Annotated in this window: 40 protein-coding genes and 1 pseudogene; 22 read left to right on the top strand and 19 right to left on the bottom strand. The window is 63.3% G+C overall.

Annotated elements, in window-relative coordinates:
- Window positions 1-27 precede the first annotated feature (27 nt).
- Complete coding sequence (locus tag JOD97_RS32200) at window positions 28-402, bottom strand: hypothetical protein (RefSeq protein WP_209726897.1); 375 nt, start codon at window positions 400-402, stop codon at window positions 28-30.
- A gap of 220 nt (window positions 403-622) precedes the next feature.
- On the opposite strand from JOD97_RS32200, the gene JOD97_RS32195 reads away from it, so the two are divergent.
- The 4 genes and pseudogenes from JOD97_RS32195 to istA form a co-directional block, all read left to right on the top strand.
- Window positions 623-3,562, top strand: coding sequence for a DEAD/DEAH box helicase (locus tag JOD97_RS32195; RefSeq protein WP_209726896.1), 2,940 nt, complete (start codon window positions 623-625; stop codon window positions 3,560-3,562).
- Between the two features lie 55 nt (window positions 3,563-3,617).
- Window positions 3,618-4,199: a hypothetical protein gene (locus JOD97_RS32190; RefSeq protein WP_209726895.1), complete on the top strand. Its 582-nt coding sequence runs from the start codon at window positions 3,618-3,620 to the stop codon at window positions 4,197-4,199.
- Window positions 4,200-4,243: 44 nt separating this feature from the next.
- Window positions 4,244-5,005, top strand: coding sequence for a hypothetical protein (locus JOD97_RS32185; protein ID WP_209726894.1), 762 nt, complete (start codon window positions 4,244-4,246; stop codon window positions 5,003-5,005).
- A 401-nt stretch (window positions 5,006-5,406) separates the two neighbouring features.
- Window positions 5,407-6,184: pseudogene (gene istA, locus JOD97_RS32180) on the top strand (IS21 family transposase); the annotation flags it as partial.
- 41 nt (window positions 6,185-6,225) lie between these two features.
- On the opposite strand, the gene JOD97_RS32175 reads toward istA, so the two are convergent.
- The gene (locus JOD97_RS32175; protein WP_209726893.1) at window positions 6,226-7,938 is read right to left on the bottom strand and encodes a hypothetical protein; all 1,713 of its coding nucleotides are present in this window, start codon (window positions 7,936-7,938) and stop codon (window positions 6,226-6,228) included.
- A gap of 877 nt (window positions 7,939-8,815) precedes the next feature.
- Here JOD97_RS32175 and JOD97_RS32170 point away from each other — a divergent pair.
- From JOD97_RS32170 to JOD97_RS32160, 3 genes are all read left to right on the top strand, one after another.
- Window positions 8,816-9,127, top strand: a complete 312-nt coding sequence (locus tag JOD97_RS32170) for a hypothetical protein (protein ID WP_209726892.1) — start codon at window positions 8,816-8,818, stop codon at window positions 9,125-9,127.
- 56 nt (window positions 9,128-9,183) lie between these two features.
- The gene (locus tag JOD97_RS32165; RefSeq protein WP_209726891.1) at window positions 9,184-9,390 is read left to right on the top strand and encodes a hypothetical protein; all 207 of its coding nucleotides are present in this window, start codon (window positions 9,184-9,186) and stop codon (window positions 9,388-9,390) included.
- 354 nt (window positions 9,391-9,744) lie between these two features.
- Window positions 9,745-10,146, top strand: coding sequence for an ATP-binding protein (locus JOD97_RS32160; RefSeq protein ID WP_209726890.1), 402 nt, complete (start codon window positions 9,745-9,747; stop codon window positions 10,144-10,146).
- Window positions 10,147-10,407: 261 nt separating this feature from the next.
- On the opposite strand, the gene JOD97_RS32155 is transcribed toward JOD97_RS32160, so the two are convergent.
- Entirely contained in the window at window positions 10,408-10,692 is a 285-nt protein-coding gene (locus tag JOD97_RS32155; protein ID WP_209726889.1) for a hypothetical protein, read from the bottom strand.
- Between the two features lie 291 nt (window positions 10,693-10,983).
- On the opposite strand from JOD97_RS32155, the gene JOD97_RS32150 reads away from it, so the two are divergent.
- The gene (locus JOD97_RS32150; RefSeq protein WP_209726888.1) at window positions 10,984-12,021 is read left to right on the top strand and encodes a GlxA family transcriptional regulator; all 1,038 of its coding nucleotides are present in this window, start codon (window positions 10,984-10,986) and stop codon (window positions 12,019-12,021) included.
- A 14-nt stretch (window positions 12,022-12,035) separates the two neighbouring features.
- Window positions 12,036-12,692, top strand: a complete 657-nt coding sequence (locus JOD97_RS32145) for a DJ-1/PfpI family protein (RefSeq protein ID WP_209726887.1) — start codon at window positions 12,036-12,038, stop codon at window positions 12,690-12,692.
- Here the strand turns inward: JOD97_RS32145 and JOD97_RS32140 are convergent.
- Window positions 12,689-13,600, bottom strand: a complete 912-nt coding sequence (locus JOD97_RS32140; RefSeq protein WP_209726886.1) for a LysR family transcriptional regulator — start codon at window positions 13,598-13,600, stop codon at window positions 12,689-12,691. The genes JOD97_RS32145 and JOD97_RS32140 overlap by 4 nt on opposite strands.
- 125 nt (window positions 13,601-13,725) lie before the next feature.
- On the opposite strand from JOD97_RS32140, the gene JOD97_RS32135 reads away from it, so the two are divergent.
- The 3 genes from JOD97_RS32135 (at window position 13,726) to JOD97_RS32125 (ending at window position 17,436) form a co-directional block, all read left to right on the top strand.
- The gene (locus tag JOD97_RS32135; protein ID WP_373999985.1) at window positions 13,726-14,889 is read left to right on the top strand and encodes a multidrug effflux MFS transporter; all 1,164 of its coding nucleotides are present in this window, start codon (window positions 13,726-13,728) and stop codon (window positions 14,887-14,889) included.
- A 47-nt stretch (window positions 14,890-14,936) separates the two neighbouring features.
- Entirely contained in the window at window positions 14,937-15,851 is a 915-nt protein-coding gene (locus tag JOD97_RS32130; protein WP_209726884.1) for an EamA family transporter, read from the top strand.
- A 196-nt stretch (window positions 15,852-16,047) separates the two neighbouring features.
- Window positions 16,048-17,436 carry an MFS transporter gene (locus tag JOD97_RS32125; RefSeq protein WP_229264883.1) on the top strand — a complete coding sequence of 463 codons (1,389 nt, stop codon included), beginning with the start codon at window positions 16,048-16,050 and terminating at the stop codon, window positions 17,434-17,436.
- Here the strand turns inward: JOD97_RS32125 and JOD97_RS32120 are convergent.
- Together JOD97_RS32120 and JOD97_RS32115 are read right to left on the bottom strand one after the other, a co-directional pair.
- Window positions 17,414-18,316, bottom strand: coding sequence for a LysR family transcriptional regulator (locus tag JOD97_RS32120; protein ID WP_209726882.1), 903 nt, complete (start codon window positions 18,314-18,316; stop codon window positions 17,414-17,416). The genes JOD97_RS32125 and JOD97_RS32120 overlap by 23 nt on opposite strands.
- Before the next feature lie 5 nt (window positions 18,317-18,321).
- Window positions 18,322-20,643 (bottom strand): hypothetical protein, encoded by a 2,322-nt coding sequence (locus tag JOD97_RS32115; RefSeq protein ID WP_229264882.1) that lies wholly within the window; start codon window positions 20,641-20,643, stop codon window positions 18,322-18,324.
- Between the two features lie 352 nt (window positions 20,644-20,995).
- Between JOD97_RS32115 and JOD97_RS32110 the strand changes: the two genes are divergently transcribed.
- The 6 genes from JOD97_RS32110 (at window position 20,996) to JOD97_RS32085 (ending at window position 32,089) form a co-directional block, all read left to right on the top strand.
- A complete protein-coding gene (locus tag JOD97_RS32110; RefSeq protein WP_229264881.1) occupies window positions 20,996-22,354 on the top strand; it encodes a glycoside hydrolase family 28 protein in 1,359 nt (452 codons plus the stop codon).
- Window positions 22,355-22,356: 2 nt separating this feature from the next.
- Window positions 22,357-23,799, top strand: a complete 1,443-nt coding sequence (locus JOD97_RS32105) for a pectinesterase family protein (RefSeq protein WP_209726881.1) — start codon at window positions 22,357-22,359, stop codon at window positions 23,797-23,799.
- A gap of 164 nt (window positions 23,800-23,963) precedes the next feature.
- Window positions 23,964-26,777, top strand: a complete 2,814-nt coding sequence (locus JOD97_RS32100) for a TonB-dependent siderophore receptor (RefSeq protein WP_209726880.1) — start codon at window positions 23,964-23,966, stop codon at window positions 26,775-26,777.
- 25 nt (window positions 26,778-26,802) lie between these two features.
- Window positions 26,803-28,443 (top strand): glycoside hydrolase 43 family protein, encoded by a 1,641-nt coding sequence (locus JOD97_RS32095; RefSeq protein ID WP_209726879.1) that lies wholly within the window; start codon window positions 26,803-26,805, stop codon window positions 28,441-28,443.
- Window positions 28,444-28,463: 20 nt separating this feature from the next.
- Window positions 28,464-30,272, top strand: a complete 1,809-nt coding sequence (locus JOD97_RS32090) for a glycoside hydrolase family 28 protein (protein WP_209726900.1) — start codon at window positions 28,464-28,466, stop codon at window positions 30,270-30,272.
- Entirely contained in the window at window positions 30,269-32,089 is a 1,821-nt protein-coding gene (locus tag JOD97_RS32085) for a glycoside hydrolase family 28 protein (RefSeq protein WP_209726878.1), read from the top strand. The genes JOD97_RS32090 and JOD97_RS32085 overlap by 4 nt, the downstream gene beginning before the upstream one ends.
- A gap of 28 nt (window positions 32,090-32,117) precedes the next feature.
- Here JOD97_RS32085 and JOD97_RS33065 read toward each other — a convergent pair whose 3' ends face one another.
- From JOD97_RS33065 to JOD97_RS33055, 3 genes are all read right to left on the bottom strand, one after another.
- Window positions 32,118-33,794, bottom strand: a complete 1,677-nt coding sequence (locus JOD97_RS33065) for a methyl-accepting chemotaxis protein (protein ID WP_209726877.1) — start codon at window positions 33,792-33,794, stop codon at window positions 32,118-32,120.
- Between the two features lie 215 nt (window positions 33,795-34,009).
- Entirely contained in the window at window positions 34,010-35,632 is a 1,623-nt protein-coding gene (locus JOD97_RS33060) for a methyl-accepting chemotaxis protein (protein ID WP_209726876.1), read from the bottom strand.
- 396 nt (window positions 35,633-36,028) lie between these two features.
- Window positions 36,029-37,660, bottom strand: a complete 1,632-nt coding sequence (locus JOD97_RS33055; protein ID WP_209726875.1) for a methyl-accepting chemotaxis protein — start codon at window positions 37,658-37,660, stop codon at window positions 36,029-36,031.
- Between the two features lie 370 nt (window positions 37,661-38,030).
- Here JOD97_RS33055 and JOD97_RS32065 point away from each other — a divergent pair, with 370 nt between their 5' ends.
- The 4 genes from JOD97_RS32065 (at window position 38,031) to JOD97_RS32050 (ending at window position 42,760) form a co-directional block, all read left to right on the top strand.
- A complete protein-coding gene (locus JOD97_RS32065; RefSeq protein ID WP_209726874.1) occupies window positions 38,031-39,779 on the top strand; it encodes a M1 family metallopeptidase in 1,749 nt (582 codons plus the stop codon).
- The gene (locus tag JOD97_RS32060) at window positions 39,776-40,282 is read left to right on the top strand and encodes a hypothetical protein (protein WP_209726873.1); all 507 of its coding nucleotides are present in this window, start codon (window positions 39,776-39,778) and stop codon (window positions 40,280-40,282) included. The genes JOD97_RS32065 and JOD97_RS32060 overlap by 4 nt, the downstream gene beginning before the upstream one ends.
- A gap of 175 nt (window positions 40,283-40,457) precedes the next feature.
- Entirely contained in the window at window positions 40,458-40,799 is a 342-nt protein-coding gene (locus JOD97_RS32055; protein ID WP_209726872.1) for a DUF1840 domain-containing protein, read from the top strand.
- A 311-nt stretch (window positions 40,800-41,110) separates the two neighbouring features.
- Window positions 41,111-42,760: a methyl-accepting chemotaxis protein gene (locus JOD97_RS32050; RefSeq protein WP_209726899.1), complete on the top strand. Its 1,650-nt coding sequence runs from the start codon at window positions 41,111-41,113 to the stop codon at window positions 42,758-42,760.
- 6 nt (window positions 42,761-42,766) lie between these two features.
- On the opposite strand, the gene JOD97_RS32045 is transcribed toward JOD97_RS32050, so the two are convergent.
- The 10 genes from JOD97_RS32045 to JOD97_RS32000 all read right to left on the bottom strand — a co-directional run bounded on the left by JOD97_RS32045 (window position 42,767) and on the right by JOD97_RS32000 (window position 57,206).
- On the bottom strand, window positions 42,767-46,678 hold the full coding sequence (locus JOD97_RS32045; RefSeq protein WP_209726871.1) for a two-component regulator propeller domain-containing protein: 3,912 nt from the start codon (window positions 46,676-46,678) through the stop codon (window positions 42,767-42,769).
- Window positions 46,679-46,790: 112 nt separating this feature from the next.
- On the bottom strand, window positions 46,791-48,080 hold the full coding sequence (locus tag JOD97_RS32040; protein WP_229264879.1) for a carbohydrate porin: 1,290 nt from the start codon (window positions 48,078-48,080) through the stop codon (window positions 46,791-46,793).
- A gap of 111 nt (window positions 48,081-48,191) precedes the next feature.
- A complete protein-coding gene (locus tag JOD97_RS32035; RefSeq protein WP_209726870.1) occupies window positions 48,192-48,974 on the bottom strand; it encodes an L-iditol 2-dehydrogenase in 783 nt (260 codons plus the stop codon).
- A 115-nt stretch (window positions 48,975-49,089) separates the two neighbouring features.
- Complete coding sequence (locus JOD97_RS32030; protein ID WP_209726869.1) at window positions 49,090-50,007, bottom strand: AraC family transcriptional regulator; 918 nt, start codon at window positions 50,005-50,007, stop codon at window positions 49,090-49,092.
- A gap of 63 nt (window positions 50,008-50,070) precedes the next feature.
- On the bottom strand, window positions 50,071-51,537 hold the full coding sequence (gene xylB / locus JOD97_RS32025; protein ID WP_209726868.1) for a xylulokinase: 1,467 nt from the start codon (window positions 51,535-51,537) through the stop codon (window positions 50,071-50,073).
- Between the two features lie 4 nt (window positions 51,538-51,541).
- Window positions 51,542-53,026, bottom strand: a complete 1,485-nt coding sequence (locus tag JOD97_RS32020; RefSeq protein WP_209726867.1) for a mannitol dehydrogenase family protein — start codon at window positions 53,024-53,026, stop codon at window positions 51,542-51,544.
- Complete coding sequence (locus tag JOD97_RS32015) at window positions 53,023-54,087, bottom strand: ABC transporter ATP-binding protein (protein ID WP_209726866.1); 1,065 nt, start codon at window positions 54,085-54,087, stop codon at window positions 53,023-53,025. Before JOD97_RS32015 ends, JOD97_RS32020 begins: the two co-directional genes overlap by 4 nt.
- A 31-nt stretch (window positions 54,088-54,118) precedes the next feature.
- Window positions 54,119-54,937 carry a carbohydrate ABC transporter permease gene (locus tag JOD97_RS32010; RefSeq protein WP_209726865.1) on the bottom strand — a complete coding sequence of 273 codons (819 nt, stop codon included), beginning with the start codon at window positions 54,935-54,937 and terminating at the stop codon, window positions 54,119-54,121.
- Window positions 54,938-54,947: 10 nt separating this feature from the next.
- A complete protein-coding gene (locus JOD97_RS32005) occupies window positions 54,948-55,808 on the bottom strand; it encodes a carbohydrate ABC transporter permease (protein WP_209726864.1) in 861 nt (286 codons plus the stop codon).
- 87 nt (window positions 55,809-55,895) lie between these two features.
- On the bottom strand, window positions 55,896-57,206 hold the full coding sequence (locus JOD97_RS32000; RefSeq protein ID WP_209726863.1) for a sugar ABC transporter substrate-binding protein: 1,311 nt from the start codon (window positions 57,204-57,206) through the stop codon (window positions 55,896-55,898).
- Between the last annotated feature and the right edge of the window lie 465 nt (window positions 57,207-57,671).

Genomic DNA, 57,671 nt, shown 5'->3' with positions numbered 1-57,671 from the left:
ATCGAGGTGTCCGGGCAAATTAGACCACTACAGACCTCCTGTGTATATCGTTCGATCCTTGATTTTAAGGATGGCTTGATTTAGTACACCTCGAGTCACATCTGCCATGTCTAGATCGAGGGAATACGGAATGGAGGGCACGGTGCTAGGCGAACGTAGCCCATCCAGACTTAGAAAGACGCGATCCTTTGCAAGAACAAGTTTCTCATAGGTCTCCGCCTTTAACGTCAGCTCACCCGACATTATGAACTGTCCGTTTTCCTTGTCTTTAATCAAAAGCGTCAGATAATCCTTCGTGCCTAAATGAAGCTGTCCTTGCACGGGTTCATAGTCGCCGCAGTGGTCAGATTTTCCTGCTCGAACTATGCCCGAAGAATCTCGCCAGGAATAATCGTAAAACATGTATCCGGTCAAGGCGAACAAAATAACGAAATACAGAAACGGGATGCATCTGTACGTGCAGGACTTGATTTTTCGAAAAATTCTCATCGTGAGTTTTCTTGTGTGCACTTACTAGCAAAATGGAAGCAATATCGTCATGACAAAATAACGCCGATATTGATTGCATAATAACCCAAAATAACGATATATTGCTCTTACATAATTTTTTAGCTAGAGCGGTATGGCCTATTTCGCAGAGCATTCATCGGTGTTAAAGATACTGGAAGGTTCAAGTGATGTCCCAAACCAAGGGCTACGTCGCGGCCAAGTGGGGGCGCTCTTCGCGATTGGCGCGCACTTTATAGAAAGACGCGAGCCTGCAATCATTAGCTTGCCCACTGGTTACGGCAAGACTGCTCTCATGACTGCCGCAGGGTTTGTTCTTAAAGCCCGCCGCGTATTAGTAATCACCCCAACCGCTGCATTGCGATCACAGGCACTACGAGCTTTCTCAGAAATGGAGGCATTGCGAAAGCTTGGGTGCCTGCCTCACGTCGATGACCTACCAAGCCCAAGCGTTGCTGCAGTGGAGGCGAAGCTCACCAGCATAGAAGACTGGGAAGGCCTACGAAGATTCGAGGTTGTGGTTTGCACCCCGCAATCAGCAAGCCCGCACATTGAAGGTATTCAATCACCGCCCCCTGATCTATTTGACGTAGTCATCATGGACGAGGGGCACCATTCCCCGGCAGTCACCTGGAGCGCAATGATTGACGCATTTCCTGATGCGCGGCATTTACTTTTTTCAGCGACCGCGTTTCGCCGCGATAGGCGTCCATTGCCAGGCAAGATGGCATTTTCTTACTCCCTTCGTAAAGCTGTTGAGGAACGTGCGTTCGGACGTGTCGCCCTTGAAGCAGTGGAGGTGGATCCCGATTCTGTGCCGGAAGCGCGCGACAAGGCACTAATCACTAAAGCAGTTGAGATTTTTGAACGTGACCGCGCGAACGGTCTAGATCACAGGATCTTTGCCCGTACAGATCGCACCAAAGCAGCCGAAGATCTTGCTGCCCGCTACGTCGCAGCAGGACTACGAATGAAGGCGGTATCGAGCAGGAAATCAAAGCCTCAGATCGAATTGATTCTAGGCGAACTCGCCGACGGCGAGATCGATGGAATTGTTTGCGTTGATATGCTCGGAGAAGGCTACGATTTTCCGCGCTTTAAAATTGCTGTACTGCATGCTGCACACAACTCCCTTGTGCCAACACTCCAGTTCATTGGGCGCTTCGCTCGCACAAATGATCAAAGAACGGGAGATGCGACGTTCATAGCAATTCCGCGCGAGGTCAATGTGGAGAGCGAGATCCTATACAAAGCAGGCGTTGATTGGGATGTCCTCTTGGCGGACGTTGCCGAAGCAAAGCAAAACCTCGCGTTGAGAGACAGAGCGGTCTTAGACGCATTTACAGCAGCAGCTTTACCTGCAGGCGACTACGAGAACGTCAGCGCGGGGGCAATTCGGCTTGGCCAACACGTCGCTGCCTACAAGGTTGAAAGAAAACCCGACTTTTCAGCACCTCCTCAAGATTTGAGTGGCCTCGTAGTACGCGCAGCTTGGGCCAGCAACGACGGTTCGACGGGACTCATCTTGGCTTCCGAAATTAAGGCACCCACTTGGTATGCGGATGAGCATCTAACTGATGCAAGACATGAGTGTTTTCTGCTCCGCCACTTTGAGGAAGAAGGGCTGCTGTTTATCTGCTCGACTGACAGGACAACATACGTCTATGACGATCTCCTAGCGCACTTTGTTGAAGGAAAAGCTAAAGAACTCCCGTACCAAAAGGTCATGAGAGTACGCAATGGACTGACTGAACAGGAATTTTACAACGTCGGCGTACGAAGCATCTCGCCCACTACAACGGCGGAGTCGTATCGCATCATGGCCGGCCCAAGCGCAGACCGAGGAATTCGCCAAAGTGATTCATCGAATTTCGCACAAAGTCATTTCATGGGACGAGGAAAACTCGACGGCCGAACTGAAATCGTTGGTGCGAGTGCGCGCGGCCGAATGTGGGCACCGGGCAAGAGTTCCATTCCAGCAACGTTAGCTTGGATGGGCTCCCTTCATCGAAGAATTACATCGCCACAGGTCGCACTAGGACGATCAGGACTCGACCTACTGATATGCGGTGAAACTCTGGAAGCCATACCCTTCACAACCTGTATGGCAGATTGGGATGCAAGTACTTACATGGCGCCAGCCACACTACGCTTCATGCGAAACGGGGAAATTGTGCACTCGGCAAATATCTTGGACCTCGGATTCTCAAACTTCGTCGTCTCCGTAGATGCCCAAACTCTTTCGTTTGAAATTGGCGACCATGCTGCGGGTATTAATGTCCATTTTAAGATCGAGGAAGCACCCCAGTTCCGTTGTCCGCGCCCTGCGTATGAAACGCTAGTCGTTCAAGCTGAAGGTGAAGTGCTCTCGCTCGAAGAGTGGCTACAGGAGCACCCACCTCGATTCTTCACCAAAGAATTGAATTTCTTCCAGAATTCAACGATCTATAAACGCATCGCAAGTGTTGAAGTGAGTCCTGCCAGTCTGCGCGCAATGGCATGGGAGAACTGCGAAATTGAAGTAGAGTTCGACCAGCGCGATCCGGCGCGGCAAACCGTTCAGCGCTTCATACAGAGCTACCTCGAGGCGCACGTCGACAATAGCTTCCTGATCTATGACCACCGATCTGGCGAGGCTGCAGACTTCATCGTGGCGAAGGAAAGCAATGGAAGGTTAATGATCCGTCTGTATCACTGTAAAGGCGCAGGTGGCGCGGCCCCATCTGGCGAACGTGTCGACGACGTCTACGAATTAGCAGGTCAATCCGTCAAATCATCCAGATTCCAAATCAAAGACTCACTCGTGAAGCACATCCGACGCCGTACTACTCCAAAACCCGGTCGTGGGCACTCCACATTCATCATTGGAGATCAAGCGACTGCATTGAATCTACTTGCACGTTACGCTCCTATCGACATCCGTTTAGAAATATATGCTGTGCAGCCAGGGCTATCCGCTGCGGCTCTTAACGAAAACGTTCGGCAAGTTATTGCGGCGGCAAATGACAGTTGCTCCGCACAAAACGTATTTCTGACTTGGCTGATCAGTGCATAGAGTCTGAGTGTGATAAATTGATACCACTACGTCGCCGATCGTCGCAAGCCTAATCATGGATATTCTGACTTTTGTAAGTAAGATCATCGAGTCCTTGGTCTGGCCGGCTACCACCATCTGGGTAATATTTTTAGTACGTGAGCAGCTACCAGAGATTGCACGTTCTTTGAAGTCGATTAAATATAAAGACTTCGAGATGACATTTGAGCGAGAGGTCAAGGACGCCGCTGCCGAAGTGAAGGCAGCGCTGTCAGCATGGGATGCTGCGGCCAGACCAGGATTTTTGTTTGGTGCGACATCAAGTCAACACACAACTGCGGTTTCCCACTACTCGCAAAGCGCAGCGATGCTTGAGGCGTGGTTGATGGTAGAAAGTGCCGCAGCTGATTTTGCCGCAAAACTTCAACCGGACAGCGCGCCCAAGCATCCGAGTCCACTTAAGCTGAAAGAGACGCTCGTCAAGGCAGGGATTTTTGATAGACGCCAGGCTGAAGCATTCGATGCACTTCGCAAAATTCGAAATCAGCTTGTCCACGTCATGAATGCCCAGTTTAGCGAAGACACTGTCGCTGATTACTTGGCATCGGCAGAAGCAATGGCTATGTACATCACAGAGCAGGCAAATAAACTTCCGTGAATCCTCTAGGCATTCCTCCCCAATCTCCGATGGTTAACTCCCCCATGCAAAAGCAAGCAGCCCCGTCGATTTCTTCTTACGCAGATCTTCGTTACGCGTTCCAGCACGCGCAGCAAGATGCACCCTTTTTTAGGTTGGCTTTTTTCCCTATCGAAGCTACCTATATTACCTACACATTGCGGGCGATTGGTCCTATCTTTCTGATGGCCTTCATTGGCGCCTATTTGCTAGACAACGGCTGGTTGTTTGCGCTTGCCATCACGTTGGAAGTGCTGGCGATGTTTTTACTAGAGAACGAGATCCAACGCGGCGTGCGCGGAGAGCTGCCGGACAATAGCGCCGTCCAGAACCTTTGCAAACAACCTCGCGGGTTGCGTCGTCCCGTCATTCGATATGCTTATTTTAAGGAACGGATGCACGCTCAGGGCATACGACCATCGATGGTCGTGCTGGCGTCCACGCTGAAGATTGTGGAGTTCAATCGCACAACTCGCCCTGCTGGCTTAACCGGGTTGCTACGCCACCCGATGATGGTTGCCATATTCGTGGGCATCCTTGTGTACGCATTCAATGCCAAGATAGTAGGCGGCCCAAGCTCCCCTGCAGACTGGCGTCATTTTCTGCTGGTCCTCTTTACACTCGCGGCATTGTTTTGGGTTGCCAGCATTGCCTATGCCTTGCGATACATGGAGCCCCTTGAGGAGTGGCAGTTTGAATGTTGCCTGCGCTGGTACCAGTTGGAGCGGGAGTCGGAAGCCCAGCCGATGAGGCATGGTCGAAAACGATCAGGTGCTGACGACAGCTAGAGCCCCGCCCGCAGCGGTGTCGCCATTCTTTCGCAGCGACTAGGGGATGAATGTGGTGGTGATTGGACAAGACCTTTGAGCTCCAGTCGGAGCTTCCGCACCTGATGTCCCGGCGCTTTTTAAATTATTGTAGGCGGATGAGTGCGAGTTACGTTGCTGTTGACCCGGAGGAAGCGAGCTACAGTGAGCTTTGCAGGAACAGCGGCTAAGGTGCCATTCGGTCCATCCCTTGCCAGCCAACTGCATTTTCCTCCAATTCAACACGGTGTCACCGTCACCGTCCGGCCCGCTGGTGTCTCTTGGGCAAGAGCGGGTTGTCAGCAGCGGTTGTAAACTGATACACCTCAGCGATTGAAAACTGATACACCGATTTGAGAAGATGGCTGCTTTGCGAAGCAGCCTTGAAACCCAACGAGGTGTATGTGGAAATTCAGTTATTGAGCAAGCATGGGTTGAGTCTGCGGCGGATCGCCGCCGAGGTTGGTTGCGCGGTAAACACGGTGCGGCGGCATCTAGCGCTGGAGGCTGTGCCGAAATACGAACGCAAGATCAAGCGGGTCAGCAAGCTGGCGCCATACGAGCACTATCTGCGCGAACGGCAGACAGCTGCCCAGCCGAACTGGATACCGGCCAGTGTGCTGCACCGTGAGATCGTCGAACGCGGGTACCAGGGCGGCTTGAGCCAGTTGCGAGCGTTCATGCGTTCGCTGCGGCCGGCGCTGCCGGTTGAGCCGGAGGTGCGCTTCGAGACGGCGATGGGCGAGCAGCTGCAAGTGGACTGGGTCGAGTTCCGAAAAGGTCGTGCGCCGTAGCACGCGTTCTGTGCCACGATGGGTTACAGCCGCGCCAGCTACGTCGAGTTCGTTAGCGACATGAAAGTGGCCACGTTGATCGGTTGCCACGAGCGTGCCTTCGCCGCATTCGGCGGCATGCCGCGCAAGGTCCTGTACGACAACATGAAGACGGTGGTGATCGAGCGCGACGTGTACGGCGAAGGCCAGCACCGCTACCACGCTGGCTTTCTCGACTTCACCAAGCACAGCGGCTTTCGCATCAAACTGTGCCAACCCTACCGGGCGCAGACCAAGGGCAAGGTCGAGCGCTTCAACGGCTATTTGCGCCGGTCGTTTTATGTGCCGCTGGCGAGCCGCCTTGGGCAGAGCGGCCTGCAGCTCGACGTCGAGCCGTCAAGTAAATACCCCCGCGAGGGGGCTTTCATATCATTGCGCAGCCATAATTTGGATGGCGTATGGAATGTACCGCGCAGTTCCATATTTAAAACTGTATACTCCGGTAAGTGGATTAACATGTACGCCATTAATCGTCATCGCAGCGGAGGGTCCGCCATCAAGTCTCAGGGCATTCCCGTTCATTAAGAGCAGGTTTACTACCGTACACAATTCCGCAGCGGATGTGACACCATCTGATGTCGAGGAGATCAGAACTAATCCACCTCTCCACCCGGCACCTATAACGGACCAGCGACTAGATAAGGTATCCCCCGAGCAAGTAGCGCCGTCATGCTTTACCACAGAAGTTGAAGTACTTATCACGTTTACCGCACCAGGTGGGGAATAATTTACCTGTGACGACTCTACAAAAGTAATCGGTTGGCTGGCATAATTTGAATTAAACGACATTATATATTTATTACCGTTGCTTGTGCCATTTCCCACACCCCCACCATTGCGATTTGTCCCTAAATCGACCCCATTGCTGCGTACGTACCCATTTGCCCAACCGTTCTGACCGCTAGCTGTACCCTCCACACCTTCCCAACCAAAACCATTAACTGCTACAGAATAATCTTGCGGAGCCAAGCTAGTTATTCTTCGTAATGACAAATCGTGCTGGTCAAAAGGGGTAGAGGTTTCAGCAAAATAAGGTATATAAATGGGCGGTTGCATGCGCCCGATTTCGACATATACAATATGGATATATGGTGGTATGTTTGTGCAACCTGTATAGTAGGCAATTCCATGGTTGGCTAACGCAGTGGCTTGGATGTTATTAGTTGTATTCTGCTGATTCAAGAGTGTGTAACACGGCGTGTAGATCGGATCGGAAAGAGTACTAACTTCCGCTTGAGAGGTTTCAAAAAATCCGCTTTTAAGCAAGCCAAGTTTATTTATATCCTTTGTCACTTGTGATTTTGATGAGATCGATTTTTTCGCATCACCTTCAAGTGGCACCCTTGCTTTCTCCAGTAAAACATTTTTACCCTTTTCAATGGGTTTTACGGTAACTGAAATTGGCTTTATAAGTGAAACGTATGGATAAATATCGACCAGCGGAAAGCGCTCTCCGGTATCGGTAATTTGCGCGTTGAATATTGCAGGATGTTTTACTGCATTCTCCGGAATCGAAATCGCAACCCCAAGATCGAGATTTATTTTCATCGGAAATTTCGGGTTGTAATAAATGGAGTTTCCATTTTCGCGCAGAAGGTTGCCAACCGCATAAGAAGGAGCATAATTCTCTGGCCGCGCCAAATCTTTTCGGCCTAGAGTTACAAAAATTTCTCCGCCATAATATCCATCTTCAATTTTCAACGGCGATTCCAATACAACCGACCCGGAAACATTTCCACCCTTCAATTCTTCAAAAAAAACACTAGTAATTTCATCATTGGTGATCGACGAATCCACGACTAACTTAGCGACGCCAATAGAGGAATTAGCAGAATTCTGCTTATACATGGTATTTGGACGATAGCACGCCTTTACGGAACATACCACGATGCCGCCAACCCTTAACTCGTTAACAACTGCGCTCTCGTCAATCGAAATGCTAATCTTCAGCCGACCGGCTCCTTTTTGCTGTTTAGCAATTTCAAAATCACTCAGTGGGATAGGATTAAATTTAAACCCTGCTGCGTGCGCTTGACTCATAATAAACCCACTCAAAATCACCAGTAGTAATGATCTCTTCATTTGTTCCCCCATGTGTAGTTAGAATTTACTCGAAATAAGATTAGTTCGCACATATGACTAGTAACTTGACTTTAGACTTAAGCTCAACGCATAAACTTGTTTCGCAATCTCAGTACGTTTCGGAGCACCGGCAGTTCCAATCAAAAGTCCAATACACTTAACGATCTATTTGAAAAAGCGATGCCTTTTCATTTTAATGCCTGCGGCTTGTTGATAAAAAAGTGGAAAAATTCAATTTTGGAATACGTTAAATTACAGAAATTTCTCTTGAGAAATGATTTTCTATCAAATAATTTTACACTGCGAAAAATGTTGAAATATAACCAATTGTCACCGCTGATATTTTTACAACGGGGGACGAATGGCCTGCAAATGTTAGAACTGAGCAAGGTCATCGGTGTAACCTCCACCTCGTAACAGGAAGATCAAAACCGTTCAACCTCACCGAAGTCGAAGCACTTTTCTGCCTTGAACGGCTGATTAGTCCCCTAATCAGCCGTTCACAAACCGCCCCGTTCTGGGCGTAGAATTGACTCATCATCAACCGTCAAGAGCCCCACAATGCCAGCCGTCACCGATCAAATAACACGCCGCGAAGCCGCCCTCGTTCCGTTATTGCAAGCTGTCCGCCAAAGCGTGGAAGCGTGGGCCAAGAAGTCGACAGACGGCGCCACCGTGTGAGAGGTGGGCGTCGAGCTGCTGGGCGATTTGGATTTCGATTGGAGGTATGCGCGGCGCGCTGCTGTGTGGACGCGGCCGCACAGCCTGATATCGGTGCTTGAACATATCGGGGCGGCATCGCGCGACGACGACGTCAAAGCTTACTGCCAAGCTGCCAAAACCGCCTTGGCGGCTTACCATGAATTGTAGGCCACCTATGAACGTTGAAGAGATCAAGGACGCGCTGCTGCGCGGCGTCGACCTCGCCAACGAACATGACGCCGGCGGGGCGGCCACCCGCCCGGCGCAGCTGCGCCGGCTCGACCGCGCGGAACACCTGCTGCCGAATTTCATCGGCGCGGTCCGGGAGCGCGAGCCGACTCTGGCCGCCGCCCTGCAGGAGTTCATGCGGACCTCGCAAGCACTCACGAACAAGGAGCTGGACGATGCACGCGCCGCCAGGCAGCTTGCAGCTGGCGAGACGTTCAGCCACCCCGCCCCTGCACTAGCCAAAGCCCGTACATGCTGAGCGAAGCCGCTGCGGACGCCCCGCCCTCCCCTATTCGACAAGAAAGGAACGCCGCCATGGAACAGCCCGTCAGAACAATTCCCATCACCCATCACGTGCAGGAGCATCTGGTGGACGCTTTCCGTCACACCGTACGGGACTTTCTGCAGCGCGCCCACAGCGGCAGCACCGATATGAGCCGGGATCGCGACGCACGAGTGCGGATCCAGAGTAAGCTGGAATATGGCCTTGAAAAACTGGACTTGAAGCGCGTCAGCGCATAGGCCAGCCACACTAAACGCCTTCAAGGTTAGCTGGACACAGTACTTGATCAGCTTTTTGATTCAGACAGCTTTGTATCACTAACATCAAGACAAGCGGCGACTATCCAATGGCTGAAGGGCCAGATCCATCGGCGCCCCTGGAGCCAACAATATCCTATGAGTACTTGGTTCAGTCACTGACGAAGCAAAATCTCATATCGTGCTTAGCAGATCACATGCATCAAGCCCGTACGGTTCCGCTATCCGTATGATAAATGTCGGCTTAACTCTAAACAGACCGAAAGAGGCTTGGTTAAGCCGAACTTGGTTAAATTCTTGATTTTTCAGTAGCTTTGCGTCCACCTAACTAAGGTGATGCCCAACCAAAGCCGCGTGTCCGGCCCGCTGCTCGACCGCATCGACATGCAGATGGAAGTGGCGGCCGTCGAACCGGACGTGCTCAGCGAGGACGCCGACGGCGAACCGTCGGCCGTCATCCGCGCCCGCGTGCAGGCCGCCGCCGAGCTGCAGCTGCAACGCCAGGGCAAGCGCAACCAATACCTGACCACGCGCGAGATCGACCAGTTCTGCAAGCCCGACAAGCCCGGCAAGGCCCGCCTTAAACACGCGATGGAACAGTTCCAATGGTCGGGCCGCGCCTACCACCGCATCCTGCGCGTGGCGCGCACCATCGCCGACCTCGCCCACGCCGAGCGCATTGGCGAGCGGCATGTCGGCGAGGCGGTGCAGTATCGGCGGGCGTTGCGAGACCGGTAGCGGTACGTCCAGCCGCACGCCGGCGTGACGCCCCCCGGCCAAGCATCGGGACCGCCGGGCGGTGGCAGGTTCCGGAGTAGCGCTGAACTTCCCCCTTCAAAATTGTATTATTCCCTCTCAAAAAACTTATGTTTTATTTGGGAAATATCCTAATGTTAGGATTTTTTCTTCGAGCCGAAGAAATGCAACAAATCCGCGCTATACATTTCCTGCATCACAATTTTCTAATCATTTTTTGGGCGGAGGGCTAAAATGTAATCGTTACTTACGCGGATTAATCGAAAAATGACGCAGTAACTCGGTCAAAAATGGCTTGCCGAAAAATTCCAGCTTGGACCGGTCCAGGCTTTTGCTGTCGTCAGCAAATGAGCCCTCGAAGCTCTCTCCAAACCATTCATGCTCAAGTACCACGGGCAGTTTGATTTCGGTGCGAGAAAAACCTACGACGATGGAATCGAAAGTGATTTTACTTTCGATGCTTACGAAGATGCCTTTCCAGCTTGGCGCTATCCCAATCTCACACAACAGACTGACTTCCTTGGCCACGTCGTCCAAATGACCATCGAAGTGGAAGATGAGTAAGGAGGCTAGCTAACTGCGCGATATTGAACGTGCATTCACCTGGTCACTCTGTATAACCATCCGCGAAGGCGGGCATCGCCTGCAGTTTGTCAGCCATGGCAAACAAGCAGCACGGACACCCCAACTCTTTAGAGCGCATCAGCGAACGCGGGGACGACCGGCCCCGATGGCAGAAATCGTCGGAACGATGTCCTTTCGCACAGCGGCCATCTCCTCTATAGTTATTCCGACACCAATAATCTAAAACCCGGCCCCATGAACCCCGCAGCCAGCGCCGCCGGCATCCCCCGCAAGATCGTCATGTTCGCCTTCGACGGCGCCGAGCTGCTCGACGTGGCCGGGCCGCTCGAGGCGTTCGCCACGGCCTCGGCCCTGATCGGCGGGCCGGTGCCCGGCTACACGGTGGAGATCGCTGCGGAAAGGCCCGGCATGATCCGCTCCGCCTCCGGCCTGACGATCGAGGCGGTCAGCGACTTTGGCGCCGTGCGCGGCGTCGACACGCTGCTGGTCGCCGGCGGCGCCGCCGTGGTGCGGGCCTGCGCGCAGCCGCAGTTGGTCGGCGTACTGAAAGAACAGGCCGGCCGCGCGCGCCGCGTCGGCTCGGTGTGCACGGGCGCCATGCTGCTGGCCGAGGCCGGCCTGCTCGACGGCCGCCGCGCCGTCACGCACTGGAACTGGTGCGTCCGGCTGGCGCGCGGCTACCCCGCCGTCCGCGTCGAGCGCGCGCCGATCTATATCGCCGACGGCCACGTCTGGACCTCGGCCGGCGTGACCGCCGGCATCGACCTGGCGCTGGCGATGATCGAGGAGGACTTCGGCGCGCCGCTGGCGCTGCGGGTGGCGCGCGAGCTGGTGATGTTCCTGCGCCGGCCGGGCGGCCAGTCGCAGTTCGGTGTCGATACCGGGCAACCCAACCCGGGTCGCGACGAGACCATGCGCCGGCTCCAGGCCCTCATCATCGACCAGCCCGACGCCGACCTGTCGGTGGAGGCGCTGGCGCGCCACGCGGCCATGAGCCCGCGTAATTTCGCCCGCGTGTTCAAGCGCGAAACGGGCTCGCCGCCGGCCGAATACGTCGAGCGCGCGCGCCTCGCGCACGCGCGCCACCTGCTCGAGAGCTCCGGTGCGACGGTCGGGGCGATCGCCGCGTCCAGCGGCTTCCGCAGCGCCGACGTGATGCGCCGCGCCTTCCTGCGCTATCTGCAGGCCACGCCCACCGATTACCGCGAGCGCTTCGCCGCCAACGGCGAAGCGCGCCGCGCCGCCGCCCCGCCCACTTTCAATCACCCCTGAGAAAGGAAAGACAGATGGATAGGCAACTCGAGGATGTGGCGGCCCGTCATGACCGCCTGAAAGCCCTGCACGTTGGCATACTGGTGTTCCCCGGCGTCGAGGTGCTGGACTTCGCCGGTCCCTTTGAAGTGTTCTCGGTCGCCGCGCGGGTCGCCAAGCGTGACCTCGGCGTCGCGCAGGCGTTCACGGTATCGCTGATCGGCGCCCGCCGCGACACCATCGAAGCGCGCCACGGCATGGGCGTGCTGCCCCACTACGGTTTTGACGACGCGCCGGCGGTGGACCTGCTGATCGTGCCCGGTGGCCTGATGGGCCAGCCGCTGGACTGCGCCCTGACGCAAACGTGGGTCAAGCGCGCCAGCGAACAGGCCGCGCTGACGGCGTCGGTCTGCACCGGCGCCTTCCTGCTGGCAAAACTCGGCCTGCTGGAAGGACGCCCCGCCACCACCCACTGGGACGACATCGACGAGCTGCGCGCGACCTTCCCGCAGCTTGAGGTGCGGGAGAACACCCCGTTCGTCGACACCGGCCGCGTGGTGACCTCCGGCGGGATTTCGGCCGGCATCGGCATGAGCCTGCATCTGGTCGAGCGGGTGCTGGGCGCGGCGATGGCCGCCGCCACCGCGCGCCAGATGGAATACGACTGGACGCCTTCCGGCCTGGCGGCTTAACCGTCGCCGCGCCGCCCCGTCGCCGGCGCCCCCTCCCCCGCCGCCTTGAACGCCGCGACGATGGCGTCGACCACCACGCGCACGCGCGCCGTGCGCGCCAGGTCGGCGTGTAGCACCAGCCAGACTTCGTAAGGCGCGGCGCGTTTACGCTCCGGCCAGATCCGCACCAGTTCCGTATCGTTGTCGGCCAGGTAGGTGGGCAATTCGCCGATGGCCATGCCGGACCGGACAACGGTCGACAACATCAGGCTCGAATCGAGCTCGGCGATCACATTGCCCTTGGCGATCGATTCGCCGCCCAGCGTGCCGTCCTGGTTTTGCGTCACCGCTGGCTGATAGATGGCCAGGTCGTGCCCCTCGAATGCATGGCCCGGCCGCGGCATGCCGCGCCGCTCGAGATAGCACCGGCTGGCGTACAAGCCCACGTCCCACTTGGCCAGCTTGCGCACGATCAGGTCCGAGTGCTCGGGACGCACGGTGCGTATCGCGATATCGGCGTCCCTGCGCCCCAGATCGAGCACCCGGGTGGTGGTCGACAAAATCACGCGCAAGGCCGGGCAACTGTCGCGCAGCCGGTCGATCGCCGGGATCACGAAGTCGGCGGCGATGGCGTCGGTGGTGGTGACCCGGACCTCGCCACTCACGCGCACATCGTGCTTTTCGGTGCGCCGCTGGAACGACACCGCGATGTGCTCCATGGCCTGCGCCGCCACCAGCGCGTCCTCGCCCGCCGACGTCAGCACATAACCGGCATTCGAACGCAGAAACAGCTTGGCCTCGAGGCGCGCTTCGAGCGCCGTGATGCGCCGCCCCACCGTGGTCTGGTCCACCCCGAGCAACCGCCCGGCGCCGCGCAAGGTCCCGCTGTGATAGATCGCCAGAAAAATCCGAATGTCATTCCAATCCATCTTGCCCTCTTTGATGCTGCAAATTTGCAGGGTGGGTCTGCGGATTTATGCATTTCCAGTCAGAGGGCCGGAGTTTAGCATTTGCCTGCTTATTAATACGACCCGAACCACCAAACGAGAATGCCGTGAAATCCAAAACCGAATTTATCTTCATCGTTTCGCTGATCAGCACCTTCGGCCTGCTGGCCTCGGACATCTACGTGCCCGCCATGCCCTTGATGGCCGCCTTTTTCAAGGTGTCGGTCTGGCAGATCCAGCAGAGCATCGCCGTGTATCTGTGCGTGCTGGCGCTGGCGCAAATCGTCTACGGTCCCTTGTCCGACCATTTCGGCCGTCGCCGGCTGCTGTTGTCGGGCATCGCGCTGTACGTGCTCGGCGGCGCGCTGTGCGCGGCCTCCGCGTCGTTCGAACTCTTTTTACTGGGACGCTGCGTGCAAGCGCTGGGCGCGGCCTCCGGCCTGGTGATCGGCCGGGCCCTGATCTCCGACCGCTACCCCAAGCACGAGGCGGCGAAGATCTACAACATCGTCTATCCGCTGGTGTCGCTGTCGCCGGCGCTGGCGCCGGCCATCGGCGGGTATCTGACCAGCGCGCTGTCGTGGCGGTGGAGCTTCATCTTCGTGGCGCTGTTCGCCTGCGTGCCCTTGCTGCTGGTGGCGCTCCGGCTGCCGGAGACACACACCAGCCACGGCCATGGCAAGCGCATCGCCTTCCTGTCCGGCCTGTCCGAACTGCTAGGCCATCGCACCTTTGTGCTCTACACCATGGTCGTGTGCGCCATTTACAGCGCCTGGTTCGTCTACCTGACGCAATCGACGTTTATCTTCCATGCCCTCGGCCTCTCGGAGAACCAGGCGGGCTGGCTGTACATCCCGCTCACCTGCGGCATCTTCCTGGGCAACTTCATATCGAAAAAGCTGCTCGAGCGCATCGGCTACGACCATATTGTCGGCCTCGGCGTGGCGTGCTTCGTCACCGGCGGCCTGGTCTTCGCCGCCACAGCGTGGCTGGGGAGCGCCTCGGCCACGCTGGTCATTTTGCCGATGACGATGGTCAGCCTGGCGAACGGCTCCTCGCTGTCGCTGGCCGTGTCGGGCGCGGTGGCGAGCAATCCGCAACGGGCGGCCAGCGCGTCGGGCCTGGTGGGCTTCTTCCAGATCGGCAGCGCGGCGCTGTCGACCGCGCTGGTCAGCCTGTTGTTCGGCACCGGTTACGCGGTGTTGGCGTTCGCCATCCTCGGCTTCGCGCTGCTGGCCCTGGCGGCGGCCCTGTTCCTGCTGAACTCTTAGGCGGCATGCTAGGATTGACCTTTCGTCAAGAAAAGGAGCTGTGAACGATGACCGCAGCGCGCCCCGGGATTCACTACGCCATCGCGATTCTGTCGGGCGTCAGCGCCAATTTGCTACTCGGCCTGTCCTCCCTGTTTTGGAAGGCGCTGGCGAAAATCCCTCCCACCACCCTGCTGGGTTATCGCATCTTATTGTCGCTCGCTACCTTGGTCGTGGTGATGGCGGCGCTCGGCCGCCTCCGCGGACTGCGGGCCCGGCTCTCGCCGCGAATCCTGGCCATTCATTCAGCCGCGGCCATGCTCGTCGTGGTCAACTGGGGCACGTTTATCTGGGCGTCCATCCATGGCCACGTGGTCGAAAGCGGATTGGGTTACCTGATCGCGCCATTCGTGGCCATCATCGCGGGCGCGGTCGCCTGGGGCGACAAAATGACCTGGCTGCGGCTGGGCGCGCTGGCCGTCATTGTCGCCGCCGTGCTGGCCATGATCCTGCGCAGCGGCGAATTGAATCACTGTGTCTACCTTGTCATCGGTTCCACTTGGGGCGCCTATGCCTGCCTCAAAAAAATCACCACCCTGGACGCGTTCGGCGGTCTGCTGTGCGAAACCGTGGCACTGACCGCTGTGCTTGTTTTGTCGCTGGCGACATCGGCAACCTCCATGCGCCTGCCGCCGGCGCTGCCAAACGCCACACTGCTGACATTGGCCCTTTGCGGTGCTGTGTCGGTATTGCCGCTCTGGTTGTTTTCACTCGCGGCGGCGCGCCTGCCGCTGTCGGTGATGGGGTTCTTTCAATTTGTGCTGCCGACCACACAGTTGGCGGTCGCGCTGGTGTTTTACCGCCAGCCGGTCTCGACGAATACCCTGCTCTGCTTTGCCATCATCTGGTCCGCGCTCGGCTTGCTCATCTCGGAACCGTTGCTGGCTCGGATTCGCCGAACCCGGCCGGGTTACCCGTCATGAGTAGATGGGAAAGCTGTGGCCGGAAGGGACGCTCCCACCACCCGAGTATATGGACTCGGCCCAGCGCGAACTTGACGACGCTCACGCGGCGCCGCGCGATTTTTCACCCCGGCAGTAAAGTGTTTTCAGATATCAAATCTATCGGAATGGCCCGGTCCGGACTACGATCGTCACCAATTGCCAACCAGAGATTGCCATGTCCGATCAAACCCGAAAAACCCTGTCCTTGCTGGCTTCCTGCCTGGCCTTCGTCATCGTCATACTCGATGTCAGCGTGGTCAACGTCGCGCTGAAAAGCCTGCATGCCGAATTTCCAAGCACCATCGCCCAACTTGAATGGGTGGTCAACGGCTACACGCTCACCTTTGCCGCCTTTCTTCTCACCGCCGGGGCGTTGGGCGACCAGTGGGGGCCGAAAAAAGTGTTTATCGCCGGCTTCGTCTTGTTCGCGCTGGCGTCCTTTCTATGCGCCATGGCGCCCGATCTGCTGGCGTTGATCATTTACCGGCTGCTGCAGGGACTGGGCGCGGCTCTGGTGGTGCCGGCCTCGCTGGCCCTCGTCAACCAAACCTTCCCCGATAAAAATGCGCGCAGCCGGGCCATCAGCGTGTGGGCGGCGTCCGGCGGAATGGCGTTGGCGCTGGGCCCGGTGTTTGGCGGATTGCTGATTTCCACGGCCGGTTGGCGGGCGATTTTCCTTGTCAACGTTCCCATCGCCTTGGTCGGCAGCATCGTCGCGTGGCGCTGCGTCAAGCAGGATGGCGCCAATGCGGCCGGCCGGGTTATCGATATGTCGGGACAGATCCTGGCCGCCCTGGCGCTTGGTGGATTTACGCTGGCATTGATACAGGTGGGCTCTTCCGGCCTCCGGTCTCCGCTCGTGATCGGTGGCATGGGCTTGTTCGCGCTCGCGGGCCTGGCGTTCGTCTACGTGGAAAACAGCAAGCAACACGCGATGCTGCCGTTGTCCCTGTTCAAGAACAGCCATTTCGCTTGCTCGTCGGTGATCGGGATTCTGGTCAACTTCGCGTTTTATGGCTTGATCTTCTTGTTCAGCCTGTTTTTCCAGTACGCCTGGTCGTATTCGCCGCTGGACACCGGCCTGGCGTTCTTGCCGATGACGGGCTCCATCATGATCGCCAACCTGCTGTGCGGGAAATTGATGGTGAAGCACGGCTACCGCACGGTGCTGGCCGGCGGCGGCCTGCTGGCGGCTTTCGGTTATCTTGCGATGGTGCCGTTTGTCGGCGATGGCCGCTATGCCCACATCGGCGCGCAGTTCGTCATCGCCGGCTTCGGCATCGGCCTGACGGTGCCGGCGATGACCAACGCCATGGTGTCGTCAACCGAGGCGCGGTTTATCGGCATCGCGTCCGGCGTGCTCAACGCCTCGCGCCAGATCGGCGGATTGATCGGCGTGGCGTCGATCGGCATGATCGTCGGCGGCGTGACACCCGAGCGTTTTGCCGGCGGCATGATTCCCTCGTTGCTTTGCTCGATAGCGGCCTTGTCCATCGCTAGCGCGATCAGCATTGCCGGCCTGCGCAAAGTCGACCACGCGCTCACGCGAATTCATCGAGTATGAAACGGATGAACTCCTTCAGTCTGGACGGCATGACGTCCATTTTCCGGTACACCAGATGCATTTCCCGATCCGCGAGGCGATAGTCCGGCAACAGCCGAACCAGCTGCCCACTGTCGAGCCATGGCCTGGCCAGAATCTCCGGGATCAGCGCGATGCCGGCACCCTTTAACACCATCGCGCAGGCGCCGTGCGCATCGTTCACCTGCATTTTGAACGGCACATCGACCGAATGCGCGACACCGGATGCGTCGAGAAGTTCCCAGGTGCTTTGCAGCCGGTTCCAGACCGTCTTGTGGTCGAAATAAGTGGCCACGCACAAATGGTCGACCAGCCCGGCGGGCGTCGATGGCGGCGCATTGCCGGCCAAGTACGCGGGCGAGGCGCACAACACCACGGCGTACGGGCGCAACGGCCGGGCCACCAGGTTGGACTCGGACAGCGGGCCAAGCCGGATCGCCGCGTCATACCGGGCCGTGGTCATATCGACGATATCGTCGCCGAGGGTGACATCGATGCGTATCCCCGGATGGCGCGCGTAGAATTCGCCCAGGCGCGGCAGCAAGGTGGCGATGCCGAATGTCCTGGGCGCCGTGAGTTGTAGCGTCCCCTCCAGACTGCCGGTGAAATTCGAGGCGACGTCCGCGCTTTCCTTCATCATCGCCAGCACCGACTGGCAGATGCCGTAGTAGTAGGTGCCGAAATCGGTGATCGACAGTTTTCTGGTCGTGCGGACCAGCAGCGCCGTCCCGAGATCCTCCTCAAGATAGTTGAGGTAGTTGCTCACCATCGAAACGGAAAGGTTGGAATCGCGCGCCGCGACCGTCAGGCTCAGCTTATCCACCACCTTGACGAAAACCTGCATAGCCTTCAATTTATCCATTACGCTCACATCTCCCACTGGAACTTGACCGTCAGCGACTTGCCCACCGTGTCCGGCGCGCGCGTCCTGTCGCGCGCAAAGCCGACCGACAGCGAGCGCCCGTGGCGCCACAGATGGCGGTACAGCAGCGAGCGGTGCATCTGCCGGTCGGCCCACGGCTCCAGGCCCGAGACGCCGTCGTCGCGCCGCGCGGCCGAGGTGTTCTGCGCCAGCAGCCGCAGCGAGTCGGCCGGCGTGAAGTGCAACATACCCAACCAGCGCCAGCCATTGTCGACGAAGGCCGGGCGCCCGAGCGTGCCCTGCACCCAGGCGCGGTTGACGCGCTGGTCCAGTTCCATCGCCCAGCCGCGCGGCAGCGCGAAACGCAGCGCCACCTCCAGCACCGCGTTGCCGCCGCGGCCGACCCGGTCGGCGTCGACGTCCAGTTGCTTGCCCAGTGTCACCTCGGATTTGATCCTGGCCAGCCATGGCAGCGGCGAGCTTTCCAGCCCGAAGTGCAGCGCCGGCACGTCGTGCAGCGGCCCCTCGCGGCGCCCGCGCTGCTGGTCGAAGCCGAGGTTGGCCCAGAAGTCGGTCTGGCGCGCGGCGCGGAACCAGATCCCCGGCTGCAGCTTGCGCTCGACGATCTGCTTGCCCGGCTGGCCAGAGAACGCATCGGACAGCGTGCGGATCTCGTGCAGGCCCAGGTGCGCCTCCATCTCGTACGCCTGGAACGCGGTGTCGGCGAAGCCGAGCCGGTGCGGCCCCAGCCTGCGGTTGAGGTTGATGTCGGCCTTGACGATGCCGGTCTGCGGCACGAAGCCGTTGTCGTTGACGAAGCCGGGGCCGACCGCCTCGAGCTTGAGCTCGTTCCACCAGTCCTCCGACAGCTGCGTGTACTTGCCCGACAAATAGGCGCCGTTGCGCGCCGGCACCCGCAGCGTGGCCGCCGCCGGCGCGTCGACGAAGCCGGCGCTGGTTTGCGAATGCATCAGCAGCCATGCCGCCTGCTGGCCGTCGCCGCGCCATTGGCCGTCGAGGCCGAACACCTGGTTGGCGCCGGCGTCGCCGTAGTCGCGGCGCGAGGCGAAGGCACCCAGCAGCGCGCCGTCGCCGTGCCAGCGCGCCCGCAGCAGGCTGCTCAGGGTGCGCCGCGTCTGATCGTACTCGGCCGTCTCGTACGGGCCGCCGCGCAGCACCACGCCGCCCGCCTGGTCGCGCAGGCTCATCGCGGTGGCATCGGCCTCGGCCGCGCGCCAGGTACCGCGCAGCCCCCATTCCGGATCGGCCACCGTGCGCGAATAGAACGCCGCCAGCGGCAGCCCCAGCACGTCGGCGCTCTCGAGGAAGAAGCCGCGCTTCTCCGGCAGGCTCAGCGCGATGCGGCTGGCGCCCGACGACGTCGGTTCGTCGATCTCGACCTGCGAGAAGTCCGGGTTCAAGGTGGCGTTGAACACCATGTCGGCGCGCGGCCGGGCGTTGATCTCCAGCCCCACGCTGCCCTGGTTGGCGCGGTGGCGGCCGGCGCCGTCGGCGTCGCTGTTCGCGCGCAGGGTCAGCTCCGGCCTCAGTTCGAGGAAACTGCGGTCGCGCACGGCGGCGACCGTGCCGCCCATGCCGTCGATGTCCTGCATCACGCCGATGTGGCCGATGGTGTCGGTGGTCAGCGGCGTGCTGGTCAGCAGCAGGCCGCCGGCGTGCGGCACGCTGCGTTCGATCATCACGCGCCAGGTCTTGCCGTCGGCATAGGGGAAGCGCAGGTTCGACAACGGCCAGCGCACTTCCATCGTGTAGCCGTCGGCCAGGCGGCGGACGGCGGCGTCGATCGGGAAGTCGGGGCCGAGGTCGGACTCGTCCTCGTCGGCGCGGTAGATGCCGTCGCTCAGCACGCCGGCGATGTTGACGCGCACGAACTGGGCGGCGCGGCCGTGGCCGGTGGGGTCGAGCCAGATGCCGATAAAGTCCTGGTCGGTGCCGACCTTGTCGCGCCGCGCCAGCGAGCCGCGCATGAGCTCGGGCGTGGCGTCCCAGGCGCGGATGCCGAACACCAGCGCACCGTCGTCGATCAGCAGGCGCACGGTGGTGCGCAGCGCGGCCGGCGCGTCTTTGCCGCTGTTCGGCAGAAATTCGTGGAAGGTGTCGAACTCGCGCGCGGTTTGCCAGGCGTCCTCGTCGAGCACGCCGTCGACCTTCAGCGGTGTGGCGGCGTCGATCAGCCGCGCCGGCAATGCCGCCACCTTGCGCGGCTCGCCCTCGATGGCGCCGGCCTCACCCGCCCCCGCCACGGCCAGGCAGGACAGCATCAGCGTGCCGATGCCGGTCCCCGCGCCGCTCAATACTCTGCTCAATAATTTGATTAAATGATCCAACGTCGCCTTCGGTTCGTGCGCGGACAAGCGCGCCACGCGGCCGATAGTTTAAACTAAACAATATCTTTTTGAGAACTTTTTAGACGAAGACCATGCGCCGCCCGAAAATGACCGGCATTGTGAAATCCACCAAGGTGCGTAATGATTCTTCCCATCTGAATCTGGAAGCATGGTTGCGCTCATTCTTATCTGCTAATCTTTTTTCTGAATTTAACAACCGACCGAGCGACCTCGGCCACCAAATCGGCGTGGCCCTCGTCTTACCGGCGCGGAGCACGCGAGGTGCTCCAGTGAGCGCTGCCTGAGCAGCGCCTATAACTGGAGACATGTCATGCACATCACCACCCTGGGCCCCAAACCGCGGCCCGCAATCGTATCGTCCCTGATGGCTTCGGCCGTCGCCGCCGCCCTGTCGTGCGCGCCACCGCTGGCCAGCGCACAGGACACGCGCGACGTGCGCGAGCCGACGCTACCGAAGTCCTGCGCGGTCCTGAGCGCCGAACCGGCCAAGCCGGGCCGCGACGACGCCGCGCGCATCCAGCAAGCCCTCGACCGCTGCGCGCAGGGCGGCGCGGTGCACCTGGCGCCCGGCGACACCGGCGACGCCGGCTTCACCGCCGGCCCGCTGACCCTGGGCGGAGGCGTCACGCTGGTCGTCGACGCCGGCGTGACCTTGTACGCCAGCACCAATCCCATGCTGTTCGACAACGGCGAAAAAACCTGCGGCACCCTGGACGCGGCCGGCAAAGGCTGCCGTCCCTTCATCACCGTCAGCGGCGCCAGGGGCGCCGGCATCATGGGCGACGGCGCCATCGACGGCCAGGGCGGCCAGCTGATCGACGGAAAGACCGAGACCTGGTGGCAAATCGCCCGCCGCGCGCAAAAGGAAAAGCTGCGCCAGAACGTGCCGCGCCTGATCCAGATCGACAACGCGCGCGACTTCACGCTGTACCGCATCACCTTGCGCAACTCGTCCAATTTCCACGTCGCCATGAACAAGGTCGACGGCTTCACCGCCTGGGGCGTGCGCATCGACACCCCGCACGACGCCCGCAACAGCGACGGCATCGATCCCGGCGCGTCGCGCAACGTCACCATCGCCCACAGCTATATCCGCACCGGCGACGACAACATCGCCATCAAGGCCGGCAACAACGGCATGAGCGAAAACATCTCGATCCTGCACAACCACTTCTACAGCGGCCACGGCATGTCGATCGGCAGCGAGACCAACGGCGGCGTGCGCAACGTACTGGTCGACGACCTCGACATGGACGGCACCACCTCCGGCCTGCGCATCAAGAGCAACGACCGGCGCGGCGGCGTGGTCAGCGGCATCGTCTACCGCAACGTCTGCCTGCGCGGCAACCGCTGGCCGTTGTACATCGACACCAATTACGAGCCGGGCCCGGCGGGCCAGCTGATCCCGTCGTACAGCGGCGTGCGCATGGAAAACGTCCACAGCCTCACGCCGGGCCAGGTGATCCTGCAGGGCTACGACGACGCCCGTCCGCTGCGGCTGGCGCTGAAGGATGTCGTGGTCGACGGCGAGCCGCCGGTCAAGACGTCGTTCATCCAGCTCGACGGCCGGCTCAACGCGCCGGACGCGCGCGCGCTCGACTGCACCAAGCGCTTCGCCCCCTTCCCCGAGGGTCCCGGGAACTGGCCAGTCAAACTCGCGGGGCAATAATCATGCGCAAACTTTTATCCGTCCTCTTCATTGCGGCGTTGCCGCTGCATTGCCTCGCCGCCGACGCATGGCAGGTCGCCCCGGCCGCGCACGCCACCGAAGTCCCGGTCGACACGCCGCTGCGCATCGTCTTCGACCGGGCGCCGCCGGCCCCCGGCTCGGGCTCGGTGCGCATCTTCCGCGCCGCCGACGGCGTCATGGTCGACGAGCTGCGTGCCGGCGAGGATGTCGACAGCATCGGCCACGCGCAGCAGGAATACAAGCGCGTGGTGCGCTATACGCCGATCACGGTGCGCGACACCACCGTGACGATCCGCCTGCACAGCGCGCGGCTCGACTACGACACCGAGTACACGGTGGTGGTCGACTCCGGCGTGTTCGGCAACGCCGGCATCGCCCCGTGGACGTTCCACACCCGCGCCGCGCCGCCGAGCGGCAACAGCCTGACGGTGGACGACGAAGGCCCGGCCGATTTCCGCACGCCCCAGGGCGCGCTGAACCACGCGATGCGCACGCTGCCGCGCGCCACGGCGGTGGCCATCAACATCGCCAACGGCCGCTACGACCAGTTGCTCTACCTGCGCGGCAAGGACAACATCACCTTGCACGGCCAGAGCCGCGACGGCGTCGTGCTGGAAGCGACCAACAACGACGGCATCAATCCCGGCACGGGCGCCGGCCGCGGGCCGCGCTCGCCGACGGCCAACGGCGGCCGCTCGGTGTTCCTGATCGAGGACGCCGACATGGTCACGCTCGACAATCTGACGCTGGTCAACAACACCGTGCGCGCGCAAAGCAAGGGCGGCCAAGCGGAGACGATCGTCTTCAACAACGACCGTGGCCGGCTGGTGGCGCGCAACGCCAGCTTCTTCAGCGAGCAGGACACGATCCAGGTCAAGGGCTACTCGTGGTTCTACCGCACGCTCATCGCCGGCAATGTCGACTTCATCTGGGGCGGCGCCCGCGCCGCGCTGTTCGAGGACAGCGAGATCCGCACCGTCGGCGACAGCGCCCAGCCCACCGGCGGCGGCTACATCGTGCAGGCGCGCACGGTCGCGGCGGCCGAGCCCGGCTTCGTCTTCCTCGACAGCCGGCTGACGCACGGCCCGGGGCCGCTGGGCAACGACGTCCCCGCCGGCAAAGCCTACCTGGCGCGCCAGGGACCGCCGACCACGTGGGACAACGTCAGCTTCATCCGCTGCCGCATGGACCGCCACATCGCCGCGCAAGGCTGGGCGACCACCAAGCCGGAAACGCCGGAGGCCACGCCGGGAGCGGGCTGGGGCGAGTTCGGCAGCATGGACCTGGGCGGCCGGATGCTGGACGTATCGCAGCGCACGCCGGGCCACCAGCTGACGGCGCAACAGGTGGCGGCCCGCTTCGGCAGCCGACAGCTGATTTTCAAGAGCTTCAACAACGGCCAGGGCTGGAACCCCACCCCATAACCACGTAACCACGTAAAACCCGTAAAACACGTAGGGCGGATTAGCGAAGCGTAATCCGCCATGCATGCGCCGCCCAAGGCCCATGCACGGCCGATCACGCCCGCGTTCCGCAAGATTCAAGCAACACCACAGACGTTCCATTATAAAAAAACAGGAGACTGAACATGACAACCACCACCACCAAACCCCGGCTCGCCCTAAGCGCCATCGCCCTCGCGGTGCTGACCCTGGCCAACCCGGCGCACGCGCAACAAACCAACGACAGCATGACCCGCGTCGAAGTGACCGGCTCGTCCATCAAGCGCATCGCCACCGAGAACGCCCTGCCCTTGACCACCTACAAGGCCGAGGAACTGGAAGCCCAGGGCCTGACCACGATGTCCGAAGTGGCCACCTCGCTGGTCACCGGCGCCACCAACGAGCCGGTCGGCGGCGGTGGCGGCGGCACCATGATCAACATGCGCGGCCTGAACACCAACCGCACCCTGGTGCTGCTCAACGGCCGCCGCCTGCCCAACGAGGCGGTCGGCGCCAGCTCGGTCAACGTCGACGTCGTGCCGATGAGCGCGGTCGAGCGGGTCGAGGTGCTGCGCGACGGCGCCTCGGCCATCTACGGCACCGACGCCATCGCCGGCGTGATCAACTTCATCACCAAGCGCACCGTCAACAAGGTCAGCCTCAGCGCCGGCATCGTCAAGCCGCAACGCTCGGGCGGCGGCGAACAGAACCGCTTCTCCATCGTCGGCGGCACCGGCGACCTGAAAAAAGACGGCTGGAACGTCTTCGCCGCGTTCGACACCCAGCGCCGCACGTCGCTGATGCAAAAGAGCCGGCCCGAAATCTGGGACCCGCAACGCATCGCGCAGCTGGGCGGCACGCTCTTCACGACCAACACGTCGGGCTCGTCGTCATCGCCGGCCAATTACACGGTCTACAACAACGGCAAGCCGACCGCCACCACCGGCAACCCGTACTGGGCCACCGGCTGCGGCAGCAACTACGACGCCCCATACAGCCTGGCGTCCACCAAGGCCTCCGGCGCCGGCGCCAAGACTTGCATCCTCGACCCGACCCTGTATCCGCAACTGCTGCCGGACAACAAGCAAACCACCTTGTTCACCAAGGCCTCGATCCGCCACGGCGACGACAAGCTGTTCACGGTGGAAATGCTCAACAGCGAGTCCTACATCGACGCGCTCAACCCGCCGCAGGTGTTCGGCGCGCAGACCGACTACGACAAGCTCAACCCCGGCGTGCGCAAGCCGCTGTTCATCAACAAGAGCAGCAAGTGGTATCCGGGCGGCAGCGGCGGCGTGCCGGCGATGGCCGGCGTCACCGGCCAGGACCTGGCGCTGACGTGGAGCCTGGACGAACTGGGCGCGGCCGGCACGCACGACCGCCAGAATACCAACCGCATCGTCGTCGCCGACGAGGGCGCCTTCATGGGCTGGGACTACCGGGTGGGCTTCAACGCCGCCATGAGCGAACGCCGGGTCGGCTACAAGAGCGGCTTCGTCACCACGCCCGAGCTGTACGCCGGCGTGGCCAGCGGCACGCTCAATCCCTTCGGCAAGCAGGACGCCGAGGGCCGCGCCTATCTCGACAGCATCAGCGTCGACGGCCAAAATTACCGCACCGCCCGCGTCAAATATTTCGGTCCGGATTTCAACCTGTCGCGCGAGCTGATGCCGCTCGAGGGCGGCGCGCTGGCCCTGGCCGTCGGCGGCGACCTGCACCGCGAAATGTACAGCGACAGCACCAGCATGCTGGCCAACGCGGTAACGTACAAATCGTCCGGCGCGCCGGGCACCACGCCCAAGGGCGCGCGCACCATCGGCGGCCTGTACCTGGAACTGGACGCGCCGCTGAGCAAGCAACTCGATCTGACCCTGGCGGCGCGCGCCGACCACTTCAGCGATTTCGGCTCGACCTTCAACCCCAAGGCCAGCGTGCGCTGGGAACCGCACACGGCCGTCATGCTGCGCGGCACGGCCAGCACCGGCTTCCGCGCGCCCACCCTGCCGGAACTGTACGGCGCGGCGCGCACCAGGACGCCGTCGGTCAACCGCTGGGACGATCCGCTGCTGTGCCCGAGCGCGACGCCGTCGCAACCGAACACCGGCTCGCTGACCACCGATCCGCGCTACGCCGGCCTGAACCTGGACTCGGCGCGCGTCTGCAACACCCAGCTGACCACCCTGACCGGCGCCAACCCCGACCTCGATCCGGAAAAATCGCGCACCTACACGGCCGGCATCGTGCTCGAGCCGGTCAAGAACATGATGGTGTCGTTCGACGTCTGGGACATCAAGATGAAGGGCACCATCGCGCAGATCACCGAGGACACCATCTTCTCCGACGTCAACCGCTACAACAACCTGTTCGTGCGCAATCCTGACGGCACCCTGGACTACATCGTCGTCACCCGCATGAACATGGGCGGGCTGCACACGCGCGGCGTCGACGTCGCCTTCCGCTACGTGGTGCCGACCACGCAATGGGGCAAGTTCGGCATCAACCTGGACGGCACCTATGTCGACAAGTACGCGGGCCAGAACGACGCCGGCGGCGCCTGGACCGACAGCGTCGGCCGTCCGGGCGCGCTGGCGACCGGCTCGACCTCGGCCAACACCTACATCTTCAAATGGAAGCACAACCTGCGCTTCTCGTGGAACTACGCCAAGTTCGGTGCGCAGCTGACGCAGTCCTACACCTCCAGCTACGAGGACACCAACGCGCTGCCGACGCAAAAGCCCGGCCAGCCGTTCTACAACGTCATCGACCACTACATCTTGTACAACCTGAGCACCAACTATAAATTCTCCGACAACCTGAAGGTGACCTTCGGCGTCAACAACCTGCTGAACGAGGAACCGCCGCTGTCGAACCAGCGTCTGAGCTCGCGCGTGGTGTTCGCGCAGAACATCGCCAAGCCGATCGGCCGCGCCTATACCTTGCGTGCCGAATACACCTTCTGACGCCATGACCAGGAACCTGAACATAATGAATCGTCACAACATCGCCGGCGCCGTGCTGCTGCCGCTGGCACTGGCCGCGTGCCAGACCGCTCCCGTCAACCCGCCCGGCGCCACGAAGCAGCCGTGGGTGGCCGACCTCGGCAATGGCCAGTACAAGAATCCCATCCTGCACGCCGACTATTCCGACCCGGACGCGATCCGCGTCGGCGACACCTATTACATGACCTCGTCGAGCTTCAACAGCGTGCCGGGCCTGCCGCTGCTGACCTCGAAGGACCTGGTCAACTGGGAGCTGGTCGGCCACGCGCTGCCGGCGCTGGTGCCGGCCGAGCGCTTCGCCGTGCCGCGCCATGGCGACGGCGTCTGGGCGCCTTGCCTGCGTTATCACGACGGCAAGTTCTGGATCTTCTATCCAGACCCGGACCACGGCATCTTCGTCATCACGGCGGAACGTTTCGACGGCCCGTGGAGCGCGCCCAAATTGCTACTGGCGGGCAAAGGCATCATCGACCCGACGCCGCTGTGGGACGACGACGGCAAGGCCTGGCTGCTGCACGGCTGGGCCAAGAGCCGCGCCGGCTTCAACAACGTCCTGACTTTGCGCGCGATGGCGCCGGACGCCGGCAAGCTGCTGGACCAGGAAGGCACCGTCATCATCGACGGCAACAAGCTGCCTGGCTACAAGACGCTGGAAGGGCCGAAATTCTATAAGGCCAACGGCTACTACTACGTGTTCGCGCCGGCCGGCGGCGTCGAGGAAGGCTGGCAGTCGGTGTTCCGCTCGCGCAGCCTGGCCGGACCGTACGAGGCGCGCAAGGTGCTGGAACAGGGCAACACGCCGATCAACGGCCCGCACCAGGGCGCCTGGGTGCGGGCGCAGGACGGCAAGGATTGGTTCATCCACTTCCAGGACCGCAACGCCTACGGCCGCGTGGTCCATCTGCAACCGATGCGCTGGATCGACGACTGGCCCATCATGGGCGATCGCGGTCCGCACGTGGGCGCCGGCCAGCCGGTGCTCACGCACGTCAAGCCGGTGGCCGGCGCGGCCGTCAAGACGCCGCCCACCTCCGACGAGTTCGACGGGCCCCGGCTCGGCCTGCAATGGCAGTGGAACGCCAACAGCAACCCGGACTGGTATTCGCTGAGCGCGCGTCCCGGCCAGTTGCGCCTGTTCACGCAGGCCGCGCCGGACGCGGCCGATTATGTGCGCGCGGCGCCGTCCATCCTGGCGCAGAAACCGCCGGCGCCGGCGTTCGTTGTCGACACCCATGTGCAGCTCAACGATGCCAACGACGGCGACCGCGCCGGCCTGATCGTCAACGCCATGCAGTATGCTTGGCTGGGCCTGCGCAAGACGGGCGGCGCGACCCAGCTGGTCTACACTAGCTGTGGACCGGCGGTGGTCCGCTGCAAGGAAACCGCGACCGTGGTGCTGCCGTCGGCGCCGACGTCGCTGTACCTGCGCATGAGCATGGCGGAGGGCGCGCTGGCCAGCTTCGCCTACAGCACCGACAACGTGACCTTCCAGACCGTGGGCCAGCCGCTCAAGATCAGCAAGGGCCGCTGGGTGGGCGCGCAGATCGGCCTGTTCAGCGTCGGCACCGCCGCCCACGCCAAGGCGTCGAGCCTGGATGTCGATTACTTCCGCGTCAGCGCGCCATGATGGAGACGAACATGAATGACATGAACCACCCGCTCAACCCGGGACGCCGCGCCCTGCTGCGCGCGGCCTCGGCCGGCGTCGTGCTGGGCGGCGGCGCGCCGCTGGCGTCCGCGCAGGCGCCGGCCGACGCCGATCCGTGGGCCACCGCCCAGCGCATCGTCGACCGTTTCGCCAAGCCGCTGGTGTTCCGCAAGGAGGACTTTGTCATCACCGCGTTCGGCGCCAAGCCGTGCAAGCTGGCCACGGTCACCAGCACCGGCGGCGACGAACCGCTGCAGCGCCCGTCGCCGGTGGCCAAGTCGCCGGACTGCCGTCCCGCCATCGCCGCCGCCATCGCCGCCTGCAACAAGGCCGGCGGCGGCCGCGTGCTGATTCCGGCCGGCAGCTGGTACTGTGCCGGACCGATCGTGCTGCTGTCCAACGTCAACGTCCACCTGGCCGCCGGCGCGCAGGTCTACTTCAGCGCCAACCCGGCCGACTACGCCAAATACGGCGACATCGATTGCGGCAAGAACGGCAAGCTGGTGATCTCGCGCTGGCAGGGCAACGACGTGCTGAACTATTCGCCGATGGTGTACGCCTACAACCAGCGCAACATCGCGCTGACGGGCGACGACTGGACCAGCATCCTCAACGGCCAGGCCGGCGTGCCGTTCGAAAACGGCGGCGGTTGTTGGTGGGATTGGAGCGGCAAGAACAAGCAGGCGCCCGCCACCGCGCGCCTGGTCAATCCGGTCAACCCGGCCTCGCTCGAGGCGGTCGTGCCCGGCATGCCGGCGGCCGAGCGGGAACTGATCCAGGGCGACCGGCCCGACTGGCGCAGCGATTCGCGCTATCTGCCGGTGCTGTCCGAGGCCGGCGTGCCGGTATCCAAACGCATCTTCGGCATCGGCCACTACCTGCGCCCGTGCATGGTCGAGTTCGTCGGCTGCACCGATGTGCTGATGCAGGGTTACCAGTTGATCGATTCGCCGTTCTGGCTGCACCACCCGGTCAACTGCCGCAACGTCCACTTCAGCAAGGTCAGGATGGAAAGCAAGGGGGCCAACAGCGACGGCTTCGATCCCGAGTCGTGCGATACGATTCTGGTCGAGGGCTGCCTGTTCAACACCGGCGACGATTGCATCGCCATCAAGTCCGGCAAGAATCGCGACATCGCCGAAGGGCCGACGCGCAACATGGTGATCCAGGACACCATCATGAACAGCGGCCACGGCGGCGTCACCTTGGGCAGCGAGATGGCCGCCGGCATCGAGCACGTGTACGCGCAGCGCATCGAGTTCCGCAACGTCCACTGGGACAGCGACCCGCTCGGCACGGCGATCCGCATGAAGACCAATATGAACCGCGGCGGCTTCCTGCGCCACTTCTACGTGCGCGACGTCACCGTGCCCAACGGCGTCAAGACCACGCCGGGCTTCTACAACCCGCTGCCCGGTTCGGCCATCAAGCCCAAGACGGTCTCGACCAGCGGGGGCGCCATCATCACCATCGATTGCGACTACGCGCCGGCCGACGACAACGTGCGCATCCGCCCGCCGTCGGTGTCGCATGTGCACATCTCCAACCTCAAGGCCGTCAACGTCAAGGTCGACGGCGCCGAGGTCTCGTGCTACCAGGCGATGGTGTTCCTCGGACCGGTGGCGACCAGCTTCAACGGCAAGCCGGGCACGCCGGTGCTGCCGCTGACCGATATCACCATCACCGACTGCGACTTCGGCACGCCGCGCAACGCCGAGCAGCCGTGGTTCGCCCACAACGTCAAGGGGCTGACGCTGAAGAACGTGCGCATCGCCGGCAAGACCGTTTCGACGGAGCTGTCGGCATGACGGCGCGCCGGCAGTTCATGCAAACGCTGGCCGGCGGCACCGTGGCGCTGGCCGGCGGTTTGCCGGCGCGGTTGCTGGCGGCGGCCACGCCGGCCGACGACCCGTGGCGCCAGGCCCAGGCCATCATCGACCGCGTGTCGAAGCCGCTCGTTTTCCGCAAGGAGGACTTCGACATCACGGCGTTTGGCGCCAAGGCTTGCGCGGTGGTGCCGATCAACGCCTGGGTCGGCTCCAGCGAACGGGCGGACATCCACACGCCGGCGCCGGACGCGGTCGATTGCTATCAGGCCATCACGGCCGCCATCGCCGCCTGCAACAAGGCCGGCGGCGGCCGCGTGCTGATCCCGACCGGCAACTGGCTGTGCGCCGGGCCGATCGTGCTGCTGTCGAACGTCCACGTGCATCTGGCCAAGGGCGCGCACGTCTACTTCTCCGCCAATCCGCTCGATTACGCGCGCCATGGCGCCTTCGATTGCGGCGCCAACGGCAAGCTGTCGCTGACCCGCTGGGAAGGCAATGACTGCCTGAATTATTCGTCGCTGGTGTACGCCCACGGCCAGCGCAACATCGCGCTGACCGGCGAGGACTGGACTTCGATCCTCGACGGCCAGGCCGGCGTGCCCTTCCCCGGCGACGCCGATTGCTGGTGGTCGTGGAAGGGCCGCGAACGCAAAGGCGAGGTGCACGTGCCGTTCACCGTCGGCAAGGTGCAGGAACGGCCGAACCCGCGCAATCGTCCGCTGGGTGAGATCGCGCCGCATTTGTCGGCCGAGGAGGGGAAGAAGATCCAGGGCGACGATCCGTGGTTCCAGTCCGATTCGCACTACCTGCGCGCGCTGAGCGAGGCGCGCGTGCCGGCCCAACAGCGTATCTTTGGCGTGGGACACTTCCTGCGTCCGCACATGGTGCAATTGATCAGCTGCACCGACGTGCTGCTGGCCGGCTACCAGACCACCAACACGCCGTTCTGGCAGCACAACCCGGTCGACTGCGAAAACCTGCACGTCAAGGGCATCTACGCCAACAGCATGGGCGCCAACAACGACGGCTTCGACCCGGAATCGTGCCGCCACGTGCTGATCGACGGCTGCCAGTTCAACACCGGCGACGACTGCATCGCCATCGATTCCGGCAAGGGCACGGACACGCAGTTCGGCCCGTGCGAGAACGTGGTGGTGCAGAACTGCCGCATGCACAGCGGCCATGGCGCGCTGACCCTGGGCAGCATCATGTCCGGCGGCATCCAAAACGTTTATGCGCAGAATTTGGTGTTTGAAAACGCCAACTGGAAAACGGATCCGCTGAACATCGGCATCCGGCTCAAGACCAATATGGCGCGCGGCGGCTTCCTGCGCAATTTCTATGTGCGCAATGTGAAGATACCCAACGGCATCCGCAGCACGCCGGCGTTTTACAAACCGACGCCCGGCTCGGGCATTCCGGACAAGACCGTGGCGGTCGGCGCGGGCGCGGTCATCACCTTCGACTGCGACTACACCTCGCGCGACGACACCATCCGTACGCGGCCGCCGCTGGTGACCAATGTGCATATTTCGGGGATCACGGTGGGCAATGTGCGGACCAGCGGGGGCAAGTTCTCGTGCTACCAGCCGATCGTGGTTTTGGGACCGGTGGCGGTGAACTACAACGGGCCGGGCAAGCCGCGGATGGAGCCGGTGAGCAACGTCACCATCAGCGATTGCGACTTCGGTACGCCCGTCGTTAAGCAACCTGCGTACTTGTACAACGTTAGGGACCTGGTGCTGAGGAACGTGACCATTGCCGGTAAGGTGCATAACCTGCGCTTGTCGTCGTAAGCGCTGGCGGCGGCGCATGCATGGCGGATTACGCTGCGCTAATCCGCCCTACGTGTCTTAACGGGTTTTTTGCGCCGCTGGCCGGGGGGACGGCTTCGAGCCGGCGTGCCGGCCGCGCTTGGGCCTGGTGGGCCGCCGCCGCGCCGCGCGTCTGCTCGTGTTGGAGTTTGAACACGCCCACCACTTCGGTCAAATGCGCGGCCTGCCCTTCCAGCGCGGCCGTCGCGGCGGCCGCCTCCTCCACCAGCGCGGCGTTCTGCTGTGTCACGGAATCCATCTCGTTGATGGCCTGGTTGATCTGCTCGATGCCGACCTCCTGCTCGCGGCTGGCCGCCGTGATTTCGGTCATGATGTCGGTGACCCGCTGGATGCTGGCGACCACCTCGGTCATCGTGGTGCCGGCCTTGGCAACCAGCTTGTTGCCCGCGTCGACCTGCTCGACCGAGTCGTTGATCAGGGTCTTGATCTCCTTGGCGGCGCCGGCCGAACGCTGCGCGAGGTTGCGCACCTCCGACGCCACCACCGCGAAGCCACGGCCCTGCTCGCCGGCGCGGGCCGCTTCCACCGCCGCGTTCAACGCCAGGATGTTGGTCTGGAACGCGATGCCGTCGATGACGCCGATGATGTCGGCGATCTTGCCGGCCGAGGCGTGGATGTGCCCCATCGTCGCCACCACGTCCGACACCACCACGCCGCCCTGGCGCGCCACCTCGACGGCCGACACCGCCAGCTGGTTGGCCTGGCGCGCGTTGTCGCTGTTTTGCTTGACGGTGGAGGTCAGCTCCTCCATCGACGAGGCGGTCTCCTCCAGCGCGCTGGCTTGCTGCTCGGTGCGCGAGGACAGGTCCATATTGCCGGTGGCCACCTCCGCCGTCGCGGTCGCGATCTCGCTGCTGCCGGTGAGCACCTGGCCGACGATGTTGTTCAGGCTCAGGTTCATGTCGTTGAGCGCGCGCAGTAGCGCGCCGATCTCGTCCTTGCTTTGCACGTCGATGGTGCCGCTCAAGTCGCCGGCGGCGACGGTTTGCGCCAGCGCCACGGCGCGGTTGACCGGCACCGTGATCGAGCGCGTGATGAACCAGCCGATCAACACCGCCGCGAGCGCGGCCGTCACCGACAGGATGACCGTGAATTGCACCGCCAACGCGCCGTCGGCGGCGATTTCCTCACCATCTTTTTTCATCAGCGACTCCTGGAAATCCTCCATCGCGTTGATGGAGTTGAAATAGGGAATTTGCACCGCGCGCAGTTCCTTGCTGACGTATTTGGCGGCCTGCTCGGTCTGACCATCCTTGATCAGCTTGACGAGGGCGAGGCGCGCCGCCGTGTAGGCCTCGCGGTGCACGCTTAGCGTCTTGAACAGTTCCTTACCCTTGGGAAGCGTCAGCATGCCGTCCAGCTTGCCCATATGCTCTTCAATCGTCTTCAGCGACACGTCCAGCTTTTCCAGTTGCTCGCGCACTTCCGCCGGGCTCGCCATACCGATGACGGCGTTGCGCAGCAAGCGCGATTGCACGTTCACCTCGGTCTGGATTTCCCTGGACAACGTCAGCTTGGCGAAGCTGTCGTTCAAGATCCGGTCCGTCGCCTGGTTGATCAGGTGGATGCGGTTGATGGCGACGAGCGCCACGGCGGCCAGCAGAATGACCACCACGCCAAAACCCAGGCCCAGCCGTGTTCCGATTTTTAAGTTGGAGATGTTCATGATAGTTTCCATTTGGGGTCAATTGACACTGCGACCTTTCGATGGTGCCCCAATGGCGGCCGTGCACATTGCGTCACGGCAAGTCCTGCAGCTGTGTGTTGTTTGGGCGCGTCACGATGCATGCTGCAAGCGTAAACGCCGAACGGCGCGGACTGGCCGCGCCGTTCGGCGGTTGCATCGTGGGAGCGGCGCCGCCGTTCAGGCAGCGCCCGTCGTCAGCCGGCCAGCGCCAGCCGCGCGGCCTGCCGTGGCCCCGGCTTGGCCGCCAGCGGCGCGGCCGCGCGGGCGCCGGCGTCCAGCGTGAACACGCTGACCACCTGGGCCAGGTGCGCGGCCTGCTGTTCCAGCGCGCCGGTCGCGGCGGCCGCCTCCTCCACCAGCGCGGCGTTCTGCTGCGTCACCGTGTCCATTTCGGCGACGGCCTGGTTGATCTGCTCGATGCCGACCTCCTGCTCATGGCTGGCGGAGCTGATCTCGCCCATGATATCGGTCACGCGCTGGATGCTGGCGACCACCTCGGTCATCGTGGTGCCGGCCTTGGCCGCCAGCTGGTTGCCGGCGTCGACCTGCTCGACCGAGTCGTTGATCAGGGTCTTGATCTCCTTGGCGGCGCCGGCCGAGCGCTGCGCCAGGTTGCGCACCTCGGACGCCACCACGGCGAAGCCACGGCCCTGCTCGCCGGCGCGGGCCGCCTCGACCGCCGCGTTCAGCGCCAGGATGTTGGTCTGGAACGCGATGCCGTCGATGACGCCGATGATGTCGGCGATCTTGGCGGCCGAGGCATGGATCTGGCCCATCGTCGTGACCACGTCCGACACCACCGCGCCGCCCTGGCGCGCCACCTCGGCCGCCGACACGGCCAACTGATTGGCCTGGCGCGCGTTGTCGCTGTTTTGCTTGACGGTGGAGGTCAATTCCTCCATCGACGAGGCGGTCTCCTCCAGCGCGCTGGCTTGCTGCTCGGTGCGCGAGGACAGGTCCATATTGCCGGTGGCGACCTCCGCGGTGGCCGTGGCGATCTCGTCGGTGCTGCCGCGCACCTGGCCGACGATATTGTTCAGGCTTTGGTTCATCTCCTTGAGCGCCTGCAGCAACGCGCCGATCTCGTCCTTGCTATCCACGTCGATGCGGCTGCTCAAGTCGCCGGCGGCGACGGTTTGCGCCAGCGCCACGGCGCGGTTGACCGGCACCGTGATAGAGCGCGTGATGAACCAGCCGATCAGCACGGCGGCGGCGACGGCAAGCGCCGACAGCGCCAGCGTCATTCGCACCGCGAAGGTGCCGTCGGCGCTGGCCTGGTCGCCATCCTTGCGCATCAGGGATTCCTGAAACGCGGACATGGCGTTGATGGCCTCAAAAAAATCGTTCTGCGCCACGCGCAAATCCTTGAGCAGGTATTTTCCGGCCTCCTCGGCCCGCCGCTCCTTGATCAGCTTGACGGTGACGTCGCGCTTTTGCGCATAGACCTGCCGACGCTCGCCCATGGCCTTGAACAGTGCCCGGCCCTTTTCCAGCGTCAGCATGGCGCCAAGCTGATTGAAGTTCGCCGTATTCTTGTTTAGCGAGGCATCCAGTTTTGCCAGCGACGTGTTCACTTCCGCCGGATCGGCCGCGCCGATCAGGGCGTTGCGCAAATAGCGCCCCTGCAGGTTGACCTCGGTCTGGATTTCCTTGGTCAGCATGAGCTTGACGTGGCTTTGGTTCAGGATCCGTTCCGTCGCCTGGTTGATCAGATGGATACGCGTGACGGCAATGACAGCGACGGTGGCCAGCAGCAGCACCACCACCCCAAAACCAAGACCGAGCCGGGTTCCAATGTTCAGATTTGAGATTTTCATTCTATTGTCCAGTTAGCGTGACGCTGCCCGCCAGCGCTTGACGCGCGAAGATTGAGAAGCAGGAACCGCCACCACAGACAGGCGCAAGGCGGTGATTGCGCCAATTCCGGGGCGCGGATACAGGGATTCATCCCGGGGATGCGGGGGACCGACACAAAAGTGGCGTCCGACTCGGCGCCAAGATTTTGCGTCCTGATAACTAATTTCCATATAGTATCAAAAAAAACCCCATGTTTGTCTAGTACAAATGCGTAGATAAAAATAACTAGGACGGCGCCGTCCGGGTGGCATCACCGCCTTTTGCCAGCGTAAACGGCGAACGGCGCGGCCGGGCCGCGCCGTTCAGGCGGTCGTTGCATCGAGGGGGCGGCGCCGCCGTTCAGGCGGCGCCCGTCGTCAGCCGACCAGCGCCAGCCTCGGGGTGCGCAGATGCGCCGGGTTGGACGGCCTTGCCGCCGCCGGCACCGCCGCGCGGGCGCCCATGTCCAGTTTGAACACGCTGACCACCTGGGCCAGGTGCGCGGCCTGCTGTTCCAGCGCGCCGGTCGCGGCGGCCGCCTCCTCCACCAGCGCGGCGTTCTGCTGCGTCACCGTGTCCATTTCGGCGACGGCCTGGTTGATCTGCTCGATGCCGACCTCCTGCTCATGGCTGGCGGAACTGATCTCGCCCATGATATCGGTCACGCGCTGGATGCTGGCGACCACCTCGGTCATCGTCGTGCCGGCCTTGGCCACCAGCCTGTTGCCGGCGTCGACCCGCTCGACCGAATCGTTGATCAGGGTCTTGATCTCCTTGGCCGCGCCGGCCGAGCGCTGCGCCAGGTTGCGCACCTCGGACGCCACCACCGCGAAGCCCCGGCCCTGCTCGCCCGCGCGCGCCGCCTCGACCGCCGCGTTCAGCGCCAGGATGTTGGTCTGGAACGCGATGCCGTCGATGACGCCGATGATGTCGGCGATCTTGGCCGCCGACTCGTTGATCTGGCCCATCGTCGTGACGACGTCGGACACCACCGCGCCGCCCTGGCGCGCCACTTCAACGGCCGACACCGCCAGCTGGTTGGCCTGGCGCGCGTTGTCGCTGTTCTGCTTGACGGTCGAGGTCAATTCCTCCATCGACGAGGCGGTCTCCTCCAGCGCGCTGGCCTGCTGCTCGGTGCGCGACGACAGGTCCATATTGCCGGTGGCGACCTCCGCGGTCGCTGTGGCGATCTCGTCGGTGCTACTGCGCACCTGGCCGACGATGTCGTTCAGGCTGTGGTTCATCTCCTTGAGCGCCTGCAGCAACGCGCCGATCTCGTCCTGGCTGTCCACGTCGATGCGGCTGCTCAGGTCGCCGGCGGCCACGGTTTGCGCCAGCGCCACGGCGCGGTTGACCGGCAGCGTGATCGAGCGCGTGATGAACCAGCCGATCAGCACGGCGACGATGGCGGCCAGCGCCGACAGCGCGATCGTCGTGCGCACCGCGAAAGTGCCCTCCGCCCGCGCCTGCTCGCCGGACTTGATCATCAGCGCCTCCTGGAAATCCGCCATGGCATCGATGGCGTCGAAGAACGCGTTCTGCACCGGACGCAGCTCCTTGAGCACGTGTTTGCCGGCCAGGTCGCCCTTGCCGTCCAGTAGCAGCTTGACGCTGACCGCGCGCGCCGTGCCGTACACCTCGCGGCGCTCGCTCAAGGCCTTGAAGAGTTCGTTGCCCTTGTCCGTGTTCAGCATGCTCTTGAGCTTGGCGACATGCTCGCCGTTGGTTTTGACCGACGCCTCGAGCTTGGCCAGCGACGACTTGACCTCCGCCGGGTCGTCGGCGCCGATGATGGCGTTGCGCAGGTAGCGCGCCTGCAGGTTCACCTCGGTCTGTATATCCTTGGCCAGCATGACCTTGGCGTAACGGTCGTTCAGTATCTCCTCCGTCTTGTTGTTAATCAGGTTGATGCGGCTGACGGCGATGAACGCCACGACCAGCAACAACAGGATCACCACGCCGAAACCAAGGCCCAGCCGGGTGCCGATTTTTAGATTTGTAATTTTCATGATCTATTCCATTTCCGAGTGGCCAGGGCAACTCGTACGCTGTAGTAAGCAAGCGCTCGCCGGCGCGCCGGACAGGCGGGACGACAATGCTTGCGCGGCAAGCGGCAGGAATCGGGGCGCGGGGAAAACGACGCCGTCCCAGGGGTCGGGGGACGCGGCGCGAGATGGAAAGAACCTTAACGGTCCAACACTGCGATATGTGTTTTCCGGATAGTAACAAGAAAGCTTCTCGGCAGGCGCCAAAAAAAAGACGCAGCACGCACTTTCCGACAACTTTTCGCTGAAGATGAGGCTGCCAACCAACAGTCGGGGACTATTGGTAGCGCTTACTGCTATATTGCTTGATCAACATCAACCGCTCCGAATTCCCATGACACGCCCGCCCCTGTATTTCGCCGCCCGCCTCGCCGCCGGCGCGCTGCTGGCCGGCTGCGCCAGCACCCAGCTTCCGCTGACCGACTTCACCGCCAACTCCGGCGCCCCGCGCGCGCCGGAGCAACTTGCGGTCACGTTTGAAAAGGCCGACCTGGCGCTGCGCGTCGATCCGGCCACGCGCAGCATCCGCGGCGACGCCTCGCTGACCTTCCTCGTGAACGGCGACACCCCGGCGCCGCTGGCCCGCATCGCCGTCGAACTCGATCGCAACCTGCCGCTCGACGGCGCCAGCGTCGACGGCGTGGCGCTGGCGCCGTCGGCGATCAGCAACCCCGACGGCCGCCTTTACCTGACCTTGCCGTCACCGCTGCCGGCCGGCGCCCGCGCCACCGTGCGCATCCGCTATCACGGCGTGCCGCACGTGGCCAAGCGCGCGCCGTGGGATGGCGCCTTCGTCTGGAGCCACACCGAGGACGGCCAACCGTGGATCGCCACCACCGTCGAAGGCGAAGGCTGCGACCTGTTCTGGCCCTGCATCGACCATCCGATGGGCAAGCCCACACTGATCGACCTTCACATCAGCGTGCCGGCGCCGCTGGTGGTGGCCGGAAACGGCGTAGCGCTCGGCATGGACGAGCGGGACGGCTGGCGCACCTACCACTGGCGCGCGAAACATCCCAGCACCTACGGCGTGGCGCTCAACATCGGGCCGTACGAGCTGCTGTCCGGCGACTACGCCAGCCGCTACGGCAACACGATCCCGCTACGGCTGTGGTACCTGAAGGGCCACGAGCGCCAGGCCAGGGGCTTGTTCGGCGAATTCGCGCCGATGCTCGATTTCTTCGAGCGCCGCATCGGCCCCTACCCGTTCGGCGACGAGAAAATGGGCGTCGTCGAAACCCCGCACCTGGGCATGGAACACCAGACCATCAACGCCTACGGCAACGGCTACCTGAAATCGCCCTACGGTTACGACTGGCTGTTGCACCATGAGCTGTCGCACGAATGGTTCGGCAACCAGATGACCAACGCCGACTGGGACGACATGTGGCTGCACGAGGGCTTCGGCAGCTACATGCAGCCGCTGTACCTGCAATGGCTGCGCGGCGACAGGGAATTCCAGGCGGAGCTGTTCAACCACCGCAAGTCGCTGCTCAACAAGGCGCCGGTGGTCAGCGGCAAGCCGCAGCGCATCGAGGACGTCTACGACGACGAGCGCGGCGGCCCCGGCAACGACATCTACACCAAGGGATCGCTGATCCTGCACACCTTGCGCAACCTGATCGGCGACGACGCCTTCTTCCGCGCCACGCGCCGCATGGTCTACGGCACCGACACGCCGGCTCCCGGCAACTTCCAGCCGCGCTGGAGCAGCACCAGGGAGTTCATCGCCATCGTCAACCAGATGGCCGGCCGCGACCTGAACTGGTTCTTCGACGCCTATCTGTACCACGCGGCCCTGCCCGAGCTGGTCGAGGCGCGCGACGGCGACACGCTGCGGCTGAGCTGGAAGCTGAAGGATGGCGGCCCGTTCCCGATGCCGCTGGAGGTGCGCATCCTGGACGACCAGGGCGAGCGCATCGTCCAGTTGCCGATGAGCGGCGGCCGCGGCGAACTGACCTTGCCGGCCAACGCGCTCTATACTATCGATCCGGGCTCCCGCGTGCTGCGCCAGCAAGCCCATATCGACGAGTGGAAACGCGACGACGACGAACGTAAAAAGAAGAAAGCGAAGGCACCATGAAAAAGTTCACGCTGGCGTTGCTGATGGCGGCCGCGCTGTCCGCCTGCAGTCCCCAATACGACTGGCGCGACTACCGCGCCAACGACGCGCCGTACGCCGTGCTGTTCCCCGCCAAGCCGGCCAGCCAGACGCGCGCCATCAAGCTCGGCGAGCTGGACGTGAACATGACGATGACGGCGGCCGAGGTCGACGGCGTGGTGTTCGCGGTCGGCAGCGCGCAGCTGGCCGACGCGGCCCGCGCGCCGGCCGCGCTCGAGGCGATGAAGACGGCGCTGGTCAACAACATCGCCGCCACCGTGACCAAGAGCGCGGCGTCGGCGAGCGGCGCGCAAACCGTGCTCGATGTCGAGGCGAAGGGGAACCGGAATGGCGAGCCCATGCTGCTGATCGGGCGTTTTATTGCCAAAGATAAACGCGTTTATCAGGTGATCGTCATGGGCCGCGAGAAAAACATCGTGCGGGACACGGTGGAAACCTGGTTCAGCTCCTTCAAACTGATCTGAATTCGGGGGGCTGGCTTAAAAGATGCTTAACTGATGTGCGATACCGTCCATACAGCTGAGTTCGTATCTTGTAAAGTTTCCCCGACAACCTAATGTGAACAGCAACGGCACGCCGCTGCCTGGTCATTCGGCGCACCGTAGGACCTTTTCATCAATAATACTAAGAAAGCGCATCATGTTAATTGCCTTCAAATCCAAATCCAGCCCTGAAGTCCTGATGTATCAGGAGCACGCCCAGCGCATCCTCGACCTGCTGCATAAAAATCCCACGCGCGGCGTGATCACCGCCGCCGAGGCGGAGCAGGCGCTGTCGGTGCTCGAGCACGAAGTGGCCGAAAGCAAACTCCATCCTGAAAACGATGTCGAGCACGACGTCCACGCGCACGAGAAGGAAGAAAACGAGACGGTGGAACATGCCGTCATGCAGCGCGTGGGTTTCCACGCGCGCGCCTACCCGCTGCTGGAGATGCTGCGCTCGGCCAAGCAGGAAAACGAGAGCATCATCTGGGGCGTCTAGCCCGTAATGACCTGATCCGGGCGGATTGGCGGGCCAAGTCCGCTCATCCGCCCCTGTTGTTCTCCCTTCGATTTCCCCCTGCCAAGCCATCGCCTGCTCCGGTTCCCGGCCGGCGCCGCCCCGCCGCGCGCGGCCGCCGCTCCCGCGCGCTCAAGTTTTTCTCAATTACAACTAAATTAATCAAGTTTAACTTTCGTTGTTCAAATTATCTGCAATAATAACTTGGGCATTCCGAAACGCAACATTACCCGGGACAGAACAGCCATGGGCAGTTGCAATTAGGCAAGGAAAAACAGATGAACTGGAACACGATGAGGCTGGGTGTAAAGCTGCCACTGACGATCACGCTGTTGGTTCTATTGATGGGTGCGGCAGCGATGCTCGGCTTCAGCCGGCTCAATGGCGCGCTCGACACCTTCCGCATCGATGTAGCCGCCGCCGTCCAGCATGAACGGCAGCTCAATGCGATCAACCTGGCTTTCAGAGAACAGATTCAAGGTTGGAAAAATACGCTATTGCGGGGCAAGGACTCCAAAGCACTGGAGAAATACTGGGCGGACTTCGAGAAAAGCGAGCAGCTTGTGGCGCTGGGTACCAAGCAACTTCTCGACACCATCGGCGATCCAAAGGCCCACGAGTACATCAGCAAGTTTGCGGCGGCGCACGCGCTGATGGGACGGAAATACAGGGAAGGCTTGGAGGCGTTCAAGGCCAGCGGCTTCGACCACACCCAGGGTGACGCCCGCGTGGCGGGGATGGATCGGGAGCCGGTCAAGTTGTTGGCGGAGGCATCCGAGGATTTTGCCGCGACCGCCACTGCGGTGGCTAACGCAACGCTCGTGCAAGCAAACAAGGCCCAGGTACTCAGTTACACAGCGCTTGCGGTCATGTCCGTTGTCGGCCTGTTGCTCGGCCATTTGCTGAGCCGCTCGGTCATCCAACTTCTTGGCGGCGAGCCGGCGGACGCGGCGGCCACGGCGCAGGCCATTGCCGGGGGCGATCTGTCCACCCTGGTGAAAGTGCGCGACGGCGACACGACCAGCCTCATGGTGCAGATCAAGCAGATGCAAACGAGCCTGATCAATATTGTCAGCCAAGTCCGCGCCGGCACCGAAACGATCGCCACGGCATCGGCCCAAATTGCCTCCGGCAATCTGGACCTGTCGTCGCGCACGGAAGAACAAGCCAGCTCGCTGGAGGAGACCGCCTCTTCGATGGAAGAGTTAACCGCCACCGTCAAGCACAACGCCGACAACGCCGCTCACGCCCATGAGCTGGCCCGCTGCGCTTCCTCGGTGGCCAGCGAAGGCGGCAACGTGATGTCGCAAATGGTCGATACGATGGGCTCCATTAATGAATCGTCGAGAAAAATTGTCGACATCATCGGCGTGATCGACAGCATCGCCTTCCAGACCAACATCCTCGCCTTGAACGCGGCGGTGGAAGCGGCGCGCGCAGGCGAGCAAGGTCGTGGTTTCGCGGTGGTCGCCGCCGAAGTGCGCAATCTGGCGCAACGCTCGGCCGCGGCGGCAAAGGAGATCAAGACCCTGATCGGGGATTCGGTGGGCAAGGTGGAGAACGGCGCCAAGCTGGTCGATCTGGCCGGCGCGACGATGAACGAGGTGGTTGCCAGCGTGCAGCGGGTCTCGGCCATCATCGGCGAAATCACCAATGCCAGCAACGAACAGCGCACCGGCATCGAGCAGATCAACGAGGCCATCGGCCAGATGGACAATGTGACGCAACAGAATGCGGCGCTGGTGGAAGAAGCCGCCGCGGCGGCGCAGAGTCTGAAGCATCAGTCGGACAGCCTGTCGCGCGTGGTGGGCGTGTTCAAGCTGGCCGATCACGCGGGGCGCGCCGCGCCAGCCGGGGCGTCCGCATCCAAACGGGGCAAGGTGATGGGCACCGTCGGTCCGGCCCGGCGCGGCCTGTCCACCATCGCGCAGTCCGGCCCCTAACGTTACTCAGTCCCCGGCCAGGCTGGCCTTGAGCGGCAGATCAATCGTAAACCGCGTGCCGACGCCGACCACGCTGTCGACCCGGATGCTGCCGTCCAGCAGCGACGTCACGATGTTGTACGTGATGCTCAACCCCAGCCCGTTGCCCCCCTGCCCCAGCTTGGTCGTGAAGAACGGATCGAAGATGCGCGCCTGATGCTCGATGGCGATGCCGGCGCCGTCATCCTGGAACACGATCCGCACCCGCTCCGGCCCCAGCCGCACCGCCCACAGCCTGATCACGCCGCCGCTGCGCCCGTCGAACGCGTGCAGCAGGGCGTTGTTGATCAGGTTGATGATGACCTGGCCGTACGGCCCCGGGAAACTGTCCATCTCGATATCGTCCGGCATCTCCAGATCGACCTGGTGGCCGGCCTTGCGGATCTGGTTCTTCATCGTCGTGACGATTTCCTGGCTGGCCTGGTGCAGGTTGAAATGGCGCCGCTTGGCGCTGGCCTGGTCGACCGCCACCTGCTTGAAACTGTTGACCAGCTCGGCGGCGTTGCGCAGGCTGCGCATCAGCAAGGTCGACGCCTCGCGCGCGGCCTCGATGAATTGCGTCAAATCGGAGCGGCGCAGCACGTTGCTGTTCTGGCGCAGCTCGATATCGGCGGTCTTGTCCTCGAGCGTGCTGGCGATCACCAGGCTGTTGCCGATCGGCGTGTTGAGCTCGTGCGCGACGCCGGCCACCAGCGATCCGAGCGCGGCCAGCTTTTCGCGCTCGACCAGTTGCTGCTGCGTGTCCTGCAACTGCCGGTACGAATCGGCGTTGGCGAACGCCACCGCCACATACGAGGCTAGCGTGGTCAACATGTCGAGATCGATGCGGTGGTAGGCGTGCGCGCGGTAGCTGTGGACGGTGATGACGCCGCGCACCTGCCCGTTGACCGAGATCGGCACGTAGATCAGCGACCGCGGCTCGGTCGGCAGCGACCCGTCTTCGAGCGTGCCCATGTTGTCGACGCCGGAGACCAGCGCCAGGTTGGCGATGTAGCGCCCGTACTCCTGCTCCAGGTCGTTGATGAACACTTCCTCCGCATGGTTGATGCACCACACCGCCAGCTGGTTCGGCTCGAGCATGCTGCGCGTGTACGGCGTGTAGCGCTTGCCGTTCTCCATCGCGAACGGATACTCGATCAATTCCTGCTCGGGCCGGTAAATGCCGATGCCGAACACGCTCGCGTCCATCAGCGCGTGCACCTGCTGGTAGAGCATGGTCATGATCGCTTCGCTGTCGAGGTTGGCCGTGATGCGGCGGCCGATATCGGACAGCAGCGAGATATTGCGATGCGCCAACTCCACGCTTTCCTTCTGCAGTTCGGCCTCGTGCTTCTGGCGCTCGATCGATTCCTTCTGCAGCACCAGCTCGCGCGTGCGGCTGCCCACCTCCTCCTCCAGCGCCTGCTTTTGCCGCATCAGCATGCGGATGCGTATGCGGAACAGCAAGTACGCCGCGCCCACCACCACGCCGACCATCAGCAGCCGGAACCACCACATCTTCCAGAACGGCGGCGTGATGATCAACGTCAGCTCCGCCGGCGCGGGACTCCAGACGCCGTCCTTGTTGGCGGCGCGCACGCGGAACACGTAGCGGCCGGGGTCCAGGTTGGTATAGGTGGCGAAGCGCTTGCCGGCGTCGGTCGCCACCCACTGCGGATCGAAACCCTCGAGCTGGTAGGCATAGCGGTTGCGCTGCGGATCGGCGAAATGCAAGGCGGCGAACTCGATCGAGAACATGACGTCGCGATGGCTCAAGGTCAGCGTGCCGGCGCCGCCCAGCGATCCCTTCGGCAGCACGTCGGGGCGCGGCGTGTCGCTGACGATCGATTCGTTGAAAATGAAAAAGTCGGTGATGGCGATCTGCGGCGGACGCGTGTTGTCGTGCACGGCCGCCGGCTTGAACGCGGTCATGCCGGCCAGGCCGCCGAAGTACAGCGTGCCGTCCGGGCCCTTGTAGGCCGAGCCGATGAAATAGGAGCCGTCGATCAGGCCGTCCTTGGCGGTGTATTGCTTGAACACGCCGGTGTCCGGATTGAACATCGAGATGCCGGCGGTGGTGCTGATCCATAGACGGCCCTGGTCGTCGTCGAGGATGGCGCCGATGGGGTCGACCGCGCCGCCGTTCTGCCCCGGATAGTAGCGAAAGCGCAGGTCGCCGTCCGCCTGCGGCAAGGCCTGGCACAAGCCGGCGGCGGTGCCGACCCACAGCACGCCCTTTTTATCCTCGAAGATGAACGGCACCCGCTTGTGGCTCAGGCTGTCGGGTTGGTTGGGGTCGTGGCGGTAGTGGCGGAATTTTCCGGTGGCGCGGTCGAAGCGGTTCAAGCCGTTCTCCGTGCCGATCCACAAGATGCCCTGGCGGTCCTCCAGCAGCGCGTACACGCGGCCGTCGACGCTGTCCGGATTGTCGAGATCGGCGCGATAGGTGGTGACGGCGTCGGTGTCCGGATCGATGCGGTGCAGGCCGGCGCGCGTGCCGGCCCAGATGACGCCGGCCTTGTCGACCATCAGGCGCTGGACCGACAGCGAACTGGTGTCGGCGTCGAAGTGCACCCGGGTGTAGCGGCCGGTGAGCGGATCGCGCCGGGCCAGGCCGGTCGAGGTGCCGACCCACAGCCGCCCCTTGCGGTCGGTGGCCAGCGCGATCACCGTGTCGCCCGGCAGGCTGGCGGGATCGTGCTCGTCGCGGTGCCAGACCTCGACGGTGCGTTTGGTCACATCGAGCCGGGTCAGGCCCTCGGACGAACCGAGCCAGAGCTTGTTGTCGCCGGCGCCGCTGATCGCGCGCACCTTGCCGTTGCTCACGCCCGGCAGCACCCCGGACGACTCGGAATAGCGTTCGAAGCCGCCGCTGTCCAGGTCCACCCAGTCCAGGCCGGCGAACCAGTTGCCGACCCAGAGGGTGCCGGTGCGGTCCTGGTACAGCGCGGTGATCTGGTTGTCGCTCAGGCCGTGACGGTTCAGGCTATCCCAGCGGTAGCTGTGGAATTCGCCGCTGGCCGGATCGCGCCGTTTCAGTCCGTCCTCGTGCGTGCCGACCCACAAGGTGCCCCCGCTGTCGTGCAACAGGACGTTCACGCGCTGATCGCCCAAGCCCCCGAACGCCGTTGACGGCAGGCGCCGCGGCGTGCCGCCGTCCGCCCGCCACGCCTGCAGGCCGGCCATGGCGCCGACCCAGACGACGCCATCAGGCCCGACCGACAGCGCGGTGATATTGTTGGACGGCGCCGTGCCGGAGCGCGGCGTCAGATGGACGAATTTGGCGGCGCCCGGCGGCAGCATCTCCAGCCCGCTGGCCGTGCCGATCCACAGATTACCGGACTTGTCGCGCACCACCGCGTTGACCCGGTCGTCGGAGATGCTGTCCGGATCGGCCGGCGCGTGCCGCAGCGTGCGCACCCGGCCGCTCTTGATGTCAAGATGCAGCAGGCCCTCGCTGGTGACCAGCCACAGGCCGTCGCCGCCGTCGCCGATGATATGGATCACCGCCAGGTTGCCGGCCTTGATGGTTTGGTGGATGAAGCCGCCCGTGGCCGGGTCGTACCGGTCCAGCCCGCCCTTGCTGCCGACCCACAAGCGGCCGGCGGCGTCCTCGTACAAGGCCTGCACATAATTGTCCAGCAGGCTGTGCGGATTGCCGGGGTCGTTCTTGAACACGGTGACGCGGTAGCCGTCAAAGCGGTTCAGGCCGGCCTGGGTGCCGATCCACAGATAGCCTTGGCGGTCCTGGAGCACGCGGGTGATGGACTCCTGCGTCAGCCCCTGCTCGACGCCCAGATGTTCGAAGCGCAAGCTCAGCGGGGCCGCGTGGGCGAGCGAACACAGCGCCAGCAGAAGCAAGCCGCAAAACCGAGCCGTACGCGCCGCGAAACGTGACATAAGGTTGCACTCCAATATGAACCATATTGTAATGCAGAAATGTCGGCCCAAAAAAAAGCACCCGGCGCGGCTGGCGCACCGGCTCCTCCACGCCCGGGCTCGCCGTCCCGGCTTAGAACCAGGTCTCGACCTGGAACCCGACCGAGGTGCCGCTGGTGCGGTTGTTGTACACCGGCCCGCCGCTGTTGGCGGCGTTCACGGCCGCCGTGGCCGCGTCGTTCCACTTGCCGTACGTGACAAAGGCGCGCAACTCGGGGCGCGCCCACAGTCCGGGGCCGGCCGAGATGGTCGGCGCGAACGTCACCTTGGTCAGCCGCTGCGCCGCGCCGCCGGTCGGCGAGGTGACGCGGTCGGTGCCCAGCTCCATCACCACTTTGAGGTTTTTGGTCAACGCATACACCGGGCGCACGCCCAGCGAGGTCCAGGTGCTCGAGCCGACCGCGTCGGATTTGTCCTTTTGCACCAGCGCCACCATTTCCACGCCAAAGTTCCAGGTAGGCTGGATCCACAGGTTGTCGAACACGCGCGCGCGCGTCACGTCCGATCCCAGCAGCGTGCTGCCGGACGAGCCCATGCCGCCGTGGTCGCCGCCGATGCCGGTGCCCGGGCCCACGCCGTACTGCACGCCGAAGTTGTTGGCGCCGCCCAACACATCGGCCTGCTTGTGAAACGCCGACAGTTGCCAGCCGTTGTGCCGGGCGCCCGCCGTCTCGCCGCCCTGCGCGGTGATGACCGACGCGGCCACGTCGACGGTGCCGCCGGCGTTGACCGGCAAGTCCTGGTACATCAGGTTCTGGCGCGTGGCGGACGTGGTACCGATCACGGCGCCATCGGCCGCGAGGATGTTGATATCGTTATCCTTGAAGAAGGCGTAGGAGAATTTGCCGGGGCCGGCCTGGATCTTGTCCAGACCCGCGCCGGTGCCGCTGAAATTGATGTACTGGAAATCCATCATGTGGATGTCGGGACGGTTGTAGTAACGCTTGCCGATCCAGGCCGTGCCGCCATGCAAAAAGTCCAGGCCCTTGGCCTCGACATAGCCCTTCAAGATATCGAACTCGGCGTCGCGGAAGCCGGACTTGTTGCCGTAGGCGATCATCCACAGCGTGGCGACGTAACGCACGCCGTCCGATTCGGCGATCTCCTTGGTGTAGCCGCCCTCGAAATCGGAATCGCACTCGTTGCCCAGCCGGTACTTGTGGGTGTTGCCGCCCAGGCCGTAGCAGCCTTGCGGCCCGCGATCGCCGCCGGTGAACGTGCCGCCGCCGACGCGCAAGTAGCCGTGGAAGCCTTCGGCGTCCTGCCCGGCTTGGGCGGCGGCGCCACCGCTGGCCATGGCCAGCGCCAGCGAAAGGGTCAGCGGCAGCGCCGCCAGTCGCATCTGTTGCATCGGTTGTTTCATGTTTGTCTCCGGTTTTATGGTTTTTTTGTTTTCGACGGACGTGCGGGTCCCGCCGCCGCGCCCGTCGACAGGCGCTGCGCCGCTTGCTACCGGGGGGAAAGAAAAGAGCGTCTAGCTCATGACACTGCCGCCGTCGACGTTGAGCGTCTGGGCGGTGATATAGGCCGAGTCGTCGCAGGCCAGGAAGATCGCGGCGCCGACCAGGTCGGCCGGCGTGCCCATGCGGCCCAGCGGCACGGCCAGGCCGACCGCCTTTTTCTTCTCGCCCGGCTGCAAACCTTCGTAGCGGGCGAACAGCGAATCGACGTGGTTCCACATCGGCGTGTCGACCACGCCCGGCGCGATGCCGTTGACGCGGATGCCGTGGGGCGCCATGGCCAGCGCCGCCGACTGGGTGTAGCTGATCACGGCCGCCTTGCTGGCGCAGTAGTGCGCCACCAGCGCCTCGCCGCGGCGGCCCGCCTGCGACGCCAGGTTGACGATGGCGCCGGTGCGGCCGGCATCGCGCATGCTTTGCAGGACCTGCTGCATGACCAGGAACATGCCCTTGACGTTGACGTCGAACAGCCGCTGGTACATCGCCAGATCCGATTCCAGCAGCGGCGCCATGTCAAACACGGCGGCGTTGTTGAACAGGATGTCGATGGGGCCGAAGCGGCGCTGCGCGGCGGCCAGCAACTCGCGCACCGATTCGGCGCTGGTGACGTCGGCCTGCACGTACTGCAGCTGCGCCGGATGGCGCGCCATCACCTCGGCCAGGGCGGGCGGCGCTTGCGGCGCCAGGTCGGCCACGGTGCAGCTGGCGCCTTCGCCCAGGTAGGCCTCGGCCACGGCCAGGCCGATGCCGCCACCGGCGCCGGTCAGCAAGGCGTGGCGGGAAGCGAGACGATTCATGCGGATCTCCTTTCGTTATCGTCGATACAGTCATCTGCATCGTGAAAGAAAGTCTAGCAGCGGCGCCTCGCCGAAACCGATACTGCGGGCGCGATAATCGATACTCTTCTACCTGTCAGGCGCCGAATCGGCCCGACGCCTGCTGGCGGAACTCCTTCGGCGTCATGCCCTTCAGTTCCAGGAAGCGCCGGTTGAAATTGGCGACATTGTTAAAGCCGGCGTCGTAGCAGATGTTGGTGACATAGCGCTCCGTTTCCATCAGCAGCTGGCAGGCCTTGTTGACGCGCAGGCGGTTGACGAAATCGGTGAAGCTGTTGCCGGTGGCGGTGCGGAAGAAACGGGTGAACATGCGCTCGGACATACCGAGCTGGCGCGCCAGGTCGCTCATCGAAAACTGGCTGCTGAAGTTCTGCACGATGAAATCGACGGCGGAGCTGATGCGCGCCAGCGCGTCGTCGTCGTCGAACGACTGCATCGGCACGGTCGACAGCAGCTGGTAGTCGCTGCTGTCGGCCAGCTCGCCCAGCAAGGTGAGGAATTCGATGAAGCGCGGCAGGCCCTTGCCGTCGCGGATGCGCTCGAAGCGCCGCCTGGCCTGGTCGCTGATGCCGAAGAACTCGATGCCGTGGGTGGCGCGGTTCAGCAGCGGCATGATGCTCTTCACCTCCGGGATGGCGCCGGCCATCTGCTCCAGCGGCGCGTGGGTGAACTGGATCACCATGTCGCGCAGCTTGACGCCTTCGGCCGGCGTGTCGAGCGAGACCCAGTTATGCGGGATGCGCGGCGCCGTCAGCACCAGGTGGCCGGGGGAGAACTGGCCGATGTAGTCGCCCACGAACACCTTGCCGCTGCTGGCGCAGATCAGATGCAGCTCGTACTCGTCGTGATAATGCCAGCGCACCAGGGAGCTGGGGAAGCCATGCTCCAGGTAGCGGATGAAACCGTATCGTCCATTCGGCTCGAACCCCTCGCTCGCGTCGCGCGCGCAATCGTGTTCCAGCTCCAGTGTGCGGTGTATGCTCTTGGGTGGCATGTCGCTGTCCCTCCTCTCCTCGGTATGTGCTGCGCCAAACGAGTATAGCAAAGCCGATCCGCTTCAAAACAAAGGCCGCACCTTCCGGTACAAGTCGCGGAAACGCTCGTGGCGCGGCAGCAGCGCGGCGCGCCATTCGGGTTCCGGCGGTATCGCTTCGAGCACCGCTGGCGCCACGCATACCCGCGCCACATCGAGGCCGGGATCGGCCGCCAGCATCGCCAGCCGCGCCGCGCCCAGCGCCGCGCCGACCTGGCCTCCGCTATTGAGCGTGAGCGGCACATCGAGCGCGCTGGCCAGCAGCCGCGCCCAGTATCGGCTGCGGCTGCCGCCGCCCACCAGCGCCGCCGTGCGCACGTCGCCGCCGGCGTCGCGCAGCGCCAGGTAACTGTCGCGCAGTCCGAACGCCACGCCCTCCAGCACCGAATAGCCGAGCGACGCGCGGTCGGTGTCGTGCCGCAGGCCGAGCCACACGCCGCTGGCCAGCGCGTCGTTGTGCGGCGTGCGCTCGCCCGACAGGTAAGGCAGGAACAGCGGCGCCGTCGCGCGCAGCGCCGGTCCCGCCTTCTCCACCTCGTCCAGCAGCGCCGCCTCGTCGGCGGCATGCGTCAGCGCCGTCACCCAGCGCAGGCAACTGGCGGCCGACAGCATCACCCCCATCTGGTGCCATTGCCCTGGCAGCGCGTGGCAAAAGGTGTGCAGGCCTTGCGCGGGATTGGGCCGGTAGGCGTCGCTGGCGGCGAAGAACACGCCGGAGGTGCCCAGCGAGATGAAGCTGTCGCCCGCAGCCACCACGCCCATGCCCACCGCGCTGGCGGCGTTGTCGCCGGCGCCGCCGGCCACCACCACCGGCGCCGCGATGCCCCAGTCGCGCGCCAGCGCGGCGCGCAGCATGCCGCCCGGCGCCGTGCCCTCCACCAGGCGCGGCATGTGCGCGCGGCGCAAGCCGCAGGCCTCGAGCATGGCGTCGGACCAGTCGCGCCGCGCCACGTCCAGCCACAAGGTGCCGGATGCGTCGGACATGTCGGAGATCAATTCGCCCGTCAACAGGTAACGCAGATAGTCCTTGGGCAGCAGCACGGTGGCGATGCGGGCGAACAGTTCCGGCTCATGGCGCGCCACCCACAGCAGCTTGGGCGCCGAAAAGCCGGGCATGGCCAGGTTGCCGGTGATATGGCGCAGGTCCGGCGCGCGCCGTTCCAGCTCCGCGCATTCGGCGCCGGCGCGGGTGTCGTTCCACAGGATGGCCGGGCGCAGCACCCGGCCCGACGCGTCCAGCAGCACCGTGCCGTGCATCTGGCCGGACAGGCCGATGCCGCGCAGCGCCGCCATCGCCAGCGGGTGCTCGCGGACGACGGTATCGATCGCGGTCTTGGTGGCGAGCCACCAGTCGGCCGGGTCCTGCTCCGACCATTGCGGCATCGGCCGGCTGATGGCCAGTGGCGCGTGCGCGCTGGCGACGGTGCGCTGCTGCGCGTCGATCAGCAGCACCTTCACCTCGGACGTGCCCAGGTCTATGCCCATATACATGGTTTTACTCCTTGGCGTCCAACACGTGGTCCAGCGCGGCGCGCGCGCCGTCGCGGTACAGCCGCGCCAGGTCCTCGCGCACCTGCGCGGTGAAGCGCGGCTCGTCGGCCAGCTCGCCGAACAATTCGCGCAGCGACAGCAGCGGGCCGGCGTCGGCGCCGCCGCGCAGCGCGTGCCCGCGCAAACGCTCGCCGTGCGGGTCGATCAGCGGCATCTGCGCGCCCGACTCGGAGCGGCCGTTCAGGTAGCGGAACCAGCACGCCACGGTAAAACTCAGGCGGGCGATCGGCCCGCCCCGTTCCAGTTGCTCCCGCACCGACGGTAGCACAAACTTCGGGATGCGCGCCGATCCCTCGGTGCCGATGCGCGACAGCTGGTCGCGGATGGTCGGATTGGAAAAGCGCTCGATCAGTGTGCGTTTGTAGGCCACCAGGTCGATGCCCTCGACGGCCGGCAGCAACGGCGTGACCTCGATGTCCATCATGTCGCTGAACAGCTGGCGGATGCCGGCGTCCGCCATCGCTTCGTGCGCGTACTCGTAGTCGAACAGCATGCCGAGATAGCACAGCGACTGGTGGCCGGCGTTGAGCAGCCGCAGTTTCATTTTTTCGTAGGGCAGCACGTCGGCCGTCATCTGCGCGCCGACCAGTTCCCACGCCGGCCGCCCGCCGGGGAAATGGTCCTCGATCACCCATTGCAGGAATGGCTCGGTCATCACCGGCCAGGCGTCGGCCAGGCCGAAGCGCTCGCGCAGCAACGCGCGGTGCTCGTCGGTGGTGGCCGGCGTGATGCGGTCGACCATGCTGTTGGGGAAAGCAGCGTTGTGCGCCACCCACTCGCTCAATGCCGGATCGCCCAGCGCGGTGAAGGCCAGCAGCATCTTGCGCAGCACATCGCCGTTGTTTTGCAGGTTATCGCACGACATCAGCGTGAACGGCGCCAAGCCGCGTTCGCGCCGTCGCCGCAGGGCCTCGGCCAGATAGCCGAACGAGCAGCGCGGCGTGAGCGGATGCGCCAGGTCGTGCGCGATGTCCGCATGGGCGGCGTCGAATTCGCCATTGCCCTGGTTGATGTAGTAGCCGCCCTCGGTGATCGTCAGCGCGACGATGCGGGTGCCGGGATCGGCCATTTTTTCCAGCACCGCCTCGGCGTCGTCCGGCGCGTACAGGAACTCCAGCAGCGAACCGACGACGCGCGCCGCATCGCCTTGCGCGCCGCGTTCGACCACCGTGTACAGGCAATCCTGGGCCAGCATGGCGTCGCGGATCGCCGCGTCGTGCGGCAGCAGGGCCACGCCGCAATAGCCCCATTCATGCTGTCCGGGCAGGTGCAGCAGGCGGTCCAGGTACACCGCCTGGTGGGCGCGGAAAAATCCGCCGACGCCGATATGGACGATGCTGCGCGCGACATCCTCGCGCGCGTAGCCGGGACCGGCGACATCCGGCGGCAAGGCGGCCAGCGCGGCCTGGTTCAGGGCGAGCGCCTTCATGCCGGCACCCCGCTCGCGGCCGCGAAGGTTTTGCCGGCGGCGTCGAAATGGTGCACGGCGCCGGGGTCGAAGTAGAGGCGCGTGCGGTTCCCCGGTTGCAGGCCGGTGCGCTCGCCGCTGCGCGTGACGATCTGCACCCCGTTCTCCAGGCGCGCGTAGACCAGCGTCTCCACGCCCAGCGATTCGACCAGTTCCACCGTCGCCGGCAGGCTGCCCGGGGCGGCGTCGCCCTCGACGGGGCACAGCCGCGCGTGCTCCGGGCGGATGCCGACGAAGCCGTCGCGACGCGCGGCGCCTCCGGCCAGCGCGGCCAGCATCGGCAGGTCGGCCGCCGGCACCACGTTCATACTGGGAGTGCCGATGAATTGCGCCACGAAGCGGTTGGCGGGACGGTCGTACAACTCCAGCGGCGTGCCGTGCTGCTCGATCTGGCCGTCGCGCAGCACCACCACGCGGTCGGCCAGCGTCATCGCCTCGACCTGGTCGTGGGTGACGTAGATCGAGGTGGCCCCCAGCTCGGCATGCAGCTTGGCGATCTGGATGCGGGTCTGCACGCGCAGCGCGGCGTCGAGGTTCGACAGCGGCTCATCGAACAGGAACACCTTCGGATCGCGCACGATGGCGCGCCCGATCGCCACCCGCTGGCGCTGGCCGCCCGACAGGTCTTTCGGCGTGCGTTGCAGGTACTTGCCCAGGTCGAGGATGGCGGCGGCCTTGTCGACCTTGTCGCGGATCACGGCGCGGTCGACGCCGGCCAGCTTGAGCGCGAACGACATGTTCTCGAACACCGTCATGTGCGGATACAGCGCGTAGGACTGGAACACCATCGCCAGGTCGCGCTTGGACGACGGCAGCGCGGTGATGTCGCGCCGGTCCAGCAGCAGGCTGCCTTTGTCGATGGTCTCGAGCCCGGCGATCATGCGCAGCAAGGTCGACTTGCCGCAGCCGGACGGGCCGACGAAGACCACGAATTCGCCCTTTTCGATCGCGAGGTCGATGCCTTTGATGGCGTGGTGCTCGCCGAAGAATTTTTCGATATTACTGAGTTGCAGGTAAGCCATGGTTACTGTCCTATGTTGATGGTTGCCGCGCTTATTTGACGGCGCCGAACGTCATGCCCTGCACCAGCTGCTTCTGGCAGAACCAGCCGAGCGCCATGATCGGCGCGATCGCCATCAGCGAGGCGGCCGACAGCTTGGCCCAGAACAGGCCCTCCGGACTGGAGTAGGAGGCGATCAGCCAGGCCAGCGTGCCGGCGTTGGCCGCGCCCAGGTTCAGCGACCAGAACGACTCGTTCCAGGCCCACACCATGCACACCAGCGCGGTGGAGGCGATGCCGCCCGTCGACAGCGGCAGCACGATGTGGCGGAACTCGTGCACCACGCTGGCGCCGTCCATGCGCGCCGCCTCCAGGATCTCGCGCGGCAGCTCGCGCAGGCTGGTGTAGAGCAGCCAGATCATGATGGGCAAATTCATCAGCATGAACATGAAGGTCAGTCCGGCGCGGCTGTCGAGCAGGCCGAAATACTGGTAGCAGATATAGATCGGCATCAGCGCGCCGACGCCGGGCATGTAGCGCGAGCTGAGGACGAACTTGAGCAGGCCGACCGTGCCGCGCGTGGGGAAGAAGGCCATCGAGTACGCGGCCGGCAGCGCGATCGCCAGCCCGACCGCCGTCGACAGCACGCTGGTGAGCAGCGAGTTGATCGCGTAGCCGGCGTAGTGGTCGCGCGCCATGACGTCGCGGAAGCTTTGCAACGTCGGCGAGAAGAACAGCAGCGGCGGCGTGGAGATGGCCTGGGCCTCGGTCTTGAACGCCATCAGCGCCAGCCAGAAGATCGGAAAGAACAGCAGCAGCGCGCAGAACCAGGCGGCGGCGGTGCGGACGTGCGGGGTGGTGGGTTTGTGCATCGCGGTCTCCTTATTTGGCCAGGTTCTTGCCGATGACGCGCATCAGGAAGAAGGCGGCGATATTCGCCAGCAGCACGGCGAACAGTGCGCCGGCCGAAGCGGCACCGATGTCGTAGGATTGCAGCGCCTGCTGATAGATCATGAACGTGATCGTCGTGGTGTCGAAGCCGGGGCCGCCGCCGGTGGTGGTGAAGATCTCGGCGAACACCGACAGCAGGAAAATCATCTCGATCATCAGCACCACCGACACCGCGCGCCCCAGGTGCGGGATGTACAGGTAGCGCAGCTGCTGCAGGTAGTTGGCGCCGTCCATGCCGGCCGCCTCCAGCTGCTCGCGGTCCATCGACTGCAGCGCCGTCATGAAGATCAGGCAGGCGAACGGCAGCCACTGCCACGACACCATCATGATGATCGACAGCAGCGGATACTCGGACAGCCAGTCGACCGGGGTCTGGCCGAACAGCCGGCTGACCTGCGCGAACAGGCCGTAGATGGGATTGAGCAGCATGTTCTTCCACATCAGCGAGTTCACCGCCGGCATCACCAGGAACGGTGAGATCAGCAGCACGCGCACGATGGCGCGGCCGGGGAAGGCGTCGTTGATCAGCAGGCCGAGGGCGGCGCCACCCAGCACGGTGATCAGCATGACGGAGAACATCAGCACAAAGGTGTTGTGCAGCGCCGGCAGGAAGGCGCCGTCGGTGAAGAAGAAGTAGAAATTCTCCAGTCCGTGGAACGGGTGTTCGCCCGGCGCCAGCAGGCTGAATTTGACCAGCGAGTAGTACAGCGTGATCAGCAGCGGGACGATGGAAATGACGGCGATGGCGAGCACCGCCGGCGTCAGCAAGGTCCGAGGTATCAGTCGTTTCATGGGTAATCTCAAGGTGCGTGCGGGTGCCGGCGGAGCGCGGCGATGCCGGCGGTCCGTCTGGCTATCAGTGTGGACGCGAGGCCCGGGCTATTTGTAGTAGCCGGCCTTGCGCATCTCGCGGTCGGCCGCCTGTTGCGCCTTCTCGAGCGCCTGGTCGGCCGTCACCTTGCCCAGCAGGGCGGCGGTGATCTGCTGGCCGGTGGCCACGCCGATCGCCTGGAATTCCGGGATCGCCGCGTATTGCACGCCGATGTAGGGGGACGGCGGCAAGGTGTTTTGCTTGGGACTGGCGGTGGCGATGGCCTTGCCTTCCGCGGCCGAGAATTTGGCCGCCTTCACGAATTCCGGCGTGGCGTAGGTCGACTTGCGGGTGCCGGTGGGGACGTTGGCCCAGCTGGTTTCCTTGGCCACCAGCTTGATGTAGTCCTTGGACGTGGCCCAGTTGATGAACTTTTGCGCCGCGTCCGGGTGCTTGGAGCTTTTCGGTATCGCCAGCGCCCAGGCCCACAGCCAGTTGGCGCCGCGCTCGGTGACGGCGATCGGCGCTTGCGCGTAGGCGACCTTGTCGGCCACCTTGCTCTGTTTCGGATCGCTGACGAAGGAGGCGGCGATGGTGGCGTCGATCCAGATGCCGCACTTGCCTTCGTTGAACATCGCCAGGATTTCATTGAAGCTGTTGGACGACGAGCCGGGCGGCCCGTATTTCTTCATCAGGTCGACGTACATCGTCAGCGCGTCGCGCCACGGCTTGCTGGTGAACTGCGGTTGCCATTTCATGTCGAACAGCTGGCCGCCGTAGGAGTTGGCCATGGTGGTCAGCAAGACCATATTGTCGCCCCAACCCGGTTTGCCGCGCAGGCAAATGCCGTACACGCCGTTGGCCGGATCATGGATCTTGGCCGCCACCGCGCGCAGTTGGTCCCAGCTGGGCCGGTCCTCGAGCGTCATGCCGGCTTTTTTCACCAGGTCGGCGCGGTACATGATCATCGAGCTCTCGCCGTAGAACGGCGCGGCGTACAGCTGGCCGTTCAGCGACAAGCCCTCGCGTATCGTCGGCAGCAGATCGTCGACGTCGTAGGCGGCATCCGGCTTGATCGGCAGCAGCCATTCCTTCTTGGCCCAGATCGGCGCCTCGTACATGCCGATCGTCATCAGATCGAACTGGCCGCCTTTGGTGGCGATGTCGGTGGTCATGCGCTGGCGCAGCACGCCCTCCTCCAGCGTGACCCATTTGAGCTTGATATCGGGATTGGCCTGCTCGAAGAATTTGCCGAGTTTTTGCATCTCGATCATGTGGCCGTTGTTGACGGTGGCGATGACCAGGTCGGTGGCGGCGAATGCGGCACTAGCGGCGCATAAAAGACCAACGCATAACGCACTGAGGGCGATACGATTCATGGTGATGTCTCCAGATTTTATGATTTTTTGTCGGGGCGGCGCCTGTTAGCACCACCCCTGCAATGTATCATCGGCCTCCGATACTTTCCGATACTGAAAAACCAAGTCTCGATACTTTTTGGTACGGGAGCGCGGGGCAAGCGGAGGGGAATCGGCGCCAGAGTATCTGGATAAGCGGCGCCGGCATGACGCGGAGACACGTAGGGCGGATTAGGCGGAACGCCGTAATCGGCCATCTAAGAGCGGTCGGCGGCGCACGCATTGGCCGATTACGCTGCGCTAATCCGCCCTACGTGTTTTAGAAGTATCTCGCGCCGCCGCGCACAGACGCAAAAAAGCCCCGACCAGATCACTGGAAGGGGCTTCTTTATATAACTAGCCTGACGATAACCTACTTTCACACTGGTTGCAGCACTATCATCGGCGCAGAGTTGTTTCACGGTCCTGTTCGGGATGGGAAGGGGT

Source organism: Duganella sp. 1411 (genome assembly GCF_017833525.1).
Classification (GTDB): domain Bacteria; phylum Pseudomonadota; class Gammaproteobacteria; order Burkholderiales; family Burkholderiaceae_D; genus Rugamonas.
This window is presented reverse-complemented; position numbering and strand designations above follow the sequence as displayed.

Coding starts and splice junctions, on each gene's coding strand:
- JOD97_RS32005 (WP_209726864.1), bottom strand. CDS start 55,808: ATGAAACGACTGATACCTCGGACCTTGCTGACGCCGGCGGTGCTCGCC.
- JOD97_RS32125 (WP_229264883.1), top strand. CDS start 16,048: ATGTCCGATCAAACCCGAAAAACCCTGTCCTTGCTGGCTTCCTGCCTG.
- JOD97_RS32090 (WP_209726900.1), top strand. CDS start 28,464: ATGAACCACCCGCTCAACCCGGGACGCCGCGCCCTGCTGCGCGCGGCC.
- JOD97_RS32055 (WP_209726872.1), top strand. CDS start 40,458: ATGTTAATTGCCTTCAAATCCAAATCCAGCCCTGAAGTCCTGATGTAT.
- JOD97_RS33065 (WP_209726877.1), bottom strand. CDS start 33,794: ATGAACATCTCCAACTTAAAAATCGGAACACGGCTGGGCCTGGGTTTT.
- JOD97_RS32085 (WP_209726878.1), top strand. CDS start 30,269: ATGACGGCGCGCCGGCAGTTCATGCAAACGCTGGCCGGCGGCACCGTG.
- JOD97_RS33060 (WP_209726876.1), bottom strand. CDS start 35,632: ATGAAAATCTCAAATCTGAACATTGGAACCCGGCTCGGTCTTGGTTTT.
- JOD97_RS32190 (WP_209726895.1), top strand. CDS start 3,618: ATGGATATTCTGACTTTTGTAAGTAAGATCATCGAGTCCTTGGTCTGG.
- JOD97_RS32000 (WP_209726863.1), bottom strand. CDS start 57,206: ATGAATCGTATCGCCCTCAGTGCGTTATGCGTTGGTCTTTTATGCGCC.
- JOD97_RS32030 (WP_209726869.1), bottom strand. CDS start 50,007: ATGCCACCCAAGAGCATACACCGCACACTGGAGCTGGAACACGATTGC.
- JOD97_RS32130 (WP_209726884.1), top strand. CDS start 14,937: ATGACCGCAGCGCGCCCCGGGATTCACTACGCCATCGCGATTCTGTCG.
- JOD97_RS32100 (WP_209726880.1), top strand. CDS start 23,964: ATGACAACCACCACCACCAAACCCCGGCTCGCCCTAAGCGCCATCGCC.
- JOD97_RS32200 (WP_209726897.1), bottom strand. CDS start 402: ATGTTTTACGATTATTCCTGGCGAGATTCTTCGGGCATAGTTCGAGCA.
- JOD97_RS32020 (WP_209726867.1), bottom strand. CDS start 53,026: ATGAAGGCGCTCGCCCTGAACCAGGCCGCGCTGGCCGCCTTGCCGCCG.
- xylB (WP_209726868.1), bottom strand. CDS start 51,537: ATGTATATGGGCATAGACCTGGGCACGTCCGAGGTGAAGGTGCTGCTG.
- JOD97_RS32050 (WP_209726899.1), top strand. CDS start 41,111: ATGAGGCTGGGTGTAAAGCTGCCACTGACGATCACGCTGTTGGTTCTA.
- JOD97_RS32140 (WP_209726886.1), bottom strand. CDS start 13,600: ATGGATTGGAATGACATTCGGATTTTTCTGGCGATCTATCACAGCGGG.
- JOD97_RS32040 (WP_229264879.1), bottom strand. CDS start 48,080: ATGAAACAACCGATGCAACAGATGCGACTGGCGGCGCTGCCGCTGACC.
- JOD97_RS32170 (WP_209726892.1), top strand. CDS start 8,816: ATGAACGTTGAAGAGATCAAGGACGCGCTGCTGCGCGGCGTCGACCTC.
- JOD97_RS32095 (WP_209726879.1), top strand. CDS start 26,803: ATGAATCGTCACAACATCGCCGGCGCCGTGCTGCTGCCGCTGGCACTG.
- JOD97_RS32060 (WP_209726873.1), top strand. CDS start 39,776: ATGAAAAAGTTCACGCTGGCGTTGCTGATGGCGGCCGCGCTGTCCGCC.
- JOD97_RS32145 (WP_209726887.1), top strand. CDS start 12,036: ATGGATAGGCAACTCGAGGATGTGGCGGCCCGTCATGACCGCCTGAAA.
- JOD97_RS32120 (WP_209726882.1), bottom strand. CDS start 18,316: ATGGATAAATTGAAGGCTATGCAGGTTTTCGTCAAGGTGGTGGATAAG.
- JOD97_RS32185 (WP_209726894.1), top strand. CDS start 4,244: ATGCAAAAGCAAGCAGCCCCGTCGATTTCTTCTTACGCAGATCTTCGT.
- JOD97_RS32105 (WP_209726881.1), top strand. CDS start 22,357: ATGCGCAAACTTTTATCCGTCCTCTTCATTGCGGCGTTGCCGCTGCAT.
- JOD97_RS32035 (WP_209726870.1), bottom strand. CDS start 48,974: ATGAATCGTCTCGCTTCCCGCCACGCCTTGCTGACCGGCGCCGGTGGC.
- JOD97_RS32160 (WP_209726890.1), top strand. CDS start 9,745: ATGCCCAACCAAAGCCGCGTGTCCGGCCCGCTGCTCGACCGCATCGAC.
- JOD97_RS32195 (WP_209726896.1), top strand. CDS start 623: ATGGCCTATTTCGCAGAGCATTCATCGGTGTTAAAGATACTGGAAGGT.
- JOD97_RS32015 (WP_209726866.1), bottom strand. CDS start 54,087: ATGGCTTACCTGCAACTCAGTAATATCGAAAAATTCTTCGGCGAGCAC.
- JOD97_RS32175 (WP_209726893.1), bottom strand. CDS start 7,938: ATGAAGAGATCATTACTACTGGTGATTTTGAGTGGGTTTATTATGAGT.
- JOD97_RS32065 (WP_209726874.1), top strand. CDS start 38,031: ATGACACGCCCGCCCCTGTATTTCGCCGCCCGCCTCGCCGCCGGCGCG.
- JOD97_RS32045 (WP_209726871.1), bottom strand. CDS start 46,678: ATGTCACGTTTCGCGGCGCGTACGGCTCGGTTTTGCGGCTTGCTTCTG.
- JOD97_RS32165 (WP_209726891.1), top strand. CDS start 9,184: ATGGAACAGCCCGTCAGAACAATTCCCATCACCCATCACGTGCAGGAG.
- JOD97_RS32010 (WP_209726865.1), bottom strand. CDS start 54,937: ATGCACAAACCCACCACCCCGCACGTCCGCACCGCCGCCGCCTGGTTC.
- JOD97_RS33055 (WP_209726875.1), bottom strand. CDS start 37,660: ATGAAAATTACAAATCTAAAAATCGGCACCCGGCTGGGCCTTGGTTTC.
- JOD97_RS32150 (WP_209726888.1), top strand. CDS start 10,984: ATGAACCCCGCAGCCAGCGCCGCCGGCATCCCCCGCAAGATCGTCATG.
- JOD97_RS32110 (WP_229264881.1), top strand. CDS start 20,996: ATGCACATCACCACCCTGGGCCCCAAACCGCGGCCCGCAATCGTATCG.